Source organism: Aminobacter sp. HY435 (assembly GCF_027568395.1).
In the GTDB taxonomy this organism is placed as follows: Bacteria; Pseudomonadota; Alphaproteobacteria; order Rhizobiales; family Rhizobiaceae; genus Aminobacter.
The window spans coordinates 1-54643 of the sequence record NZ_JANKZL010000004.1; the positions used below are offsets into that span (position 1 = coordinate 1).

Genomic DNA, 54643 nt, shown 5'->3' on the forward strand with positions numbered 1-54643 from the left:
AGCGAGGTCCTCGCGTTCCCTCCGCGCCAGCTCGGCCGCTATCGCCGCCTTGACCTTGTCGGCGGTGCCGACCGGCACGGTCGACTTGGTGACGACGATCTTCGGCCCGGCCATCTCGCGGCCGATGGCCGAGGCCACCGACAGCACATATTTGAGGTCGGCCGAGCCGTCCTCGCCCTGCGGCGTGCCGACGGCGATCATCTGGATCTCGCCATGCGCCACGGCCAGCGAGGCATCCGTCGTGAAGACGATGCGGCCGGCGCCGTGGTTGTCGCGCACCAAGGCCTCCAGCCCCGGCTCGAAAATCGGGATGAAGCCCTGGTTCAGCCGCTCCACCTTGGCCGCGTCGACATCGACGCAGACAACGTCATGCCCGACCTCCGCCAGCACCGCCGCCTGCACAAGGCCGACATAGCCAATCCCAAATACCGTAAGCTTCATCCGCAAAAGTCCTGTTCAAGAATGCCGGCCAGAAGGCCGCGACCATTGGAGGGGAAGGAGGTCACTGCGTCTTGCAGGCGACGGATCCCTCGAATTGGCAGGGCTCGCCCGGAGCCGTGTAGGCGACGCGTTCGACCTCCATCGTCACCGGCGAGGCAGGTGTTGTGAACGGCCCCATCCACTCCCTGAGCGTGTCGCTGCCCCACAGGCTGAAGAATATCTTCTGCGGATGGCTGGGCAGCCTGGCCGGACTCGCCAGCTCATGCACGAGCTTGCCGTTGAGGTACCAGCGCAGCCGGTCCTTCTCCCAGACAAAGGCGTAGTCGTTGAAATCCTTGTCCGCGCCGCCAGCCACCTCGATCAGTTGCTCGTTGCCGGATTTGCCGTCGACATAGGCATTGACCTGCACCTTCGACGTATCCTTGGTCAGGATCTCGAAGTCGATCTCGTCGTGCGGCTGCTTGTGAACCGGCCCGATGTAGCTGAAGAAGGCGGCGTTCAGGCCGGAACCTTCGCCGCTCTTGACCCTCGCCTCATAGGTCCCGTAGCTGAAGCGGGCCTTGGTCTGGATCTCGCCACAGGAATTGTCGCGGTTCTTGAGCGGCTTGGCCTCGAAAGCCAATGTCAGTTTGCCGTCGGCGACCTTCACCTGGTCCTTCGACCAGGTGCAATTCTGGTGCTTGCCATTGTCCCAGCCGTCGGAAACCAGCCAGCGCGAACGGTCGAGCGTGTCGAAGGTGTCGACGAAGGACTTGCCTTGCGGATCCTGAGCAAATGCAGCGCCTGACGATACGAGCAACCCGCCGAGAACAGCCGCGAGTTGAAGGGCGCCGGACCGGCCGGTTGCAGTCGTGGCGTTGGTGTCGTTTGCGTTCATTGCCAAGTCATCCTTATGCCTGCGCGCCTCCCGCCAGAGATTCGCACCCGAAACATCCGCCCCGGGATGCCCCGGACCGGCCAAACTTTTCCTCCCTCCTCGATCTGTCGCCTTATGGCGCCGGCGCCGCCTCCCCGCGTGCCGGCGGCATCGCATCGTCCGCGTTGCGGCCATCGGCGATGAAATCGTCGACCAGGCGGCGAAGCCCGGCGACGAATTCGCCTTGCCGGCCGAGCGTATCGACCCGGCGCAGGCAGTTCTTGAGCGCTTCGGTCAGTTGATCCATTTCGGCTGCGCGCCGCGTCGAAACCGCATCGTTGTCCATCGCCTCGACCAGGAACGCCGCATTGGCCGAGACGGCTTCGTACCGGTTGCGTATCCCCGTCTTCTCGGCGTCGATTTCGCCGGAAAGCTGCCCGAGCGTCTTGAGCAGGTGCTCGAAACGCACAGCGTCGGTCTGCCGGTCGCGATCTGGGCTGCGGGTCTTGAAAGCGAAGATAGATGCCATCGCGCTACTCCACATTCGACCGGGCGTGCCAGTTCCATGCCGTTGATACGATTGAATTGAGATCGTGGCGTGGCGTCCAGCCAAGTACCTTGAGCGCCATCGCATTGTCCGCCACCAGCGCCGGCGCGTCGCCGGCGCGACGCGGCGCCTGCTCGACCCGGAAGTCGCGCCCGGAAATCCGCCTTACCGTCGACAGCAGCTCCTTGACCGTCGTGCCCTGCCCTGTGCCGAGATTGAGGGCAATGCTGTCGCCGCCGTCGATGAGATACTGCACCGCCCGCGAATGGGCGTCGGCAAGGTCCATCACATGGACGAAGTCGCGAACGCACGAACCGTCGCGGGTGTCGTAGTCGTCGCCAAAGACACTGAACCCGGCCCGCCGGCCGAGTGCTGCGTCGATGGCGAGCGGGATGGCGTGCGTTTCCGGATCGTGGCGCTCGCCGATACGGCCCTCGGGGTCGGCCCCGGCCGCATTGAAGTAGCGCAGGGACACCGACCTGAACCCCTCGTAGCGGTCCAGTTCGCGCAGCATCTCCTCAACGATGAGCTTGCTGCGGCCGTAAGGGTTGATCGGGACCTGCCGGTGGCTTTCGCGCATCGGCGTTTCCTCGGGATCGCCATAGGTCGCGCATGTCGACGAAAACACCAGCCGCCGGCAATCAGCGGCCTTGGCGGCGGCAAGCAGGGACAAGGACCCCGCGACGTTGTTTTCGAAGAACGAGATCGGATCCTTGACCGACTGGCCGACCTCGATCAGCGCGGCGAAGTGGACAACGGCGGCAGGCCGGTATTTCGCGAACACCTCGTCGAGGCGCGCCCGGTCCCTGATGTCGCCTTCCTCCAGCGGCCCCCATTTCACGAATTCGCGATGGCCGTTGCTGAAATTGTCGTAGACGATGGGCCGGAAGCCCCTGTTCGCGAGATCGAGGCAGGTGTGGGAGCCGATATAGCCACCGCCGCCGACGACCAGGATGTCCTTGCCCAGGCTCATTTGCGCGCCTCCGCGTTTTCAGTGGTCGGCAGAAGATAGCGAACCTGAGGTTGCTGCTGCGGTGCCACGCGCAGGGCGTCGTATTTGTCCTGCGCCACCCCCAGGGCCACGGCGCGCAAATTTGCCGGCGACGCCAGCGCAAAGCCCAACGCAGCCAAGGCGCCCTCTTGCGATTTGAGGTCGAGGAAATGGCGCAGGCGATATTTGTCGCGCATATGGCGCTCATGGCGCCGGAGAACACGCCTTTCGCCAGCCGTGATCGTCGCTGTTTGCAGCAATGCCAGGTCGGCGCCGGCCAGGCGGCGCAGGTCCTCGGTGCGATGCCTGCCGCTGAGCGAGCCGGCACGCACGACGGCTGCATAGCCGCAAGACCTGGTCAGCCTGAATCGCGCACCCTTCAGCAGTGCCCGGGCATAAAGCTCATAGTCTTCGCCAAGGCGCAGATTTTCATCGTAGCGCAACCCGTGCCGTTCAAGGAAAGATCGCCGCAACAGCGGCTTGAGAAAGCCAAGCTCACCTCGCGCCGCGCCGCGCCGCGAAATGTTGCCGGCAACGAACTCGTTGAATCCGAGTTGGGCCGTTTCGGCGTCACCATCAGGCATGGGCAGCCCCTGCGACGACGCGTTGCCGATGAAGACGATATTGTCCGCCGCCATATCCCAGTTGGCCCCATCGCAAAGACATCGCAGCCGCCCGGGCAGGAAGAAATCGTCGGCATCGAGAATGCCGATCAAGGGCGATCTTGAATGCCTGATGGCCAGGTTGCGGGCAAAGGACGGACCACGATTGACGTCGAGCCGAAGCACGAGCAACCGGCCCGAACCATCGTCGGCAGCGCGCGCCGCCGCTTCTGTCGCATCGCCCGAAGCGTCATCGACGACAACCACTTCGGCCACCTCGGACTCGCCAAGAGCCGAGGCTATCGCCGTTGCAATCGTATCGGCCGCATTGCGAGCGGCAATGATGACACAGACGTCGGTTCCGCTCACGTCGGTTGCCTTTCCGTCATAGCCCGCCGCAGCAAGAGCTATATTGCACCTGCGAAGAGTGGAACCCTAACTTTTGTTACGAGGGTTTATCCGGCAGCCGCGATACGCTCGCGCATCCGGCCCTGCGGCCAAGACTTTGCAAGGCCTGTCCGGCGATCCAGGCGATCACGTTTGGTGGCTGCAAATCGCCTGTACAGGATCGGTGACGATGGCGCTGACAGTCATCGTTGCTATCGCTTTGGCAGGCATTTTCAACGTCACGTCGACGCGAATCCGCTGTCTGTCGCGCTCTACTGCGGGCTGCCTTTCGGCGTCAGTTCGTCCGCTTGCGGTACTGGCGCTGCCTCGGCGGGCGACTTTGACGAGGTAGGCGTCGCGGCCGGGCGCGGTGCCCGCGTCACCATTGCGACAACCGCCAGGAAGTAACCGATTTGTAGAATCACCGCGCAAATCACCACACGCAGCAAGATCGTGCCCCAGCTGGCAGCATCGAAGTACGACCACAGGAAAACGATCGCGATCACGATCGCAAGCCCGAGGATGAATTTTGGCAAAGTCATTGGCGGTGCCTGCGGGCGTCACCCGGCAGTATCGAATTCGCCACGCTTTTACTTGCCATGCCCCTGGCCCTTGCAAGCTTTTGTCAGCATCTGTTTTTGCCGCCAACTAGGCGCTGACGTATTTGGGTTCTGTCGTTCGGCGGAACGAGGTTCCATTATATTGGCGGGGTCAGCACTCATCAAGGCAAGCGCGCCGTGCAGGCGCAAGCGCGAATTGATCTTTTGTGCTGCATGGCAACATTGCTCCCTTGCCCGGCATTGGTCGAACAATTTGCACTGCGTTGTTTCGGGAGGCGACGGCTGCAGAGAACGTCATCCCTGGAGAAATCAATATAGGCCAATGAATATTAATATTCCGGCTAGCAATAACAGAAGAAATATTTTCGCGGATTTTGACGCCATTCAGCATATAAGATACTGCTAAAATTAAAGCGAGATGACCACACAACTGTCGCATTGTGCATTTCCCGTGCAACCTCCGGCCGCCATTCAACACCGTCCTGCGGATATTGTTTCAAGGGCCAAGAAATCGTGTTTTGCAGTGCAGCATGGCGTGACTATGTTCGGCGCCGGGCGGGTCTTACAGACCAACTGGAGTTGCAGCATGAGGGATATTGCCAAGTCGAACAGCTTGGAGATTCCGCACGCGGCCATGGACTTTCCACCGCTTGGCGGGGTGGTGAAGCGCAGTTTCGACATCGTTGGAGCGAGCGCCGGCCTGATCGCGCTGAGCCCGCTTTTCCTGCTGATCGCCCTTCTGGTGAAAGCATCCGATGGCGGCCCGGCATTTTATGGCCACAGACGGATCGGACGAGCGGGCCGGATTTTCCATTGCCTGAAGTTCCGCACCATGGTGCGGAACGGCGATGCGGTGCTGGCTGCCCATCTGCGCGGCAATCCCGAGGCCCGCGCCGAGTGGGAAGCGACCCGGAAGCTGAAGGACGATCCGCGCGTGACGCGCGTCGGCGCGGTGCTGCGCAAGCTCAGCCTCGACGAACTGCCGCAGATCGTGAACATCCTATTGGGCGACATGAGCATCGTCGGCCCGCGTCCCGTGGTTCGTGACGAACTGGAATATTACGGCAAGTCGGCCGTGTTCTATTTCAAGTCCCGGCCCGGCCTCACCGGCCTGTGGCAGGTCAGCGGCCGCAACGACGTCTCCTACGACAGCCGCGTCGCCTTTGACCGTCATTATGTCGAGAACTGGTCGCTGAGTCAGGACATCCGCATCATCCTCAAGACGGTTCCCGCCGTCTGCATGTCGCGCGGCAGCTACTGACAGCTGCCGCATTGGAGGCTGCGGCGCGCCGATGCGCCCAGCCTCGTTGTTTGCCGGCGGTCTCTCGCCCGCCGCCAGAACAGGAAAAACGATTTGACACTGCTTGAGACAATTTCTCGCCGGCCCCGGGTCGCTTCGCACGTGCGCCGCCTCGCCTGCGCGGCATTCGTGCTGACGGCTACCGCAGCGGTGGCCGAGGACTACCAGCTCGGCACCCAGGACAAGCTGACCATCCGCGTCGTCGAATGGCAGACAGTCGAGGGCTCGTTCCGCGACTGGTCTTCGGTCAGCGGCGACTACACCATCGGGCCATCAGGGCGATTGTCCCTACCCTTCGTCGGCGAGACAGTGGCCGCAGGCAAGACAACCGCCGAGATCGCCGAAACCATCGGCAAGACGCTGCAGGAGAAGTTCGGCCTGTCGGATCGGCCGGAGGCGTCGGTCGAGGTGGCGCAGTTCCGGCCTTTCTACATTTCCGGCGACATCCAGACGCCTGGCCAATATCCCTTCGCGCCGGACCTTACAGTACTTAAGGCAGTCAGCATCGCCGGCGGCCTTCGCCGTGGCAGCGATGGCGCGCGCACCGAACGCGACCTGATCACAGCCGAAGGCAGCCATGCGGTGCTCTCCGACGGTCAGTTGCGTCTGATGGTGACCCGCGCGCGCATCGACGCCGAGCTGGCCGGCAAGACCGAAATCGCCGCACCCAGGGAAATCGCCGCCAATCCGCTCGTGCCCGCCATGATAGCGGACGAGACCGCCATCATGGCGGCCAGGCAAAAGAAGGTGACGCTCAGGCTGGAATCGCTCGGCAACCTCAAGAAGCTGCTCGAAAGCGAGATCGTCTCGCTCGGCAAGAAGTCGGAGACACAGCAGCGCCAGGTCGAGCTCGCACGCAAGGAACTTGGCGGCGTCGACACGCTCGCCCAGAAGGGCCTGGTGGTGAATACCCGCGTGCTCTCGGTCGAGCGTTCCGTCGCCGAGATGGAAGGCAAGATCCTCGACCTCGAGACGGCGATCCTTCGCGCCAAGCAGGACATCAGCAAGGCCGAGCAGGAGGCGATCGACCTCAAGAACGACACCGAATCGGAACTTGCCATCGAGCGCCAGAAAATCGTCGCCGAGCTCAACGAAGTGACGCTGAAGCTCAACACGCAAAAGGGCCTGATTTCCGAGGCCGGCGGCGTCGCCCCGGCGAACGGCGGGGAACCGACACTGACCTACAGGCTTGTGCGCAAGCGCGATGGCAAGAGCGCGACCGTCGAGGCGACGGAAGACACGCCCGTCATGCCCGGCGACGTACTCAAGGTCGAGCGCCCCGCAGCCCCGCTGGTGCAGTAGGCGGGCTCCACGCATGCGGATCCGGAAGTCGGCGCTGGTGACGCCCGGACGGAACGAACTCTACGGGGCCTTCGCGGTTGCCGTATCGTTCTTCGTCTTCGCCTATTCGTTCCGCCTCGGCCAGATTTCCATCCTGCTCTATTATGTGGTGTGGCTGCCACTCGTACTTGTCGACTACCGCTTCACGCTCGCGCGTCTGGCCCATTCGCCGCAGATCCTCGCCTTCGCGCTGCTCGCCTGCCTGTCCTATGCGTGGTCCGATGCACCTGACGTCACCGCCCGTGCCGGGTTGCAATACCTGTCGCATGTGGTTTGCGCCGTCATCGCAGCGCGCGTCATCGACGCGCGAACGCTGTGCATCGGGGCGATGGCCGGCATCTCCGTCGTCCTCGGCTACTCGATACTCGACGGCGCATCCGTCTACGACGCGCTCGACGGAACCTACAGCTTCGTCGGCGCCTTCGGCTCCAAGAACCAGCTCGGCTTCTATGCTTCGCTCGGCATCCTGTTTTCGGTCTTTTTCGGCTTGTTCCTGACCAGCAGCCGGCGCGCTCGGCTGGTCGCCCTGGCGGTCGCCGCGCTGTCGGCGGTGCTGCTGGTGATGTCGCAATCGGCAACCTCGATGCTGGCCACCCCGGCGGCCATCGCGATGGTGATCGCCATCGCCGGGCTCGAGGCCTTTTCGCCGAATCATCGCAAGGTGTTCTTCCTTGCCGGCACGGTCCTTGGCCTGGCCGCCATTCTCGCCGCGCTCAACGTCGGCGCGGTCGACATGGTGCTTGGCGCCTTCGGCAAGGATTCCACCCTCACCGGCAGGACGTATCTCTGGCAGCAAGGCATGGACGCCACAGCCCACGCGCCATGGCTCGGCGTCGGCTACCAGGCCTATTGGGTCCAGGGCTTTTCCGAGGCCGAGCGGCTGTGGCACGAGTTCTACATCGCCTCGCGCACCGGCTTCCACTTCCACAACACCTATATCGAAGCGCTGGTGGAACTCGGCTACATCGGCGCGGCGGCGATCATCCTGCCGGTCCTGGCGGCGCTGCGCCTGTGCGTTGGCCGCCTGCTCGACGAACGCGACTGGGCCGAACCGCTGCTGCTGCTCGGCATGCTCGCCCTGCTGGTCATCAGGTCGTTTTTCGAGGTCGATATCCTGCAGCCCTACGCCATCGGCTCGTTCCTGCTCTACTACAGCTGGGCCCGTGCGAAGGAATTGCCCTCAAGCAAAGTGATGCCGTCCCGTGAACCGGGCGGCTACGGCCATCCCTCGACCAACAAGGCTCAGATCGCCGGCCAGTGACCGGACTTGCGCTGAACAGCGCCAAGCGGCGGCAGCGCAGGCACAGCTGCAGCGGATGCCCGCTCCACTATCGAACGATGGTCAGCCGCTCGGCGGCGCGGGTGATCGCCGTGTAAAGCCAGCGCTGGCGCGTATCCTTGAAGGCCCAGCTCTCGTCGAACAGAACGACATTGTTCCACTGCGAGCCCTGCGCCTTGTGCACCGTCAGCGCGTAGCCGTAGTCGAAGTCGTCGTAGCGCTTCTTGGTCCCCCACGGGATCTCTTCGTCGGGATTTTCGAAGGTCTGCTTGAGCAGCTTGATCTTGGCGACGCCGCGATCGGGATCGTCCTCTTCCGGCGCAACCAGAAGATTGATGCCGGGCTTCACCGTCTCGCGCGACGAGGTCATCACCTTCCACAACGAGCCATTGAGCAGCCCCTTGGCCGGGTCATTGCGCAGGCACACCAGCTTGTCGCCCGCCTGCGGATAGCCTGCGCTAAAACCCTTCAGCTCGCGCAACCGTTGATTGTAGCGCCGCCGCGTGCGGTTTGTGCCGACCAGCACCTGGTCGGCGTCCAGCACCAGATCCTGGGTGACGTCTTCCTTGCCGATCACCTGGGCCGTGCCGTAGTCGCCGCGCATGAATTCGCGGCCCTCGCGCACGTCGAGGGCCAGCCTCAGGATCGGGTTGTCGCGCGCCTGGCGATGTATCTCGGTAAGGAGAAAATCCGGCTCGTGCTCGGTGAAGAAGCCGCCGCCGGAGATCGGCGGCAACTGCGCCGGATCGCCCAGCACAAGCACCGGCGTGCCGAAGGTCAGGAGATCGCGGCCAAGTTGCTCGTCGACCATCGAGCATTCGTCGATGACGACGAGCTTGGCCTTGGCAATCGGGCTCTGGCGGTTAAGCGAGAACGTCGGCGACATCGAGGTCTTGCCGGTCGCCTCGTCTGAAATCGCCTCCTCGCCCTTGGGCCGGTAGATCAGCGAATGGATCGTACGCGCATTGGTCGCGCCCTTCGAGCGCAGCACCTGGGCTGCCTTGCCGGTGAAGGCGGCGAACTGCACCTGGCCGTCGACATGCTCGGCGAAATAGCGCGCAAGCGTCGTCTTGCCGGTGCCGGCATAGCCGAACAACCGGAACAGTTGCGGCTTGCCAGATTTGAGCCAGCGCGCCACGGCCTGCAGCGCATCGTCCTGCTGAGGTGAGAAATCCATGGGATTGACTGACAGGATTCGCGCTGGAAGGGCAAGGGATTTGGCCGTCATGCAAAATCAGTCCGCGCGAAATCGTTGCCTTTGTAGAGCAACTTCGCGCCGAAGCGCGTGGCGCAAGACGGCTTCTGATCGCGGTGAAAACATGCGCGGACGCGCCTTCCGGGAGCGCGAGGGCTTTCGCGCTTCTCCGATGTCAGGATCGGCCGAAAGCCCCCATCTAGCGCACAGGATGTGGCGGCTACCCCAGGGCAAAGCTGCGCTCAGCGGATGTTTGACAAACGCGCGCTTTCCGGATCGTTCTCCAGCAGGATCGGCTTGCCATGCGGCGTTGCGTGCGCGGCGCGCTCCCAGGCAGCAGTCACCGCGTCGACCTCGTCGTGCCCGGCCAGCCCCTTTTCCGCCAGCAGCCTTTCGAGCGCCGCCAGCCAGCGCTCGTAATAGTCGCTGCCGTCGGAAGCTGCCTCGTGCTGCTTCACTTCCGCCGACAGCCGCTCGGCCCATTCGCCCCAACTGAAGACGCCGCGCTCGTGCAGCGCGACCACCATGGCGAACGCCTCGGCCTGCCACGGTTCGGCGAAAACCGGCGCGTCGAGCGCCCCTGTCCCCACGGGGATCCGTGCCTCATGCCGGCTCAAGATAGCTCTCCCAGGCGTCGATGCTGACTTCAAGCATAGGGTCCGCGCCCTCGCCCCACAATTCGGCGCCGGAAAAGACGACCGTGTAGACCCTTTGCGGGTTCTCGCCGTTGCCTTGCGCATTGCTGTCGGGAAAAACAAAGCCTTCGCGCACGGCGTCGATCACGCCCATCTTGCCGCGGGCGTAGCGCGGCAGGCGGGTATGGCCGGTCGGGTGGAAATTCCTGGTGCGCACGCGCTGGCCGACCGCAAAATGCGCAGCGCCCTCCACCGGCCGGTCGCAAGGACCGCCCTTGGCGAGCGCCGCGGACACGTTTTCCGCCTTCAGCACGCGCTTCGGCGTCGCCGCCGAATCGACCGCCTCGCCGGCCGCAAGATCGTTCGCAGTGACGAAACGGTGGCGCTGCAACAGCCGCTCCAGCGCCTTGATCCAGATCTCGTAGTAGCTGGACGCATAGTAGTCGGCCGGATGAAGGCTTTCCCGCATATGCCGGCTTTCGTCGATATTCCAGGCGCCCATGGCGCCCGCCGTCAGCGTCACGCCAAGCGCGCGCTTCTCCCACTCGGCATGGAAGCAGCGCTCGTCCTTTTCGGGTGTGACCGGGCCGAAGCCCATCTGCCCACCAAGGTCGTGCGGTCCGTTCATTGCGCCTCCCGCGCCAGCCCGGTGCCGATCATCGAATCGCGCGTCACCAGCTCGGCGAGTTGTACCTCGCCCCAGCCCTGGGTCCCCTCCGGCCGCTGCGGCACGACGAGATAGCGCAGCTCGGCCGTCGAATCCCAAACCCGGATCTTTTTGTCGCTCGCCAGCGTGACCCCGAATTCCGCAAGCACGCCGCGCGGGTCGATCACCGCCTTGCTGCGATAGGCCGGCGCCTTGTACCACACCGGCGGCAGCCCGAGCACCGACCACGGATAGCAGGAGCACAGCGTGCAGACGACGAGATTGTGCGTCTCGTCGCTGTTGAACACCGCTTGCATGTGCTCGCCCTGCCGGCCGGTGTAGCCGAGCGAGGCAATTGCTGCCGTTGCATCGCGCTTCAGCCAGCCGGCGAACTCCGGATCGCTCCACGCCTTGGCCACGACACGGGCGCCGTTGCGCGGGCCGACCTTGGTTTCGTATGTGTCGACGATGACGTCGATCGCCGCCGGATCGATCAGGCCCTTCTGGGTCAGGATCGTCTCCAGTGCCTTGACCCGGGCAGCCATCGGATCGAGTTCGTTGTCGTGGTGATGATCGTGGTCGTGTGCCATGTTCAAACGCTAAGCTCGCCAATAGTGCCGCGCAAGTTATTCCGTGCCTATTTCAGCATCGGCCACAGCGTTGCAGCCAGCAGCACGCCCATGGCGATGTTGAACCACTTCAGCCGCACCGGGTCGGTGAGGAAGCCGCGCAGCGCCATGCCGAACCCGGCCCAACTCGACACACTCGGCAGGTTGACCAGGGCAAAGGCGCTGGAAATCAGCAGCACCGAAAGGAATGGAGCCTCCGGGCTGGTGTAGATGGCCATGGCGGTCACGGCCATCACCCAGGCTTTCGGATTGATCCACTGGAACGCAGACGCCTCGAGGAAGGTCATCGGCCGCCCCTTCGCGTCGCCATCCTTGCCAAGCGAGCGCGACATGCCGATACGCCAGGCGAGATAAACCAGATACGCCCCGCCGGCGATCTTGAGCACCGTATGCAATGCCGGAAATGCTGTCAGCACGGCGCCGAGCCCGAAGCCAACGCCGAGCAGCAGCGACAGGAAGCCGAAGCCGATCCCCAGCATGTGCGGGATGGTGCGTACGAACCCGAAATTGACGCCCGAAGCCAGGAGCATGAAATTGTTCGGCCCCGGCGTGATCGAGGTCACGAAGGCGTAGACGAGCAAGGCCAGAAATGCGTCGTAGGACATAGGGTGTCTCTTTCCAGATATGTCAGCATTATTGTCTCTTTTTCGGAGACGCGAGAAATCCCAGTCGACGCCAATTCGCTGGTCCAGTAGGCCGCAAGCGGGTGGTCGTGGTTTGCCTTGCCGATGGCGTCACATGATTGCGCAGTTTCATCCCGTACAACCAAAAAGCTTGCCGGCAGGCTGTTCTTGGTTCATTTCACCGGATTGAGACAAGACGACGATTCATCGCGCAGCACTGGAGAATGATCATGTCAGCCGTTGCCAAGCTCGAGCCCAGCAACCTTTCGCGCGAACTCATCAGCCACGCGGTGGCGAGCATCGACGCGTCCGACCGCTTCTCGCTGCCCTTCCCGCACATCTTCTTCCGCAATTTCTTCCCGGCGGACTTCTACGCCGACCTGATCAGGTCGATCCCCACGGAGGGTTACGATCCGATCACCGGCACCGGCACCCGCATGGCTTTGCGCCTCTATGGCGACAACGTCGGCAAGATCGACGCCGAACTGCGCGACATGTGGGGCGCGGTTTCGGAAACACTGGCCTCGCCTGAAGTCGAAGCCGCGATCCGCCGCCAGCTGCACGAGGGCCTCGAAATCCGCGCGCGCGGCGACAAGGTCAAGAGCGTCGACGACCTCAAGCTGGTGGCAAAGCCTGTGCTCTACAGCGACAAGGACGGTTACCAGATCAAGCCGCATCCCGACGCGCGCAAGAAGGTCGTCACCATGCAGCTCTACTGCCCGGCAGACGACAGCCAGCGCGACCTTGGCACGACGCTCTACCAGGCCTCGCTCAAGGGCCTGCTGAATGTCGGCTCCTACGGCCTCGAGCCAGTCAAGACCCTGCCCTTCCTGCCCAATGTCGGCTACGCCTTCGTGGTGCTCAAGGCGTATCACTCGCTGATGAAGATGAGCTGGCACGGTCGCCCGAAGATCACGACGACCATCAGCCGTCCGCGCGTCTCGCTGCTCAACACCTTCTATGTCAACGAGAACGTCGGCTTCTGAGCACCGATCACCGGTTTCAGGAAATGAAAAAGCCGCCTACGCAATCGCATAGGCGGCATTTTCATTGCGCCATTGGCAGCAGATCACATCCCCTGCGGGCCGCGGTTCATCGCAGCCACGCCGGTGCGGCAGATCTCGACCAGGCCGAGCGGCTTCATGATGGCGATGAACTGCTCGACCTTCGACACCTTGCCGGTCAGTTCGAAGATGAAATGCTCGGTGTTTGCGTCGATCACCTTGGCGCGAAAGGCTTCGGCAAGGCGCAGCGCCTCCACACGATGTTCGCCGGTGCCGGCGACCTTCACCAGTGCCAACTCCCGCGCCAGCGCACCGCCGGTGCCGAGCTCGCGCGCCGTCACCGTCAGGTCGACGACGCGGTGCACCGGAACAATGCGTTCGAGCTGGTGCTTGATCTGTTCCAGCACACCCGGCGTGCCGCGCGTCACGATGGTGATGCGCGACAGGTGCTTCTCGTGCTCGGTTTCGGAGACGGTCAGGCTCTCGATGTTATAGCCGCGGCCGGAAAACAGGCCGATAACCCTGGCAAGCACGCCGGGCTCGTTGTCGACCAGCACCGAAAGCGTGTGCGTTTCTGGCAGCGCCGTTTCCTTGGAAATGAAATAGGCCGAACCGGTGGGTTGTAGCTGTGCGTTCATAAGCTGAATCTCGATCTCAGGCGTTTGCGCCAACTCGTTGATTGTGCGGCCTTCCCTGGAAGGCCGCGCAAGGTTCGTCACACCAGTTCGCGGCCCTTGGCGTCGATGGCATTCGCCACCGCCTCGTCGGTCGCCTCGTCCGGCAGCAGCATCTCGTTATGCGCCTTGCCCGAAGGGATCATCGGGAAGCAGTTGGCGAGCGTCGCGACGCGGCAGTCGAAGATCACCGGCTTCCTGACCGAGATCATCTCCTTGATCGCGTCGTCCAGCTCGTCGGGCTTGTCGCAGCGGATGCCATGGCCACCATAGGCTTCCGCCAGCTTGACGAAGTCCGGCATCGCCTCGGTGTAGGAATGCGACAGGCGGTTGCCATGCAGCAGCTGCTGCCACTGGCGCACCATGCCCATGTAGGAGTTGTTGAGGATGAACACCTTGATCGGCGCGTCGTACTGGATCGCCGTGCTCATCTCCTGGATGCACATCTGGACCGAGGCGTCGCCGGCAATGTCGATGACCAGCGATTGAGGATGCGCGATCTGCACGCCAAGTGCTGCCGGCAGGCCGTAGCCCATCGTGCCCAGGCCGCCAGACGTCATCCAGCGGTTCGGCTTTTCAAAGCCGAAATGCTGGGCCGCCCACATCTGGTGCTGGCCGACCTCGGTCGTGATGTAGGTGTCGAGATGCCTGGTCAGTTCATACAGCCGCTGGACGGCGTATTGCGGCATGATCACGTCGCTGTTTTGCTTGTAGGCAAAGCTGTCGCGCGCGCGCCACTTGGCAATCTGCTCCCACCACGGGTAGAGCGTCTTCTTGTCGGCCTTGGCGGTTGCCCGCCACAGGCGAACCATGTCCTCCAGCACCCGGCCGACATCGCCCAGGATCGGCACGTCGGCGCGCACGTTCTTGTTGATCGACGACGGGTCGATGTCGATGTGGATCTTCTTCGAATTCGGCGAAAACGCATTGAGGCGGCCGGTGATGCGGTCGTCGAAGCGCGCGCCGATACAGACCATGACATCGCAGTCATGCATCGCCATGTTGGCTTCGTAGCTGCCGTGCATGCCCAGCATGCCGAGCCAGCTCTTGCCCGAGGCCGGATAGGCGCCAAGCCCCATCAGCGTCGAGGTGATCGGGAAGCCGGTCAGGTCGACCAGTTCGCGCAGCAAGTGGCTGGCTTCGGCGCCGGAATTCACCACGCCGCCGCCCGAATAGATGATCGGCCGCTTGGCGGTCGCCATCAGGGCCACGGCTTCCTTGATCTTTTCCAGGTCGCCCTGGACCTTCGGCTGGTAGGATGTGCGCGGCGCGGTCTGCGGCGGCGTGTACATGCCCTTGGCGAACTGCACGTCCTTGGGGATGTCGACCACGACCGGGCCCGGACGGCCGGTCGTTGCGACATGGAAGGCCTCGTGCAGGATCGCCGCCAGGTCGTTGACGTCCTTCACCAGCCAGTTGTGCTTGGTGCACGGCCGGGTGATGCCGATGGTGTCGCATTCCTGGAAGGCGTCGGAGCCGATCAGCGAGGTTGGCACCTGGCCGGTGATGCAGATCAGCGGGATCGAATCCATCAGCGCGTCCTGCAGCGGCGTCACCGCGTTGGTTGCGCCTGGCCCCGACGTCACCAGCATCACGCCAGCCCGCCCGGTAGAACGCGCGTAACCTTCGGCCGCATGGCCGGCGCCCTGCTCGTGGCGGACCAGGATGTGCTGGACGTCGTCCTGCTGGAACAGCTCGTCATAGATCGGAAGGACAGCGCCGCCGGGGTAGCCGAAGAGGTGCTTGACGCCATTGTCCTTCAGCGCCTGCACCACCATTTCGGCGCCGGTCATTTCCCGTCGTCCGCTGTCACTTTGTCCGCTCATCGGTCCGTCCCGTCTTTCCTTCGCCGTTTTCGGCGGTTGCTGCTCGTTTAGTCCTGTTTCGGGCAATAAAAAAGGCCCCCGAGGGAGCCTTTGCATCTGCGCATGGGGGGATTTCGCCCGGCGGTTACACCGCCTTGCCCATGCGCAATCCTACTACGAGAATGAGTGTCGTATTCATGGCGCGGACGATAGTGCGGCCAAACCCGGCCTGTCAACCGGACCGGCGCATTTTTTCCGCAACGTCACCCTGCGCCCAACGGCGGCATCTTAGCTATGGCCTTAACGCTCGCTACACCATGCGACCTCACCCCACCTTAACCGCGCAAGGCTAGGCTGAAGGTCAGGGGAATTGGGAACGTGGCATCCATGTACATTGAACGCCAGGCAGTTGGTGGCGAAACCACCTCGCAGGAGCGACGCGACCCGGGTCAGGACGAGGCCCGCATTCTTGGCAATGTCGTGCAGTGCGATGGCGCACGCGCGGTCATCAGCGCTTATGCCGAGGCCGGCAGCGAAAGCGTGATCGGCCTGTGGACCGTGGGCCGCATGATCTGCATCAATCTGGGCGAAACCCGCACCATCGGGCTGGTCTATTCCATCGCCAAGTCGGATCGTTCATGGAGCAGCGAAGGCGAAAACCCGATCGAGGTCAATGTCGAGCTTATCGGCGAAGTCCGCGATGTCGGCCCGGACAAGCGCCCGATGTTCGACCGCGGCATCACCGCTTATCCCTACATCGGCGCCGTCGCCCACCGCATCCGCAGCCGCGATCTCCAGGCAGTCTACGACCTTGCCGGCCGTCACTCCGTCACCATCGGCCAGCTGTCGCAGGACGAAAACATCGATGCCTGCATTGCCATCGACGAGACGCTCGCCCGCCACTTCGCCGTGGTCGGCACGACAGGTGTCGGCAAGTCGACCGCTGTTTCGCTCCTGCTCCGCAAGACCATTGCCGCGCGGCCTGATCTGCGCGTGCTGATCATGGACCCGCACAACGAGTTCGCCGCCTCGCTGCCGGAGTATTGCGTCAAGATCGATTCCAATTCGCTCGACCTGCCCTTCTGGCTCTTCCGCCTGGAAGAATTCGCCGAAGTGCTGTTCCGTGGCCGCGAAACCGATGCCGAAGAAATAGACGTCCTGCGCGACCTGGTCCCGGTTGCCAAGAACCTCTACCGCAATCCCAATGGCGGCGCCTTCCTGCGCCGCGGTGTCGATGCGCTGACGGCGGATACGCCGGTACCCTACCGCATCGCCGATCTCATCAAGCAGATCGACGAGCGCATGGGACTGCTTGAATCCAAGAACGAGCGGCCGATCCTGAAATCGCTGCGCACCCGCATCGAGTCGGCGCTCGCCGATCCGCGCTACCGCTTCATGTTCCATTCGCGCCTGATCGAAGACACCATCCACGAAACCATCGGCAACATCTTCCGCGTGCCGACGCATGGCCGCCCGGTCACCTGCTTCGAAATGGCCGGCATGCCGTCGGAAGTCGTCAATTCGGTCTGTTCGGTTCTCGCCCGCCTCGCCTTCGACCTTGCGCTGTGGAGCGAAGGCCGGCTCAAGCTGCTCCTGCTGTGCGAGGAAGCGCACCGCTACATGCCGGCCGACCACCGGCTCGGCTTCGCGCCAACCCGGCACGCGCTGTCGCGCATCGCCAAGGAAGGCCGCAAATACGGCTGCTATCTCGGCGTCGTCACCCAGCGCCCGGGTGAGCTCGACCCGACCATCCTGTCGCAGTGCTCCACCGTCTTCGCCATGCGGCTTGCCAACGAGCAGGACCAGGCGATCATCCGCTCGGCCATTGCCGATTCCTCGGCCTCGACCCTGTCGTTCCTGTCGTCGATGGGCCAGCGCGAGGCCATCGCCTTTGGCGAGGGTGTGGCAACCACGATGCGGCTGAAATTCGAGAAGCTGCCTGTCGAGCTCATTCCCGGGACAGGCAAGCGGGCGACAGAGGCGCAGTCCGGTAACGGCGACGACGTCGATCTCATTGCCGTAGTCGAGCGCCTGCGCAACGTGCCCAAGCCACAGGCTGCGGCGCTCGGATTTACCGAAGTGGTCGACGCCCAACGCCAGGCCGGCGACAGCGACTACCGCAAGCCCGCCGGCAAGCAGCCCCTGGATGACGATTTCGACACGCGCTTCGGCCTGCGCCCATCGACCTTCGGCGGCAGGCCGCCACAGGGCTGAGACTCAGCCAGGCAGGCCTGAGGACTCCGGAACGCCCACATGCTGCGTGGGCGGACGGTCATCCTCCAGGTTTCATCGTGATCCCTTCGCGGGAAACGCCGACCAGCATGGCGGAGGCCTGGGCCGACAAGAACATATGCCACCATGGCGATCCGGCGCTAGGCGCAGACGCGGTTACGGCCCTGGCGCTTGGCCTCGTAGAGCTGCTTGTCGGCGCGGCGATAGAACTCTTCGGCGGTTTCTTCGCGATCCCACAGCGCCAGACCGACACTCGAAGTCACGTTGAGCTGGGTGCCGGCGGCCTCGATCGGCAGCGAGGCAATTGCCTTGCGCATCCGCTCGGCAACCCGCTGCAGCAGCTCCAGGTCCATGTTCGGCGCAACAATGGCGAATTCCTCGCCACCCAAACGTGCCACCACGTCATGATACCGGGTCATGCTCTTCAGGCACTTGCCGACCGACCGCAGCACCTCGTCCCCCGCATCGTGGCCATAGGTGTCGTTGACCAGCTTGAAATGGTCGAGGTCAAGGATCATCAGCCCGACCGGTTTGTCGATGCGCCGGAATTCGTCGAGGTACTCCTTCAGCGCGTCGTCGAAATAGCGCCGGTTCTGCATGCCGGTCAGGCCGTCGGTCAGCGCGGCCTGTTCGAGGTTGCGCGAGCGCGCACTGAGCGAGGCGGTCATCTCGCGCAGCTTGCCGCCTTCCTTCACCTGTGTGCGGATCTGCGGCAGGATGAAGCAAATCCCGAAAACCAGCGTACCGCCAAGCAGCACCACAGTCGCCAGCAGGATGGTCCTGAGGGTTGCCAGCACTTCGGCGCGCCCGGGCTCGGATAACGCTTCGGCGGGCTGGCCGAGCAGGTTCCAGCCATAGAAGATCGACAACGCTGCCAGCAGGATCAGCGCAATGAAAAAGAAGAAGGCGGTTTCAGCCTTGTGAAAGCGCATAGCGACCTTGGATACCCCCCGAGGATGATCCCATGCCGCGCCTTACGGACGGTTAATCGCCGGCTTGGATTTGCGACAATCCGCCGGCTATCCCGCGCTTCGGCCCGCTTCGCCGCCGATCCTCTCCCATTCGGGGCCGAACTGGTTGCGAAACCACGTCGACTGTCGCTTGGAGTATTGCCGGGTGGCAATCTTGGCCCGTTCGATGGCCTCGTCGAAGCTCATCTCGCCGGCCATCGCCGCCGCCAGTTCGCGCACGCCGATAGCCTTCATTGCCGGCAGATCAGGCGACAGGCGCATCGCCGAGATCGCCTTGACCTCTTCCAGCGCTCCGGCCTCGATCATCCTGTCGAAGCGGGCGTCGATGCGCTTGATCAGCATGCCCCGATCCGGCTCGATGACGTTGAAGCGCGCTGTCTCGGCATCGACCAGGGGATGGCCCTTGTCGGCCTGCCACTTCATGATCGACCGTCCGGAAGCTTGCAGCACCTCGAGCGCGCGCACGATGCGCTGGCCGTCGCCCGCCCTGAGGCGCATTGCCACTTCCGGATCGACCTTCAGCAGCAGCCGGTGCAGGCGCGGCGCGCCTTCTTCGTTGAGACGCCAGCGCCAGCGGTCGCGTATGTCCTTTGGAATGTCGGGCATGTTGGAGATGCCTTCGACCAGCGCCCTGAAATAGAGCCCGGTGCCGCCGACGAAAATCGGCGGATGTTCGGCCAACAGGCCGCTGTCGGCCAGCACCGCGACGTCGCGCAGCCAGGTGCCGGTCGAATAGGCGGTGGCGGGCGAGACATGACCGTAGAGGAAATGCCGGACACGCGCCAAGTCGTCGGCGCCCGGCCGCGCCGTCAGCACGTCGAGCACGCCATAGACCTGCATCGAATCGGCGTTGATGATCACGCCGCCGTGGCGCTCCGCCAGCTTCAAGGCCAGTGCCGACTTGCCGCTGGCGGTCGGCCCGGCTATCAGGATCGCGTTCTTGATGCGCCCCTCGCCCTTACCGGAATTTTCGATGCCGCTCGTCGCCACTTTGATTTCCCATCCGGACCGCGCTTTGCTCGCTCCGTCTCTTGCCGATAAGGCTTCCCACGCCCTGGGTGCAAGCGGCATTGTTTGGCTCGACGCCAACATCGCCTGCGACATCGCACTGCCGGCGGGCCTTCCCGCCGAAGCCGCATATAGCGCGCTTGCCGCGGTGTTGCACGGCGAGGCCATTGATTTCGCCATCCAGGAAAATGCGACGCGCCGAAAGAGGATCCTGATCGCCGACATGGATTCGACCATGATCGACCAGGAATGCATCGACGAGCTGGCCGACGAGATCGGCGTCAAGGATCGCGTCGCCGACATCACCGCGCGTTCGATGAACGGCGAGATCGCCTTCGAGCCTGCCCTGCGCGAGCGCGTCGCGCTGCTTGCCGGCCTCGACGCCTCCGTCATCGACCACATCATCGACAATCGTCTCACCCTGGCCTCGGGCGGATTGACGCTGGTTGCCACCATGAAGACGCACGGCGCCTATGCCGCTCTGGTGTCGGGCGGCTTTGACGTCTTCACTTCGCGCATCGCGGCGAAATTCGGTTTTGACGAAAACCGCGCCAACCACCTGATCCAGGCCGATGGCCGCCTCACCGGCCAGGTATCCGAGCCGATCCTCGGCCGCGCCGCCAAGGCCGACGCGCTGAACGAGATATCGGCCCGCCTCAGCCTGACACCGGCCGACGCGATTGCCGTCGGCGACGGCGCCAACGACCTCGACATGATCCGTCTTGCCGGGTCGGGCGTCGCGCTCCACGCCAAGCCTTCGGTCGGCACGCAGGCAAAGATCCGCATCGATCACTCCGATCTCACCGCCCTGCTCTATCTGCAGGGCTACAGCCGCGCCGAATTCGCGAGATGAAACCGATCCGCACCGAACGTCTGATCCTGCGCAACTGGCAAGAGCGCGACCGCGACCTCTTCCACCGCATCAACTCGGACGACCAGGTGATGGAATTTTTCGGCATGCGCCGCACCAGGGCCGAGAGCGACCAGCTGTTCGACAGGCTGCGCGGCAACGCCGAGCGCGACGGCTTTGGCTTTACCGCTGCCGAGATTGCCGCGACCGGCGAATGCATCGGCTTTGTCGGCATCAACCCGACCGATCTCGAGCCCTTCATGCCCAAGGACACGATCGAGATCGGCTGGCGGCTGGCGCCCGAGTTCTGGGGCAAGGGTTATGTCACCGAGGCCGCCAATGCCTGGCTCGAATTCTGCTTCGATCAGCTCGGGTTGGAGGAAGTCGTGTCCTTCGCCGTCTGGAACAACGATCGCTCGACGTCGGTGATGAAGCGGATCGGCATGCGCAACGAGCCGGCGCGCAATTTCGATCATCCGCGCGTGCCAGAGGCCAATGCGCACCTCAAGCATCACGTATTCTACAGCCTGGCGCGGAACGAATGGCTGGAACGGAAAAAGGCGGCCAACTAACCGCCTTTTTTCTTTAGTTCCAATGGTTTGGCCGGGTTTCCGGACTCAATCCATGCCGCCGGCTCAATCCATGCGGCCCCGCTCAATCCATGCGGATCGTCACGAACCGCAGTTCACCGGTCTTTGACGCCAGCATCAGAAGCGCGTTCTTGCGCCCCTGTTCCTTGAGCGCGGCGATCCGGTCGGTCACGTCCTTCGGCGTCGACACCGATTCCTGGGCAATCTCGGTGATCACCTCGCCGGCGACGATGCCGCGTTCGGCCGCGGCCGAATCCTTGGCGACGGCCGTCACCACGACACCCGAGACGTCGGCAGCGATACCGAACTTGCCACGGTTTGCATCGTTGAGTTCGCCGATGGTCATGCCCAGCACGGCGGCCGAGGCGACCTCCGCGCCCTTGTCGGCGCCCTCTTCCGGCGTTGCCGCTTCGCCTTCGGCCAGTTTCTCGCCGTCTTCGAGCCTGCCGAGCGTCACCTTGACCGTCTGCTCGACGCCCTTGCGCACGATGATCACGTCGACGGCCTTGCCGACCGGGCTTTCCGCCACCACGCGCGGCAGGTCGCGCATTTCGATGACATCCTTGCCGTCGAACTTGATGATCACGTCGCCCGGCTGGATGACGCCGTTGTCGACCGGTCCGCCCTTGATGATGCCGGCGACCAGCGCGCCCTTGGCGGTCTTCATGCCAAGGCTTTCCGCAATGTCTTCCGTCACCGGCTGGATGCGTACGCCGAGCCAGCCACGACGGGTCTCGCCGAACTCACGCAACTGATCGACCACGCCCGAGGCGATCTCGGCGGGGATGGAGAAGCCGATGCCGATCGAACCGCCTGACGGCGAGATGATCGCGGTGTTGATGCCGATGACCTCGCCGTCCATGTTGAACAGCGGTCCGCCCGAATTGCCGCGGTTGATTGCGGCGTCGGTCTGGATGAAGTCGTCATACGGGCCCGAATTGATGTCGCGGTTGCGCGCCGAGATGATGCCCACGGTCACGGTGCCGCCGAGGCCGAAGGGATTGCCAATGGCCATCACCCAGTCGCCGATGCGCATCTTGTTGGAATCGCCGAACTTCACCGCCGTCAGCGGCTTGACCTTCGGATCGATCTTCAGCACCGCGATGTCGGTCTTGGTGTCGGTGCCGACCAGCTCGGCCTTGAGCTTCGAGCCGTCGGAGAAGTTGACCTCGATCTCGTCGGCGTCGGCGATGACGTGGTTGTTGGTGACGACGATGCCCTGTTCGGCGTCGATCACGAAGCCCGAGCCCAGCGACTGCACCTTCTGCGAGCCGCTTCCGCCCTGGCCTTCGCGGTCCTTGAAGAAGTCGTCGAAGAAGTCCTGGAAGGGAGAGCCTTCCGGCAGTTGCGGCATCGGCACGGCATTCTCGCCGCCTTCGCCGTTTTCGCCGCCCTTGACGTTCTGCGTGGTGGAAATGTTGACCACCGCGCCCAGCAGGCCCTCGGCCAGGTCGGCCACCGATTCAGGGCCGTTCGCCAGCGCCGGCGTGACGAAGCTCGGCACCGCCACGGCGCCGATCAGCAGGGCTGTGGTGGCGGCCAGAGACGCCTTTCGCATGGCGCGCAAAAGGGACGTGGAATTCATCTGGTAGCCTCCCGGGGCTGTCATACGTTGAACGCGCCAAGCCGTCCGGGCGCGCCGCGTCATGATGAAAAGAAATAAGGCCTGTTTGCGGCTATTGCTATCGGAACGGAATAAATCATCCGTTATCCCCGGATCAGCCACACCACGCCGACACCGAGGGCGAGCGCCGCCAGCCCGAATATTCTCAATGCATTTTCAGGGATATCGGCCATCTGCGCGGCAAGCCGCTTCATCGGACCGGGAAAGCCGCCATAGACCAGGCCCTCGATGACGAGGACGAGGCCCATGGCGACGATAAAGTCCCGCACCAGCTTGATTAGTTGCTGGTTGCCGCGCCGGCGGCCGGCGCCGGCGTTGCGTTGGTTGTCGGCGCGGCAGCGCCATCAGGGCCGCGGAAGTAGCGGAAGAACTCCGCATCCGGCGACAGCACCATGGTGGTTCCCTCGGGGTCGAGCGAAGTCACATAGGCTTTCATCGAACGGTAGAACTCGAAGAACTCCGGATCGCGCTCGAAGGCCTCGGCGAACACGGCGTTACGCTGGGCTTCGCCCTCACCGCGCAGGATTTCCGATTCCTTCTGGGCTTCGGCGACCGTCTCGACGACCTCGCGGTCGGCGCGGGCGCGGATTCGCTGCGCAGCTTCCCGTCCGCGTGCCCTCAGCCTTTCGGCTTCGGCCAGACGCTCGGCCTTCATGCGGTCATAGGTCTGCTGCGACACCTCGGCGGTCAGGTCGGTACGGCGAATGCGCACGTCCTCGATCTGCAGGCCAAGCGCGTTGGCGTCGGGCTGCAGCTGGTCACGCACCTCGCGCATCATTGCCGCACGCTCTTCCGACAGCGCCGATTCGAAGCCACGGACACCATAGACGCGGCGCAGGGCTGCGTCGAAGCGGGTGCGCAGCCGCTGTTCGGCCAGTTCGACCGAGCCCGACACCGTCTGGCGGAACTTGCGCGGATCGTTGATGCGATAGGCGATGAACGCATCGACGTCGTAGAACTTGCCGCCCGAGACCTGGACGCGGATGTCATCGAGGTCGAGACGCAGGACGCGGTCTTCGATGACCTGCACGTTGTCGGCCTCGAACATCGAGAACGGCGCCTTGAAGTAGATGCCCGGCTCGGTCTTGACGTCGACGATCTCGCCGAAGCGCAGGACGATGGCCTGCTGGCGCTCGTTGACCACGAAGATCGACGACCAGATCAAGAACAGGATGATTGCGGCGAAAACGCCGATGATGGGAAGACGATTGGACATCAGTTGCCTCCCGTCGCGGGCGCGCGCTTCTGCAGTTCCGGCAGCGGCAGATAGGGCACGACGCCCTGCCCGCTGCCCTGGTCGACGATCACCTTGTTCGAGCCCTTGAGCAACTTTTCCATCGTTTCGAGATAGAGGCGCTTGCGCGTCACGTCCGGCGCCTTGGCATATTCCTCATAGACCGACTTGAAGCGCTGGGCCTCACCTTCGGCCTCCTGCACGACACGGTTCTTGTAGGCGGCCGCGTCTTCGCGGACCTGGGCCGCCTCGCCTCGTGCCTGGCCGAGCTTCTGGTTGGAGTACTGGTTCGACTCCTCGACGAAGCGGTCCTCGTCCTGCTCGGCGCGCTGCACCTCGTCAAAGGCGTCGGCGACTTCGCGCGGCGGCGCCGCGTCTTCGATCGAGATCGCGTTGACCGACAGGCCCGAACCATAGTCGTCAAGCGTCTGCTGGATGATGTCGCGCACGCCTGTGGCGATGCCTTGGCGGTCGTCGCGGAAGATGTCCTGCGCCGGACGGCGGCCGACCACTTCGCGCATCGCGCTTTCGGCGATCTGCCGCACCATGATGTCGGGTTCGGACACGTTGAACAGGTAGGCCCGCGGATCCGAAACCTGGTAGGCGACGGAGAACTTGACGTCGACGATGTTCTGGTCGCCCGAAAGCATCAGGCCGGACGACGTGCTGCCGCGCACTTCGCCGATATTGACCAGCTTTTCAGCCGTGTTGACCTTTTCGACGGTTTCCATCGGCCACCAATGGAAATGCAGGCCGGGCTGCGAGAGCTCTTCCTTCGGCTTGCCGAAGCGCAGTTCGACAGCGAGTTCGTCAGGCTGCACGGTGTAGACCGCCTGATATGCCCACAGGGCGACAAGACCCACGGCCACCAGGCCGAACAGGGCAGCGCTCGAGCCGCCGCCACCGGGCAGCGCGCGCTTCAGCCTGTCCTGGCCCTTGCGGATGATGTCTTCGAGATCGGGTGGCGAGCCTTGCGGGCCGCTCGGGCGCGGGCCTTGCCCCCAGGGGCCGCCGCCGCCGCCACCACCGCTGCCGCCGCCCCAAGGGCCACCGCCGCCGCCTCCACTCTGATTGTTCCAGGGCATGAATGTCCTTTCAGATTCAAACAATAAGTCCGCGCCTGAGATCGCAGCTTATTTACTGACACCTTCTATAGGGATGCAATCACGCGCTTTCAACGCGATGCCTGCGCGCAGCCTTCGTTTTCACGACATATGTATGAGATACGGTATCACCCGGTAGCGTGGCGTCTTTCATAGACCGTGTAGCGGGTCGGATGACTGTCCTTGTCGCCTGCGCCAAAGTCCTGCGAAGTCTTTACCGCCCATGTTTCGGGATCAATCGTCGGAAAGCGGGTATCCCCTTCGACGGCGGCCAGTACATGCGTGACATGCAGGCGGTCGGCCAGCGGCAACGCCTGCCGATAGATTTCGCCGCCTCCGATCACGCAGATGTCATCCGCTCCCGGCATGCAGCGCGCTTTGGCGGTGGCGAGCGTGATGGCGTCCTCGACCGATTGCACCGTCTCCGCGCCGTCGATTCGATAGGCAGGGTCCCGGCTGACGACGATGTTCAGCCGCCCGGGCAGAGGCTTGCCGATGCTCTCATAAGTCTTGCGCCCCATGACGATCGGCTTTCCCATGGTGTCGGCCTTGAAGCGCTTCAGGTCGCTCGACAGTTTCCACGGCAGGCCGTTGTCGCGCCCGATCACCCCGTTCTCGGCAATCGCCACATAGATCGCTACATCCATCAGTCGCTCTTTCCGTCCCGGCGAATCTCTGTCCGGTTGCCTTTCAGCCGGCATCGTAGGGCCGCCAAACGAGAATATCGACATCGCGCCCGCGAAAAATGTCCCCGGCATCGCCTGGCGAGGCCGCCTATCCTGCTTTTTCCATCCCGGCCTGGGAACAATTCGGCACCGGTCCAGCTGGCAGCCTAGGCCCGTGCATAGCGGTCCGTAGCCTGGCTGGATTGCGCCAGAGCCAGACCAAGGCGCGCTTGAAGCGACCCGACAAACGGCTTGGCTTGGGCCAGTAGACGTGAGGGCGCGAAATGACCGGCGTTCAAGCGCGTGCATGCCCGCCGTGTGCGGAGAGGTATGCAATCGAATTAGGCAACAGTAGTAAAAATCGCCGTCCCCATGTATTCAGGTTCGGGGATTCTTCGGCTGGGGACAACAATGTCAGAAATAAACAACGTGGGACCGCGAGCACTGGCTCGACATTCGCAACTATCTCAGACGTAAACGCTCCATCGCAGCCTAGAACTGAACTTGAGTTGTCCTTTAGGTCACTGAATTCATGAGGCATTGTCGATGCGGTCGATTTACCTGAACTTGGAGCGATCCCGTGATCGCCGCGAATGGATGGAGGGGCAGGCAAAGTCATTGGGTACCCCCCTGGAACGCCTGCCTGCCGTCGACGGGGCTCAACTCGGTTCGACACACCCTGTTTCTCCGAGTGCACTGGGCTGCTTTCTAAGCCATCGATCGGCTTGGGAGCTTGCCGCTACCGGCGATGATCCTTATGTCGCGATCTTTGAAGACGACATCCATCTCAGCCCGGAACTGCCGAAGTTTCTTCAGGACGCTTGCTGGATTCCGACTGGAACGGACCTGGTACATCTCGGCTGCGCAACACGACTCTGTGAGGTCACCGGGAAGCCCATTGCGGCGCTTGGCAGACGCCTGTTCCGGCCTGTGAGCGACAACGCGAGCGCCGAGGCATACATCATCTCGAAAGAGTGCGCCCGGCAACTGCACCGGGACATGGTCAGCATCGACCGAGAATTCGATCAGATACTGTTTAACGGCGGCCGGCCTGACCTCACCATTCTCAAGCTTTTTCCATCGCTGGCGATGCAAGATCAGTTCGTCGATCAACCTCGCTTCGAGGCCCTGATACACCGCGAGCGAATCCCGCGACCGGCAAAGCTTCGGGGCTTTGCGAAAGCGAAGCATGAAGCAGCCAGAGCCGCGCGACAGGTGGGCGCGGCATTAGGCATTGCGCGCACGAAGCGAGTGCGGGTCGGCTTTAGCTAAGCCGGCCACGCCAACTGCGGTGGGACTTCGGCACAGAACCTGGGCGGCTGACCGCCACGTCAGAGCTCCTTCGAGTTCTGTTGAGCACTGTCCAGCGGATGCGTCTGCGGCCAGCGCGCTATGTCGGTAGCGGAACTGCTTGATATCTGACGGAAATACTTGAAACTGGGCCACGTCGAATCCGCGGAGGAGGAAAGACGATGATCCGGCAACTTACGTCTTCGGAACGTCAGAACGCCGCCGTGATAGCGATTGCGGTGGCGATCGTCGGGTTGGCGATGGCTGTGGTCGGTCGCGCGGATGTGCTCGGCGTCCACGGCGTCATGGTCATGCTGTTTGCAGGCGCCGTCCTGTTTTATGTGCTGTCTGGCCTGTACCAGCCCGAACCGACGGAAGACCGGGAAACATCCTATTACGACGACCCGATCAAGGTCGGCATTGTCCTCTCGATGGCTTGGGCAGTGTTCGGGATGTTCATGGGCGTCTGGGTCGCCGCGCAACTGGCATGGCCCGACCTTGCCTTCGATGCTGGCTGGTCGAGTTTCGGCCGCCTCCGCCCGACCCACACCACGGGAGTGATCTTTGGTTTTGGCGGCAATGCCTTGATCGCCACTTCCTTTCATGTGGTGCAGCGAACTTCGCGCGCGCGCCTCGCCGGACAACTCAGCCCTTGGTTTGTGCTCCTCGGTTACAACTTATTCTGCGTGCTTGCCGTATCGGGCTATCTGATTGGGGTGACGCAATCCAAGGAATACGCCGAGGCTGAGTGGTACGCCGATTTCTGGCTGGTGGTTGTCTGGGTGACGTACTTCGTCCTCTATCTGAGAACGATCGCTCGCCGGAAGGAACCGCACATCTACGTGGCCAACTGGTACTTCATGGCGTTCATTCTCGTCGTCGCAATTCTCCACATCGTCAACAACTTGGCGCTCCCCATCTCGTGGGGACATGCCAAGAGCTACACGGTCTGGCCTGGCGTCCAGGATGCGATGGTGCAGTGGTGGTACGGGCACAACGCGGTTGCCTTCTTCCTCACGGCCGGCTTCCTTGGAATGCTGTATTACTATCTCCCCGTGAGGGCCCAGCGGCCGATCTTCTCCTACCGCCTTTCGATTCTGAGCTTCTGGGGCATCACCTTCTTTTACATGTGGGTGGGTTCGCACCACCTCCACTACACCGCGCTGCCGCATTGGGTTCAGACGCTTGGCATGACCTTCTCGGTGATGCTGCTGGTTCCGTCCTGGGCCTCCGCGGGAAATGCCTTGCTTACCCTGAACGGCGCGTGGCACCGGGTGCGGGACGATGCGACCTTACGATTCATGATGGCTGCCGCCGTGTTTTACGGCATATCGACTTTCGAAGGCTCGTTCCTTGCTATCCGGCCCGTGAATTCGCTGTCCCACTATACGGATTGGACGGTCGGGCATGTCCACGCCGGGGCGCTGGGCTGGGTGGCGCTGATCACTTTCGGATCGATCTACACTCTGGTGCCAAGCCTCTGGAAACGCGAGCGGATGTACTCAGCGGCCCTCGTGGAAGTGCATTTTTGGCTCGCGATTGCCGGGACGCTGATCTACGTCTTCGCGATGTGGAACTCGGGCATCATCCAGGGACTGATGTGGCGGACCTATACGGAAGAAGGCGCCCTCGCCTATTCATTCGTCGATTCACTGGTGGCGATGTACCCATATTACATCGCGCGCGCCTTTGGAGGGCTGCTTTTCTTGATCGGTGCGGCAGTCGGCTGCTACAACATCTGGATGACGGTTCGGTCTGCGCCGTTGGCGGCCCCGCTCCATGCGGACGTCCCGATCGCTCCTGCCGTGGCGGGAGAATGATGGATGCCTGAGATTTTTCACCGCAAACTCGAGCGTTCAGCGATTGGTTTCGTGATCGCAATCATCGCGGCCGCGAGCGTGGGCGGCATCGTCGAGATCGCCCCGCTCTTCACTATCGACGAGACTGTCGAAGAAGCCCCGGATATGCGGATGTACACTCCGCTCGAACTTGCCGGGCGCAACATCTACGTGCGCGAGGGCTGTTATGCCTGCCACAGCCAGATGATCCGCACGCTGCGCGACGAGGTGGAGCGCTACGGCCCGTATTCTCTTGCCGTCGAGTCGAAGTACGACCGCCCGATGCTCTGGGGATCCAAGCGGACCGGGCCAGACCTTGCTCGCGTCGGCGGCAAGTATTCCGACTTCTGGCATGTCGCGCACCTGACCAACCCACGCGACGTCGTTCCAGAATCCAACATGCCTGCTTATCGCTGGCTCGCGCGTACCTCCCTCAAGATGGAGGACCTGCCGCTTCACCTCGCGGCGCAGAAGGCCTTGGGCGTTCCCTATACGGACGAGATGGTGGAGAATGCGGCGCGCGATGCTTACGGCCAAGCGATGCCGGATACCGACTTCGCTGCCGGGCTTATCGCCCGTTATGGCGACGAAACCCAAGTCAGTGCTTTTGATGGCGTGACGACCGACGTCACCGAGATGGATGCGCTCGTGGCGTATCTGCAGATCCTCGGAAGGCTGACCGGAGCCGCATACAAAAACACCGCGGCTCCCGAGGGAAAACCTGACCCGGAAGGGTAAAGCGGAGGGTTTCACAATGGACCTGGATCACAACTCGGTTGTCGCCTTTTCCAAGAGCTGGGGCCTTTTCTACCTGATTGCGCTGGCCGTCGGCGTGCTGGTCTACACATTCTGGCCGTCGAACCGGAAGCGTTTCAATCAGGCCAAGAACAGCATCCTCGGCGGGGACGACAAGCCATGGAAGTGAACGAACGCGATCCCGTCAGCGGCCGCGAGACCACAGGCCACGAATGGAACGGCATCAAGGAACTGGACACCCCGGTTCCGAGGGGGGTGCTGCTGTTCCTGATCGTGACGCACCTGTGGGCGATCGCCTGGTGGTTCCTTGTGCCGGCCTGGCCGCTCGGGACGACCTATACACGAGGCCTCCTGGGGGTCGACCAGAGACAGACTGTCGAAGCGCGTGTCGTCGACAGCCAGCTCGAACGCGCCAACTGGATGGCACACCTCGAGAAGGAACCTTACGATGCCATCCTGGCGGACGAGGCCCTGATGCAGACGGTCCGACAAACCGGGCGGCAGCTGTTCGGGGACAACTGCGCCGCATGTCACGGCCGGGACGGCAAAGGCCAGGCAAACTACCCAGACCTGACCGATGACGACTGGCTATGGGGCGGTGGCCCCCAGCTTATCGAGCAGACGATGCGCGTCGGCATCAATACCCGGCATCCGGAAAGCCGCGTAGGGCAAATGCCAGCCTTTGGGCGGGACGAGGTGCTCGACCGAGATCAGGTGCGGAGCGTGGCCGCCTACGTCTATTCGCTTTCCCATCCGGACTACTCGACCGCGGACAATGTCAAACGGATACAGGCGGGGCGAGAAGTCTTCCTGACGACGTGCGCTGCCTGCCACGGGGAAGACGGGAAGGGAAACAGGGATGTCGGCGCGCCAAACCTGACGGATGCGCACTGGATCTACGGGGGCGACCTGGACACCATCATTGCGTCGGTGCACGGCGGGCGCCAAGGCCATATGCCCACCTGGGATCAGAGGCTGACCAAGGCTGAGATCCGCACGATTGCCCTCTACGTGCATGACCTGGGGACGCAACAGCCATGACCGTACAGTCGAAAAGACGGTACCGCAGCATCATGCTCTGGATGCTGGTCCCGGCGGGGCTGCTGCTTTTCGCCGGAGCCAATGCCCACCTGATCTACGTGGCAGTCGATTCTCAGCCGGACTGCGTCAAGCACTTTAAGGCCGCTGGCGAAGGCGGCTACCGCGCCGCCAAGTCGGCATGTTGAGGAGGCGAAGAGATGAGCGACACCGAAAAGTCGTACTGGCTGCTCAGCGAGACCTCTGGCATCGGCGAGACGCGCGATCCGCGGCTCAATCGCGGGCTGTCGCCATTCGTCGGCCTCAGGTGGCTTTCGGCGGGCTGGCGGGATTTCTGGACTCGCCCAGCGTCTAGCCTGGGATACGGAATTGGTGTTTTCGTCCTGTCGGTCTGCTTCGTTTGGACGCTCGTAGCTTTCGGCCGGGACTATATTCTCTTTCCGGCGCTGGCAGGCTTCATGATCGTGGCTCCTTTTCTGGCGGTCGGCCTCTACGAGAAAAGTCGCGCCATCGAGGAAGGACGCGAGATCAGCTTCGGGTCCATGCTCCTCGTGCGTCCAAGGGCAGGCGCGCAGGTCTTTTTTGCCGGGCTGCTGCTGTGTTGCCTCCTGCTGCTCTGGATGCGTGCCGCGGTTCTGCTCTATGCGCTTTTCTTTGGAGTTACGGCATTTCCCGGGCTGGACCACATCGTAGGCATGCTTTTTGGGACTGCTTACGGGTGGACAATGATCGTCGTGGGGACAGCCATCGGTGGCCTTTTTGCTGCCTTTGCCTATGCCATCAGCGTCTTTGCGGTGCCATTGCTCCTTGATCGGCGCGTCGATGCGCTGACCGCGATGGGCACAAGCATGAAACTGGTCTGGAACAATCTACCCGCGATGCTGGGCTGGGCTGCAATACTGCTCGTTCTTTTCGCCGTCTGTGTTGCCACCGGGCTCGCCGGGATGATCGTGATTTTCCCTCTGCTCGGCCACGCCACCTGGCACGCCTATAGGGCCGTGGCGCTCCCGGAGACGTGACGGTGAGCTGCTGCGCCCAGGGAACCGAGGCCGCGCTGCAGCTGGTGCGTTGCGGCAACGCGACTGCTGGCGAAATCTTGCTGGCGCGACGCGATTTGGGAGATGGCATATTTCAGACTGACCTTTCGGTACCCCAAGCCAGGTGCGGCACCTGCATCACCTCAATCGAAGGGGCCCTGCAAGGCCTTGACGGCGTTCTCGCCGCTCGCGTCAACCTTACCTCCCGCCGCGTATCCGTGAGGTGGCGTGGCGACCGTGTCCCTCCTGTGATCGAAGCCCTGGCTGCCGCCGGATACGACTGCAGCCTCGCGGACGCGGAGGACGACCTGCGCGACCCCGAGATGTCGCGACTGCTGCGCGCCACCGCAGTGGCGGGCTTTGCGGCAATGAACATCATGCTGTTGTCAGTGTCGGTATGGTCAGGTGCGGACACGCAGACTCGAAATGCATTTCATCTGGTTTCTGCCCTGCTGGCAGTGCCTGCGGTCGCCTATTCCGGACGAATATTCTTCATTTCGGCATGGAAGTCGGTACAGCGTCGCACAAGCAGCATGGATCTTCCTATCTCGGTGGGGGTCCTGCTGACGCTGGCGTTGAGCCTCTACGACACATTCGCCGGAGGGCCGCACGCATATTTCGACGCCGTGACTTCCCTTATCTTTTTCCTGCTCGCCGGACGCACGCTTGACCATGCAATGAGGAGCAAGGCACGGAAGGCAGTTTCCGGCCTCAGCCGCTTGATACCGCGAGGCGTGACTGTGATACGCGCTGACGGGAGCCGCGAGTTCTGCGGTCTCATGGAAGTCGAGCCGGGCGACCTGATTCCAGTCGGCCCCGGCGACCGGGTTCCGGTCGACGGCACGATAGTGGCCGGGCGCGGCAGCCTTGACCTTTCGGTAGTCAGCGGAGAAGCGACGCCAACACGTGTCCAGCCTGGAACCGCCGTTTTGTCTGGCGCGCTCAGCCTCGATGGCGCGCTGACGGTTCGTGCCGATAAGCGTGCCGAGGATTCCTTCCTCGCCGACATGGCGAAGTTGATGGATGCGGCGGAGGACGGGCGGGCACGGTATCGCCGCATCGCGGATCGAGCCGCGGCCTTGTATTCCCCCGTCGTCCATTTGTTGGCCCTCGCCACCTGCGCGGCCTGGATCGCAATCACGGGCGATTGGCATGCATCGGTTACGGCCGCCGTTTCGGTGCTCATAATCACCTGCCCATGTGCATTGGGTTTGGCTGTGCCCATGGTCCAGGTCGTGGCCGCCCGCAGGCTGTTTGACCTCGGCGTCACGCTCAAGGACGGCGGCGCGCTGGAACGGCTCGCCGAAGCTGACTCGGTCGTGTTCGACAAGACCGGAACTTTGACAACGGGCGTCACGCGCGTCGAACGTCACACCGCTGCCCTGCACGACGTGCCGGCCGCTGCCGCACTCGCAGCCCTGTCCAGGCACCCGGCCTCATGCGCGGTCGCCGCTCTCGCGTCGACAGGGCCCGAGGTCGCGGATTTTCGCGAGGTGCCCGGGTACGGAATTGAAGGTCGGATCGGCGGGAGTGTCTTTCGCCTCGGCAGGCGGGAATGGGTTTCGGGCCTGCCAGGCAATGCCAGCCATGAATCCATGACCTGGCTGTCGAAGAACGGCACGCTCGCAGGCTCGTTCACGATCGCCCACAATCTTCGTCCCGGTGCGGTGGAAGCTGTCAGAAAGCTGGAAAGCTGGGGATTGGCGACCGAGGTCCTATCGGGGGACTCTGCGACCGCTGTCCGGAAGGTCGCGGATGCGCTTGGAATTTCCGAGGTCCGCCACGGCGTCTTGCCTAAGGGCAAGGTCAACCGGCTCAGAGATCTGGCCGCCTCCGGCCGCCGCGTTCTGATGGTTGGCGACGGACTGAATGACGCTCCGGCACTGGCAGCAGCACATGTTTCCATGGCGCCCTCTTCGGCGGCGGACATCGGTCGTACCGCTGCCGATCTCGTCTTTCTGCGGAACAGCCTTGAAGGTGTCCCTCACGCGATGGGCATCGCCCGCAATGCCGCCAGGCTCGTGCGGCAGAACTTCGCGCTCGCTGTGGCCTACAACGTATTGGCCCTGCCCCTGGCGATGTCGGGGCAAATAACTCCGCTCATAGCGGCTGTTGCCATGTCGACGTCGTCAATCCTGGTCGTCGCCAATGCCTTGCGGCTTCCGCACGAAACGGCTTCATCCACCCGCTTTGCGGGCTTTCGCCGCCTGGTCCCAGCGGAGGCTGCATGAGCTATCTCTCTTTTTTGATTCCAATTGCCCTAGGCATGGGCTTGGTGGGCTTGGCAGCCTTCCTATGGTCGCTACGGAGTGGCCAGTACGAGGATCTGGATGGGGCCGCGGTGCGGGTCTTGCGTTCAGGTGCTGACGCTCCTCTTGGTCAGCAAGCATGCAAAAACCACGAGGGTGTTCCTGCCAGGCAAGGGAACGCCACGGCTGCCAACGGCGTTTGTTCAGCAACGGAAACGAAAGGCTTCGAAGATGTCTCGAGCAAGTGACAGGCCGTTCGGCTGGGTGGCAGCGCTGGCCGTGGCTTCAGGAGCCGCAGTGCTGGTTCCTAGCCTCGCCGTGCTGGCTATCAGCCTTCTTGCGGTTGCTGCGATGGTGTTCTGATACGAACTGATTGCGCCAGATGAGGATGACGACGGCGACGGTCCAGCTCAGGGAAGCTCCTGGCCAACTCGGCTTGCTTGTTTCCAGGCGAACTTGCGAGGCGCCATGGTCAGTTCCTCGCTGAGGACTTGACCGTCATCGGCAACGATCAGAAGCAGCTCGCGATCGCGATATCTAAAGGACAGGCGATGCCGTCCTTCATCGTCGCCAACTCCCCGTTCGACCAAGCACCTGATGTTTCCTTGCTGGATCTGCCTGAGGAAGTACTCGACAGCCAGTTTCATTCCGCGGGCAGCCACGGTCGCATCGATCTCGGGGCCGTCTGGGGCCCAGCGAACCATCGCCATAGTCGTTCTCCGTCTCGTTCAGCGACTGGCAGCCTAGTCACGCGTCGGCCGATGTCGTTGCGAAGGCGCAAGGATGCACGAATCGTCACCCGCTTTTCCGGCGCCGAACTTCCGCTTTGATTGACGGAGCGCAACGAAAGCATGGCCGGATCGGCGATGCTAAGACGAAATGCATGGAAAAATGAGATGGCTTCAAGCAAGCGCCTTGACCCCGACCTTTCGGTCGACGACGTGATGAAACTCTGGCCCGACACAATCCGGGTGTTTCTCGCAAATCGGATGCTGTGTGTCGGCTGCCCTATCGGGCCGTTTCATACCGTATCCGACGCTTGTCGAGAACACGAGTTGGATGAAACTTCTTTTCTGAATCAGCTGGCGGCTGCAATTGATCGCCAGGGAAACGCAAGCTAGCTCCGTTCGCTCCGACCATTGGCGACCAGCATCAGCTTATGCGGGTCGACCACCGTGACCTTCTGACGTCCGCTCCGTATCAGCCCTTTGTCTTCCCACGCGCTTAGCAGCCGGCTCACGGTATGCAGCGTCGTGCCCGTCATCTCCGCTATGTCCTGGCGGGAGATCGGAAAGTCGATAAGGATTCCTTCGTCTGTCTTCTTCCCTGTCTGGTCCAGGAGCCTCAGCAGGGCGTGAGCCACGCGCTGTTCGACTTGTTCCGTGGCCATTTCGACGACGCGCGTGTGCGTGTCCTGAAGTCGGGTGCCGACTGTCTTGTATGTATTTGCGCCAAAGCTCGGAAACTGAGCGGACAGCTCTGACCACATAGAGGTGGGCCACGAAAGCGCGACACAGTCCACTACGGCGAAGGCAGTGGCCGGGTAAGTCGTGCGTCCAAGGGCTGACGCTATTCCGAATATTTCGCCAGCACTGATGTACCGAACGATAACCTGCTGTCCCTCAGGCGTGCTTCGCACAACCCGGATATGACCGTCCAGCAGGAGGAAGAACGCGTGCGCTTCTTCTTCCTGTTCGAAAATAGCCGAATCCTTCGCATATCGCGTGGATCGCGCTCCCGCCAATATTCTGTCGAGTCCTTCTGGCGCAATTCCTGCGAACAGCGGGAGCCCGGCAATCAGCGAACGGTCGACTCGGCCCAAGACATTCCCTCGATTTCTGGGAAGATTTTTTCACAGTCGGCAACGTGTCGCAACTGCGCTGCAGTGAGCGATATTGCCGCGTGACTAGTCCGGGTCACGGCGCTTCGGCAGACCACGCCCCGGCACAACCGCCAACATCGTGTTTGCGCCAGCGCAAACGGAAAAGCGCTGCGCAGGTGTAGAGATCAGCCGTCCGGATACAACTTGTCGCATCCGGTTGCTGATTAACGACGCGTAGCGTTCGAAGGAGCAGAGATGACGGCCTGGGTTCGGAAGCTCACCTTGGGAAGCGGCATCTGCGCCGCTCTATTCTTGACGGGAGCCGTTGGCTTACCGACCGCCGCGACGGCGGGACAGGCCGCGAAACACCATGAAGTGCAAAATCCCCGCACCGTGGAAGAAGCAAGCGCCATGATGCGCAGGGCACTGTCCAGGGTCGAACAAGCGCTGGCTACGGACGACTACGCGAGCATCCACAAAGCAAGCTACGAGTTGGAGGCTGCGGCCAGCCGAATTGCAGATCGACCGAACGATAAGTCCGAAAAGCTGGTTCGTACGGTCGAGATCCTCCACCGTGCTTCAGAGGCCGGCGACCGCGCAGTGCTTCAGGCTATTTACCCAAGCTTGAAGGAAGCGGTGGATCAGGCTGCAGTGCTCCCTCGCCCCGCTCCGGTAGGCAAAGGCGGCAGGTAGAGTTCGGACAATTGCGGGAAGGCGGCTGACAAATGGGTTCCAACGCAGTCAGTAGCCTTGATCGCCGCGCCCATGGCTCTGGTTCCGTGGTGCGGCGGATCAAGACTGTCATCGCTGGAGTAGACTTGGACTGCGAATGTCGTGCCCGGCTCGATGACGCCTTGACGCGCTTTACGGCGCTCGAGCAAAGGCGCGTTCAGCGCGAGCATCTCGTGCAAGCAAGGCAGCACCGCGAGCGGATAGAAGCCATCGTCGATTTGCTCCGGGAGGTCGATGAACTGGCCGCGGCAGAGCCGGACCGGAGCGTCTATACCGAGCTAGCTCTGCTCTTCGACGAGGTGGCTGCTACAGCGGGGGAAGGCGCGCTGTGCATGCGAAGCCTGGCGATCCTGCCCGCTGACGGGGAGGAGTTTTCGCCCTCGTGACCCCTTGTCGCATTCGCCAACTGATATGGCTGGCGGCTGGCACTGTCGCCCTGCTCGCTGGGTTGATAGGCATCTTTCTTCCGCTGATTCCGACCACCCCATTCCTGGTTCTCGCCGCGTTCTGCTACTCACGAAGCTCAGAGCAACTCCACTCGCGGCTCTTGGCAAATCGGCGGGTTGGCCGAGCCATCCGGGATTGGCACGCTTATGGCGCGATCTCGCGCAGCGCGAAACGTCTCGCACTGTTGTCGATGGCTTTCGCGCTGTCTCTATCGATGCTGGCTGGCGTGCCTCTGGTGGCGATCACAGTGCAGGCCACTGCCATGCTGGCCGCGGCTGCCTTCATCGTGACGCGGCCGGCGCCGCCCGCACGGCAGGCTGACGAACAGGAACGCTAAAGCTGGCGCGATCAGCAGGCTCCTCGCAGGTTCAAAGGTCCAATTCGCGTGAAGGCGGCCGATCTCGTGGCAGGCCGCTCCATCGTGTCATCTCGCTGCCTGGATCGACGCCCACCCAGTTCAGAAGCCGCGCCGCGATCTCCCTGAGCATCTCGTCGATACTGTGCATGCCCACGTAGAACGGTGGCATTGGAGGCGCAATCGTCGCTCCCAGCCTTGCCAGTGACAGCATTGACCGCAAGTGGCCTTCATGCAGGGGCGCTTCACGCGGAACCACCACCAGTCTGCGCTTTTCCTTGAGCGCGACATCGGCTGCTCGGGTCAACAGGTTGTCTCCCAACCCATGCGCTATCGCAGACAACGTGCGCATGGAGCAAGGCACGACGATCATGCCGTCATTTGAAAAAGAACCACTGGCGATTGGCGCTGTCAGGTCGTCAGGCGAGTGAACTCGAGTAGCCAGTCCGGTGATGCGGGCAAGGCCATCAGAGCCGAGTTCATGTCGGATTGTTGCTCTGGCGCCCATTGAGACCACGACATGCGTTTCCGCGCCAGCGTTGGCCAACTGCCGGAGGGTCTCCAGGGCCAGACCAGAACCGGAAGCACCCGCTATTCCCACGATGATGCGTTTGGTCATGGCGTTATCCGAACTCCGGGAAGATTTCATTCCATCGCTGCGACACTTGCCGATCGATCTCGGGACACATGCGCAATTCGCTTCCCCAGTCCCGTACGGTCTCTGACCCGACCTTTCGCGTCGCGTCGATACCGAGTTTCCCTCCCAGCCCTTCAAGTGGAGACGCGAAGTCGAGGTGATCGATCGGAGTGCGGTCCACGGTCATCAGGTCACGGGACGGGTCCATGCGCGTCCCGATTGCCCACATCACGTCCGGCCACGAACGTATGTCGATGTCGTCATCGACCACGATGAGCATCTTTGTCATGGAGAACTGCGGCAGCAGCGACCAGAAGCCCATCATTACGCGACGCGCCTGCCCCGGGTACTTCTTGGCGATGGACAGCACGGCAATCCTGTAGGAGCTGGCTTCCGGCGGAAGCCAGACGTCACGGATTTCTGGGATCTGCTGCCGAAGAAGGGGCTTGAAGACGTCGGTAAGAGCTTCGCCCAGCACCGACGGCTCGTCAGGAGCCCTCCCGGTGAAGGTGGTCAGGTAGCAGGCCTGGTCACGGACCCGGATTCTGTTGAGGCGAAACACGGGGTATGGCTCGGCGGCATTGTAGTACCCGGTATGGTCGCCAAACGGGCCCTCCAGAGCGGTTTCCTTGGCTGAGACTGTGCCTTCCAGCACAATCTCGGCTGTTGCGGGAACGTGTAGCGGGATGCTGCGGCACGCGGTCAGTCGTGGTCGCTTGTTTCCGATCATGCCGGACAGCGCCAGTTCGGTCACGCCCTCGGGCACAGGCATGACGGCAGCGAGCAGCGTCGCCGGATCGGCGCCGATCACCACTGCGACAGGCATGTCGATGCCTCGAGCCGCCCACATACGGTGGTGCGCCGCACCGCCGCGCATCGGCAACCAACGGACTATCGCGCGATCCCTCTCGATTACCTGCATGCGGTAAATGCCCAGATTGTACGTTCCCGGGTCGTCAGCTCCAGGTGCGCGGGTGACGACGACGGGCCAGGTAATCAGGGGACCTGCGTCCCCTGGCCAGCATGTCTGGACAGGAAGGAGAGACAGGTCAGGGGCAATTTCGCTCCAGCTGGAAGGCGCTCTCACGATTCTTGGCCGTGCGAGGAGCGCGCTGCGCGCCGCAGGGAGCATGTCGCGCGCTTCGCCCAGTGTCCTCGGCGCCTGTGGGGACCTCATCCAGGCTAGAAGCTTCCCGAACGAACCAAGGCCAGTGAGGTCGGTGCCCAATCCAGCGGCGACCCGCGCTCGCGTCCCAAACAAGTTCGTCACGACAGGAAAGGTCGATACTCTTCCCTGCGCATCGATCGGCTTGTCCAACCTCAGCACTGGCCCGTCCTTGGCGATCGTGCGCCGATGCACCTCGGTTGCTTCGAGGTGCATCGAAACAGGTGCCTGGACATGCCGTACGTCCCCTCGCTCGTCCAGGTGCGACAGGAACGAAGAAAGGTCATTGAAAAGCGGCAGCGATCTATGGTGCATGAATACATTTCCCGTCGCGCGACGCGGCCGACGGCGGACGTTTGCCACGGTGACTGGCTCCCGTCTTTGACCTTCCACAAACATCCAGCGACGCTCTTTGCGTTGGAACAAAGCGCGCCAAGTCGAGGGACGGTATCCATGCCTTTCCGAAATGGAGCATGGTTGCAAATAATGCAGATAGGAGCGCACTGCATACGACTGTTGGGAGCGGCAATTGTCACACTGCGGTCGACCTGCTTTCGAGGACAGCGTCAGGGGAAACGACCGCCTCTCGCGAAGGCACGGCTTGATCGGGAGGGCGATAGGGATTTGGCGCGTGCCGAACTGCTCCTTGCCTTGCAACACCCGTTGGCGGCCTCCGACCTCCTTCCGGCGGCGCTTGCGGGAACTGGTTTCGATCCCCTGTCCATTCCGAGGGACGAGCGGAATGTCCGCAGCTTTGCTCCAGACTGCATCGAAAACGGCTTCCTTGCGCGCCCTCGCTTCGGTGACTTCTAAGCCCGATCGAGCGGCCCAAGGCGGAATCTGTTTGTTCTTTGAGCTTGGACAAACAGCGCCATCGCTTTCGACCTTAAGACCCCCAGCCAAGCGGATTCACTGAGGAGAACAGCATTGGCCGACGAACTAAGGGACGGCTCCTTGCCGCTCGCCCGGATTCTGTTTCCCAAAGTCGGAGCTCTGCCGCTCGGAACCCTTCTAACGAGGGCCCTCCGCGACCTTGCCAGAAGGCAGCCGAACCTCTTCGAACGCCTAGGCGAGCACAAGTCCGCGTGCTTCTTCGTCAACCCAACCGATCTCTCCTTTGCCTTCCTTGTTGTGCCGGACGGGGAACGCTCGCTTGTCCGTGTCGTCGGCAAGTCGGAAACGTCGTCCGCAGCCGTCCTTATCAGCGGCCCTATCCTGATGCTGTTGGGCCTGCTCGATGGCAGCCTTGATGGCGACGCTCTTTTCTTCAGGCGAATCGTCTCGATCGGGGGCCGTACTGAAGCTGTTCTGGCGCTTAGAAATGCCATCGACGATGCCGAGTTGCGGCCTGCGGACCTGCTGGGCCTGCACGGTGTCCTGGGGCGCCTGGCGGACAATGCCATACTCGGCAGCCTTCGCGCCGCCAGGCGGCTTGCGTGTCGGGGATTGGACCAAGGGGAGCGTTCCTGACTATGAGCAATCAGCAAATGGAGTTGATCTGTCCAGCGGGCACGCCAGCCACCTTGCGTGCCGCAGTCGTCGCGGGCGCCGATGCCGTGTACTGCGGGTTCCGCAACGAGACCAATGCAAGGAACTTTCCCGGCCTGAACTTCTCGACAGCCGAGTTGGCGGAAGGTGTGCGGTTTGCCAAGGGTCACGGCAAAAAGGTACTCGTCGCGATAAACACATTCGCTCAACCTGGCCGCGTGGACCTATGGCGCAAGGCCGTGGACGAGGCTGCCCAATGCGGAGCGGACGCAGTCATCGCGGCGGATTTGGCTGTCCTCGACCATGCCGCGAACAACCACCCAGGGCTACGGCTTCACCTGTCCGTGCAGGCGGCCGCGTCAACGCCAGAGGCCGTGAAGTTCTATGTCGACGCGTTCCGTGTCCGGCGCGTTGTCCTTCCGCGAGTGCTTTCAGTCCAGGAGATAGCCGCGCTCAATCGCATGATCGACGTGGAAACCGAGGCGTTCGTGTTCGGAGGCCTTTGCGTCATGGTCGAAGGCCGCTGCTACCTGTCTTCCTACGCCACTGGAAAGTCCCCAAATCTGAGCGGCGTCTGTTCACCGCCGGAACACGTCACCTATGAGGATGACGCAGAGGGAACCGCGGCGCGGCTCGCCGGCTTTACCATCGACCGCTATGCCCGGAGCCAGCCGACCGGATATCCAACCCTGTGCAAGGGCCGCTTCACGGCCGGCGGCAAGACATCCTACCTGTTCGAAGACCCAGTCAGCCTGAACGCCGGCGGAGTGCTTGCGGGATTGAAAGCGGCGGGGGTCACAGCCCTGAAAATCGAGGGCCGCCAGCGTGGCAAAGCATACGTCAGCGAAGTCGTCCGCGCCTTTCGAAAAGCCGTCGACGCGGTCGAGGCAGGGGGCGATGCGGCCGAGATCGACCGGATCCTGGCTGGTATGTCCGAGGGAGGACGGCAGACCGAAGGCGCCTACAAGAAGACGTGGAGATGAGCGTTATGCCAAGAATTGCATTGACCCTTGGTCCGGTCTTCTTCCACTGGCCAGCCGATCGGTTGGCGGATTTCTACAGACGGATCGCGGATCAGGCCGCCATCGACAGGGTGCATATCGGCGAAGTCGTCTGCGGAAAGAGGATGCCGTTCTCGGACTCGATATGGCCCGAAGTAATCGAACGGCTCGAGCGCGGCGGCAAGGAGGTCGTGCTCTCCACGCTTGCCGCACCTGCAACGATCCGGGAGCGCAGGGCCGTAAACGACTGGTGCAGCGAGGGGCGGCTTGTCGAGATCAACGACGTCACGGCCATCCCGGCCCGTTCCGGACAGGCGTTCGTGATTGGACCCTTCGTGAATGTCTACAACGAATCCAGTGCCCGGTTCTTTGCTGCGCGTGGCGCTCGCACCATTTGCCCCCCGGTCGAGCTTTCGTTGGACTCAATTGGCAGCATTGCCCGCAACTGTTCCGACGTCGATTTTGAGATCTTCGCATTCGGCAGACTGCCGCTGGCCCTTTCTGGTCGCTGCTATCACGCGAGGCTGAACAATCTTCACAAGGACTCCTGCCAGTTTACGTGTGAACAGGACCCTGATGGCCTTGCGGTCGATACGATCGACGGACAGGAATTTCTTGCCGTCAACGGCGTGCAGACGCTCTCCAATCAGGTGCAGGCTTTCTGTCCTGAACCAGACGACTTGCGGGCGCATGGCATCCGGCGCTTGCGGCTGTCTCCGCACACTGCCGACATGGTTGCGGTCGCCGAAGCCTATCGCGGCCTGCTCGACGGCACTCAATCGCCGACTTCGACGAGATTTGCCTTGTCGTGCCTCGAGCTTCCGGGAGGAATGGTAGACGGGTACCTCAGTGGCAAACCGGGCTTTCACCTGACGGGCAGTGCCGACCAATGACCTCGCCTTCGGAACACGCTTTTGCGCGGATCGCGATTGTCACGGTTTCCGACCGGGCAAGCGGCGGCCACACGAAGACTTGAGCGGTCCGGCAATGAACAGTGGCTGCGGCATGTCGTGGCACAACCACGTGACTTCATCCGGCGGATCGTTCCTGATGGGGTCGAAAACGTCAGAAACGCGCTTCTCCAATTGTGCGACAAGGGCGATATCGACCTTGTCCTGACAACTGGTAGCACAGGCCCTGCCCCGCGCGACCTGACAGTGGAGGCTCATGCCGCTCGGTCCTGCGCTGGCCCGTCGCCGGCCGGACGCAGCCAACGCGCTCCTGCGGTTCTCAAGAACAGTTCCGTACCTGGTTGTGGCTATTGTCGTGTCCGGTATCGTGCGGATCGAAGTGCGGATCTCGGACTTCGAGCTCGAAAAGCTCGAAGGGAACATCGAGATTACGCCTTAGGTACAGCGGTCGTTAGCCTGCAATGCCGAGCCGACTCCTTGTGTCGGCGCTCATCATCGACGGGCTCCACTCCGGATCGTAGGTCAGAGACACTTCGACCGCTCCAATGCCGGGGACGCTTTTGGCGCTGTCTCGAGCCCCGTCCTTGAGGTAGGCGGCCGCCGGACACCCGCGCGTGGTGGTCGTCATCACGATGTAAGCCGCCCCTCCTTCGTGAACCGCCACGTAGTAGACAAGACCCAGATCGACGATATTGTCACCGAGCTCCGGATCTATCACCATCCGAAGCGCCTGCTTCACCCGGCCGGCAAGCGCGTCGGTCGCTTCGACCGTCATCCAACCCGCTCCTTCGCATTGATCCAAACCAGCAGACGATAGGTCGTACCGTCGGAATCGAAGCCTCCCATCCAGCGATGTCCCCGCTTCTCCAACTCGGGAAACAGGAAGACTGGCTCACGTCCGAGCAGGGCCGACATGACCTCTCCTGGCGCCATCTGCTCAACCTCGGCCAGGATGCGCACCATCGGCTCTGGCGGCTCCAGGTCGCGATTGTCCAGGTGACGAACTGGCTCCGGCCACCCCTCCGACGACACCTCCTCGGCGGAACCGACAGGTCCGTGTTCGCCAGACGGCCTGAACAGGACCTCCCAGTCCCCGCCGCCGATCTCTCTTGCCTCGTAGTCGAACCCTCTTGAAGCAAGCACCTGCAACAGCGGAATGGGCTTGAAGGGCGCGAATAGCCTGAGGCCAACGCCGGGTCCGAGCGATGCCACCGTTTCCATTATCTTGCCGAATGGTTCGTCGCCCGCCGCAAGCAGCGGCCGTACATCGAGGTCTACGAATGTCGTGGACATGAATGTCAACCTTCTCTCATTGTGCCGCGGACCACAGCATGGGCGGCCTGCGAACACCTGATGGCAATCCGGCTTTGGGCACGTCGGCCAAATACCTGACGCGCACGAGCTCGCCTACAATGCCAAGGGTCGCGACGAGCATGGCCGCCGCAGCCGCTTGAAATGCCCCAGCGTACCCAAATACAAGCGCCGCAGCGCCCAACCATACCGCTGCAAAATACAGCAGAAACCACTTCCCGGCCCGTGGTTCAACGACGAGATCCTGCACGCGAGGCGTCGGCATCTTGCCTAAAATCGGGCCGTAGCATTCGAGCCACGTCAGAAATGCTACGATCTTGTAAAGCTTGGCCAGCCCCAGACCCGAAAGCCAGCCGAATGCGAAAAGAAAAACGATCGCAGCGGAATACCGCTGCATCTCCGCCAAGACCGTGGCGAGCACAGCGAGCAGGACCGCTACGCCCAGGGATGCGAAGGCAAGAGTGGCCATGCGAGCGTTCAACTCGATTGTTCGACGCTTGCGCGCACGATAAACGTGCAGAATATCCCGGCCGTAAAACGCCATGGCACCCAGGCCTGTGGCACCGGCTGCGAGTAGCACCAGATCGCGCCCCCCGCCAAACCAGACGGCAACGACAGCTCCAGGCATGCCAATCAGGAGGGCGCATGTCCCGAGATAAAGCGCCGCGCGGCTGCCACGCCTGTCGAGTTCGGGCGCCAGCATGAACATGGCCAGCAACTTGTAGCTCACGCCCATCGCGCAGAATCCCAGCCAGCCTCCAAGACCCGCAATGGCGTGCATGGGAATGCCTGCTGAAGCGAGTTCGACGAGATGCTGCTCCTGCGCAATGCCTCCCCGCACGAGGGCGAATGTAACCCCTAAGGCCGCTGTCAGGGCGAGGCTTGCCAGGCCGACAACCACGAAGCGCGCGGGGATGGGCAGCGGTCGGCCCTTCACGAGGGTGACGAGCAGGTTCCCTAGCACCAGCCCAAATCCCACAGCCAGAAGCAGGCTCGCAGCAGCGAAGAACGACGGCGACGCGGCTATTCTTCCCTCCAGCGCCAGAAAGCCGAGCAGGAGCGCCACCAAGCCTGACACCAGGCAAACGAGAGCCGGCAAGGGCACAGCGTCGCTGCAAAGAGGACGAGCTATCAGCACGGGCACGAACTGAAAAAGCGCGCCGCACATCAGAAGGCTCAACCACCCGAGCACGGCCAGATGCACGACCACAAGCGTTTGCGGCGATTCGACCGGAACGTGAGGGAAGCCATAACCGACAGCCATCAGCGCCAGCGCCAGGAGCAATGCCAACAAGGCGGCGGCGAAATAAGACATTGTCCATCGCGACAGGGATGCGCCGATCATTGAGACCCCTCAGGATCGGGCCGCGATCCGACGCGGCCACGCCATAAGCGTCCTCACGATCCCCGCGGGGCTTTCCGCGCGACCTCCGCAACAGCGGTTGACCTCCAGCGATGTCGCCGCAAGTTCTGATACGCATCTCGGACATTGCAAGGGCCCGTACTCGAACATCCGCCCCGTCATGTTTGCATCACCAGTTCCGGACCGCCGATCGGCGCTATGCGCACGTCGATCCTTCCAACTTTCTTGGCAGCCGCAGCGATGGAGGCTGGATCCATCAGGCTGAAAGCCGTTGACAGGGCATCTGCGTCGGCGGCTTCGGCGGCGACCACCGTCAGGCTCCTGTAGCGATGAGCCGGCAGGCCACTGCGCGGGTCCAGGAGATGGTTGAAGCGGCCATTGCCGTCGAAATGGAACCCAGAGGGACTGGTCGTCGCTACCGCTCGGTCGACGACATCCAAGACCGCGATTTGGCGGCCCGCGTCATCCGGATCGGCGATCGCAACCCGCCAGCCGTTGCCGTCCGGGCGCATGCCGACGGCACGGCACTCGCCCATGTCCACGAGGCAGGAACCTATGCCTCCAGCCCGCAGTAGCGCCACGATACGGTCTGTGATGTAGCCTTGGGCAACGCCATTGAGGGTGAGCGCCATGCCAGCGGGGAGCTCAATGCGGTCATGGCTGAAAACGACCCGGTCAAACCCGACCTTGCTCCGCGCCTCTCGGAGAACGCGGTCCGATGGGCCTGCCACATCGGCATCGGGAACTGAGAAATGCCTTTGGTAGACCGACCAGATCGGCTGGATCGTTGGGTCGAACGCGCCCCCGCTCAAAGTCCAGTAACCGCGGCATTTGGCGAGCAGGTCGACCAGTTCCTCAGGCGGAGCTACGATCGAGTGCCGCCGATTCAGCGACACCAGAATCGAATCCTCGCGATAGAGGCTGAAGATCCGTTCGAGGCGCCGGACCTCTGCCGCGACCTGTTCTACCAACGCCTGCGCATGCGCGCGGTCGTGGTGGTGAATTCTCAATGCAGCGGGCGCACCCAGCGCCTGCCCGCGCCAGTCCACGGCGCTGGCCGGGGCTGCGACAGCAGAACCGAACGGCAGCAGGCTCAAACCCGAGGCGGCGGCCAGTATGCCGATTGCGCGACGGCGGTTCATGAACGTGGCCATGTCATCCACCCGCCTGGCTTTTGCCGAGCACGTAGTCAGGCGGGATGCTGGCGAAATCGACGACCTCGCCGCCATTCTTTGTCGCGAAAGCCCGGGCCGCGGCCTCAGTCGAGAAAGGAATCGTCTCCTCGGCACCCATGCCGCCCCGTTTGGAGCTGCGGATGACAAAGTATGCCTTCCTGGCGTCGATCCAGTTCTCAGAGCCCGGCTCGTCCCAGGTCGGAGCTGCAGCCATGTCAGAGACGAAGATGGCAGCGACGTTCTTGGGCTCTTCTGGCAGCATGGTGAACGCTACCGCATCGCGCGCAGACGAGAACCAGATCGGTTCAGGTATGCGACCCAGCACGATCTGTCCCTTGGGCCCTGGGTGCTCCAGGACGTTCATGCCGCAGTAGTGGCCAATGGCGCTTTCCGTCAGGGCAAAAGGCTGCGGCGTCTCCGCCTGTTCTTCAGCACCGCAGCCTGCCAGAAACAGGACCGCAGCGAACGTGCCGGCAACAGCGGCGAGTCTCATAGTTCTCTCCTTGAAAACACGACCGTGGCCATCGCCAAGGGGATGATCGTCCATCCGGCAAGGGCCGCGACCAGGATGGCCGGTGTGAGCGCGCTGCTCTGTGCGATGCCACCCATTCCAGACAGCAATCCTGCGCTGCCGGAGCCGAGATTCAGCAGGCGGTAGACGTCGGTTGGATTGAGCAGGAGCAGCGTGTCCAACAGACCGCCATCCAGGTTGCGGCCCTGATCCACCACCAGCACCCCCAGCAGCGCCATGTCGTAGATGAGGACGAAAAGCAGCCAGGCACCGATCGCTATTCCTCCGGCTGTCCCGCGCTCCCGCACCAGCGCGCTCACCAGGTAACCGATCGCGATGAACCCGGCGCCAAGCATTACCGAGGCGCCAATCATGGAGAGAAACGCCCACCAGCTTGCTGCGTCGATGGCCGCACCGGTTGCCGCCAGCGCCGCAGCCGCCGCGCCATAGCCGAGAAGGGTAGCGAACGACAGTATCGCCACATGCCCGACAAACTTGCCGATAATCACCTGCCAGCGGCCAACCGGATAGCTCAAAAGCAGCAGCATGGTGCCCCGTTCCATCTCGCCGACGATGGCATCATGGGAGATCAGCAGAGCGATTAGCGGCACGAGGAAGATGGTCAGGCTGGAAAGGCTGACGATGACCACGTCAAGCGCCCCGACAGCGACAATGCCCGTCGGCGCGCTGCCGAGAAACGTCAATGTCAGGGCGAGTGCGGCCAGCAACAGCGTTGTCGCGAGCACCCATCGGTTGCGAAGGGCCTCCTGCACCTCTTTCCGGGCAAGGATCAGTATGTTTTTCATGGCAGTGCGTCCTGCGTGCTCAAGAAATGCGCGTAGAGCTCGTCGAGCGTCGGCGGGATCAGGTCGAGATCGGCAACGGGCGCGCCTTCTGCGGCAGCTTTGCGCAGGAGCTGGATCTTGTCTTCCGGGGCGGCGTCGATTTCCAGCATGTGGCCGTTGACGCGTTGCCACCTGCCCGTGTCGCTTATCCAACGGTCGACCGTGCCGGGTTCGCGGTCTGCGAGCTTCAGACGGATGCGCGTGGGCAGCCGCGCGATATGGCGCAGTTCGTCTATCGTGCCGTCCGCGATCTTGATGCCGCGGTTGACGATGACTACGCGGTCTGCCTTTCCCTCGAGTTCAGTGAGGGCGTGTGACGACAGCAGGACGGTGGATCCCTGGGATTTCAGCTCGTCGATGATTGCGTAGAAGCTGCGCCGCAGCGACGGGTCGAGCCCCGTCGTCGGCTCGTCGAGCAGCAGGACCTTCGGACTCCCGAGAAGCGCCTGCGCCAACCCCAGCCGCTGGCGCATACCCTTGGAGTAGGTCCCTACCCGTCGGTCCATCGCCGCGCTCAGTCCCACGCGATCCAGCAGTTCCGGGACCTGGCAGAGGGCCGCGCGCTTGAGCCGAGCGTAAAACGCCAGCGTCTCGCGCCCTGTCAGCGCCATGTTGAAGGAAACGTTCTCCGGCAGGTAACCCAAGCTCTTCCGCGCGGCAAATTCGCCTGCCGCCGGGTTTTCACCCAAGACGCGGACGTTTCCGGCGCTCGGGCGGATGAGACCCAGCATGAGCTTGATGAGGGTCGTCTTGCCGGCGCCGTTGTGCCCCACCAGCGCTATCGTCTCGCCTGCCTTCAACGCGAGCGACACGGATTTCACGGCCTCATGGCGGCCATAGGTCTTCGCCACGCCGTCAACACTCACGGTTTCACTGTTCATCGCGCTGCTCCCTGCAGTGCTGGAGGCGCCATTAGCGGTCGGCTGTCCACCACGCCGCCCGGAAGCAGCGCTGGAAACTGCGCCTGCGCCCAACGGATGACTTGAACCGCCGGGCTGTTGACGAGAACTTTGGCCTGGGGAGCCGTCCACAGGACCTTGTCGATTAGATCGTTGGGACGATAGAGAGCGTCGCCGATGCCGTCGGAGTCGAGGTCGAAGGCCGGATTGTCGCTCCAGTAGTTGCCGCGTCCGTCAACCTGCCAGTCCAGATCGCGGGTGCCCACATACTTGACCTGGTTGCGGTTCCTGACGAAGGCGTTGCCGGACATGGTGTTGCCTTCGGACCCGGCCGTGAAATGGATGCCGATCTCGCAGCCCTCGAACCAGTTCTCGCGGAAGAGGTTCTTGTTGGCGTTATAGATGAAGACGCATTTCTCCGGGCCAATCCGCAGTGCGGAAGGCGAAGACGCTTCGGCGTCAGCGGCCGGCAGGCCATGCTCGCTGGCTTGCTGTCCAGCCGTCCTCCATCGTTCCTCCGATTGCGGACGTCCGCGCACGACGTTGCCCGTTATCTGCGAGCCGTTGGCGTAGTTGAGCAGCAAGCCTCGGTCTCGGTCGCCGTCCGACACATTGTCGGTGACCTTGAGCCTGCTGGAATACATGATCGCGTAGCCGACGGCGTTATCCAGCGAGATGTTCCCGCTGATCTCGCTGTCGTTTGTGTACATGTAGTGGATAGCGAACCGCACGCCTCGGAAGCGATTGCCGCTGAAGACGTTTCGCTTGCTTGTCACCGAGAATATGCCGTCGCGGCCAAAGCTGATGTCATTGTCGATGACCTTGGCTCCGGGCGCGTTCCAGACCGACACGCCATTCCCGGCCTCGTTGGTGCGGCCTTCGCGCATCCCGATGATCCGGTTGCCCTTGGCGAGCGCGTCCGTGGAACCGTGGAGATAGATTCCGTAAAGATTCCCGACGATCGTGTTGCCCTCGACGATGGCCGCCCTCGCCGTCTTGGTGACGAACACTCCGGCATCCATCGCTTCCATGTCCGTGCCCGAACCTTTTACCTCGAGACCGCGCACAGCCGAATTCGGCGCCCACAAGGTCACGACGCTGCCGTGGCCGCTTCCCAGCAGGACAGCTCCGGGAGCGCCCTCCAGCGCCACCGCTTTCCGGATCTCGATCGGTCCCTTGTGCTCGCCACTCAAGAGCGTCACGACGTCGCCCGGCGACGCCGCGTCGACAATGGCCTGCACGTTTCCGCTCCCCGCCGGGACCACGATGCTGGCCGACCAGGCAGGGCCAGAGAGGACGGCGACAATCGCCGCCGCCCCCATCGCTGTGAATGCTCCCGAACGGGTCATGGCCATCAAGCGCCCTGCGGCTCGACGAACATGCGGCCCTTCATCTCCATGTGCATGGCATGGCAGAACCACGAACAGTAATACCAGTACACGCCTGGCTGGCTCGCGGTGAAGGTGACCGACGCGGTCGCCTGCGGCGCGACCTCCATGTTGATGCCGTAGTTGATGATGCTGAACCCGTGGGTCAGATCCTCCACTTCGTCGATGTTGGTTACGTAGACCGTGACCTCGTCGCCCTGCTTTACCGAGAAGCTCTCGAGGCTGAACGCCGGCGCCGCCGACGTCATGTAGACGCGCACCTTGTTGCCGTCCCGGATGACTTCCGCCGCCGACATCAGGTCGATGCCGTCAGCCTGCGCCTGCTTGACCGCGTCGGCAAAGAACGGATCGTCGCGGCTCCACACATGAACGGGATTGACCTTGGAGCGGTGCACCAGGGTTGCGTCATGCGGTTCCGCGAAGGTGGGGTTGTCGTGCACAAGCACCATCTGGTCGCCGGAGATGTCGATGAGCTGGTCGTTCTCCGGCTTCAGCGGCCCGACGTTGAGGTAGCGATCCTTCGAGAACTTGTTCAGCGAAATCAGCCACTTGCCATCGGCCTCCTTGGTCTGCCCCATCGAGGTGTGATTGTGACCGGGCTGGTAGTGGACATCCAGCTTCTGGCGGATAGGGTCGACCGCCTCACCCTTGTAGGCACGCTTGGCGTCCTCGATGTTCCATTTGCAGACCTGGCTGTCGATGAAGAGCGTGGTGTAGGCGTTGCCCTTGCCGTCATAGGCAGTGTGCAACGGCCCGAGGCCGAGTTCGGGCTCCGCGACAACGGTATCGCGGGGTTGGATCTTGTCGTCGAACAGGTCGTCGAACTTGCGCACGTCGAACACGGTCACCGTCGGCGACAGCTTCCCGTTGGCGACGACGTGGATTCCATCGGGCGCGGTGTTCATGCCATGCGGGCTGTTCGGGACAGGAACATAGCGGGTGTAGGGCGAACCCTTGCGGCCGTCGATCACCGGAACGCCGTTGATCTCCTTGTAGTCGCCCTTGGCGACGGCATCCTCGATGCGCTTGAGATTGAAGATGACGACCCAGTCCTGCTCCTTCTCCATCATCTCGGCGAGGTTCACGCCCTCTTCCGAGTTGTAGCAGGTGGCGAAGCAGTACTTGCCCTGGTAGTCCGCGTCGACGTTGTCGAGGTTGCCGTCGACCATCACCTGCCAGGCGACCTTCATCGTCTCGCCGTCAACGGCGGTGAAGATCGCGTGATACTGCTTGTGGTCGTCGAGCACCTTGCCGTCGTTGGGGATCGGCACCCTGTCCTCGCCGTTGCAGAAGACGTAGCCGGTCTTCGGATACTTCTGCACGCGCAAGCCATGGACGGTGTGCTGGTTCGGCAACTGGATGATCTTGTCGCATTTCATCACGTCGAGACGAATGCGGCAGACGCGGGTGTTGGCCTTGTCGTTGGCGAAAAGATAACGGCCGTCGTAGGTCCCGTCCGTGAACGAGGGGTGAGGATGGTGCAGGTCGCCATTGAGGTAGATCCCGCCCTTGTCCTTCAGGAACTCCTTGGTGTTGGGAAGCAGTCCTTCGGTCAGCACCTTGAGGCTCTCGTTCGTCTGGCCCCATCCGGTGGCGCTGCAGCGGTTGAAGACCGGAATGCGCATCATTTCGCGCATCGAGGGCGCGCCAACGATACGGACCTCGCCCGACTGGCCGCTGGAAAAGAAGACGTAGTATTCGTCGAGTTCGCCGGGCTTCACCTCATAGCTTGCGCCTTCGCCGCTCGGCGCGGCAGAAGAGGATTGGGCGGCGGCGGGCGATACGGCTCCGCCGGCCAGCGTCAGGGCTCCGCTCACCGCGGTCGCCCCCGCGGCCACGCTAGTGCCCAGCAGCTGTCGCCTGTTCAGTCTGTTGATTTGCTCGTCTGACATTTGAGCCTCCTTTTTTTGCTCATGGCTGTTTCGTCGGCTCGGCTTTCCCCGGCGCTGGGGGAATGGGAGCGCCCCGATGGGTGATTACAGGCTTTGCAGGTCCGCGATCGTTGTCGCTGCGCAAGGAAGGCGACGAAAGCGCCTGGAACTTTTCGCGCTTCAGCCGCACCTGGATCATGTGCGGGCAGCGATGGTCGTCGTGGTAGAGTTCCTGGCAATGCATGCAGTAGATGCATTCGTTGACGTTGATCTGGCCTTCCGGGTGGATTGCCTGCACCGGGCATTCCTTGGCACAGCGCTGGCATGGCGAGCCGCAATCCGGGTAGCGCTTGAGCCATTCGAACATCCTGATCCGGCCAGGGATGGCGAGCGCCGCGCCCAGTGGGCAGAGGTAGCGGCAGTAGAACCGCTCGACAAAAAGCCCGAGCGACAGGATCGTCAGCGCAAAGATGACGAATGGCCATTCGCGCGCGAATTTGAGGATGATGGCCGTCTTGAACGGCTCGACCTCCGCGAACATTTCTGCCAGCGCGACGGAGTAGAAGGAGAGCCCGAACAGCCCCAGGAAGATGATGTACTTGATAGGCCACAGCCGCTCATGCAGCCCGAAAGGCACCTTCAGCTGAGGCACTTTCAGCCATTGGGCCAGATTGTTGGTTAGCTCCTGCAAGGCGCCGAAGGGGCAAAGCCAGCCGCAGAACGGCCCGCGCCCCCAGAACAGCAGGCCTGCCGCGACCGACGCCCACAGGACGAAAACGAGGGGCGCGGAAAGGAAGAACTCCCAATTGAAGTCGGTGATCAGCGAGTTTGTGAAGGTCAGCACATTGACCACGGACAGCTGCGCATTGGCGTACCAGCCGAGCCAGACGAGCGTGAACAGGAGAAAGCCGCGACGCACCCAGCCAAAAAGCTTCGGCCGCCGGACAAGCCAGTCCTGGAAAAAGAAAATGGCGGTAAGGACAAGAAGCCCAAACACCGTGATGCCGATAGACATCGTGTTCATCTTCCACATCCTGACCCACAGCGGCTCTTCGTCCGGAAGAGTTCCGGCGCTGGCGTCGGGCTGGGCTGCCGCCGCTGCGGCTGTCGAGGGCTGTGGCTGAGCCAACGGCGGTGCCGGCGGCTCGTTCACTGTCAGGTATTGGTCCGGCAGCGTGTAGCCGAGGTTGAAGGGGAGCGTCGCCTTCTCGCGTGCGCCAAAGCTGCGCTGCACCAGCAACTGCAGTTCCCAAGGCTCGGTCAGGTCCAGCGAAAACTCCGGCGGCACGATGAACAATGCGATCTCCCGCAGCCGCGGCGCGCCGACCGCTGCCAGGTCGCCGAGGCGGGCGTGATTGCGGTCGCGGAAGCGCACTCCTTGTCCATCCTGGAGGAGCTCGATGCGGTCGAAAATGCCTCCCCGGACGTAACCGGATCCCTTGAAGGAATAGAGCCCATCCCCCGCAACGACGATCGCCTGCTGGCCAGGCTTCAGCATGGATTGCATCCGCTCGAAGCCGCTCTTGCCAAGCAGGCTGAGGCCTATCGACGGCACGCTGACCGGGGCGACGTAAAGTTCAATGAAACGGTCGCCTGGATTGTTCGATTCAGGCCTTGCGGCGGCCTGCGCCAAACCAGCCTGCTTGAACGCGTCGGTAACTTCGCCCACCGAAAGCTGGAGTTTTCGGACCGAGCCATCCCCGACGAGAGCCTCCCAATCGTGGACTTCGCTCTTGGACAGGTCGAGCTTCGTCGTCGCAGCGTGAGCGGGAGCGGATGCCAGCCCAGCCTCCCCCAAGCGGTTGCTACGGATCAGCTTGACCGCCGACCGCACGATGCTGTCGCCCATGACGAGCACGGTAACCGTTGCGCCGCTGACGATGTCCACCTGGGGCGGTCGCTCAGCGCCCGCCGCTACGCGCCCCATGTCCTTGCCTATGAGCGCGTTCAGCGAGGCGACCACCTTCTCCTCGGGGATGCCGATCAAGACGATGGGCTCCTTGTGGTCAACGAGCTTGAACCCACGGACAACGCCATGCTTGTCGATGCCGACCAGGATGTGGATCGGTTTGCCGGAATAGCCGACCGCGCTGGTGAAATCCGAATTGAGGTAGACGTACCCCAGGATGTCGTCGCCTCGATAAACAGGGGCGAGCGGCGGCTCTCCTGCAAGTTCGCCGAACCGTTCGGCACCCTGGAAGAACTCGGCGGGCTGTGCCTTGGGCAAGAATTCGGCGACCCGGCTCGCCGCTGAAGCGTCAGCCAGTTGCCCAAAAATTACGCTGGCGATTGCAATGAATGCCAGGGCGGCCATCAAGGTTCTGGCCGCTGTCTTGTTGGCTTTGAGGAGAAATGCGCTTGTCACGATAGAATTCCGGTTCGGCTTGGCGATTTCGCCAAGGCGCGTCTTTTGCCCGCGGGGTGGTTGCCCACGCGACGAGTCTGCAACCGCATGCAGGTCGCTGGCCCGAGTGCGATAAAGACGGCTTAAGCCCGCGCGTCTTTGATCTAGCGCAAACCGAAGGTCAGCATCCCGCTTTAGGGTGCTCCGATATTTGCACTGGGAGGAAGTCCATGTCGGTTCTGAAGTGGGAGCCCTATGTGTCCGTCAATACGATGGACGAGCTGGTCGCCCTCGCCTATGCGATGGAGCAGGAGGCCGCCACGGGCTATTCGGAACTGTCTTCCAGAATGCGCAAGGAAGGCCGGCCCGATCTCGCCG

58 protein-coding genes and 3 pseudogenes (1 of these 61 cut by a window edge) are annotated in these 54643 nt (G+C 62.7%); 26 read left to right on the plus strand and 35 right to left on the minus strand.

Annotated features, from left to right (window positions below):
• The 7 genes and pseudogenes from PCJ21_RS04980 to PCJ21_RS05010 all read right to left on the minus strand — a co-directional run.
• Positions 1-441, minus strand: a pseudogene (locus PCJ21_RS04980) (UDP-glucose 6-dehydrogenase); the annotation flags it as partial.
• A gap of 61 nt (positions 442-502) precedes the next feature.
• Complete coding sequence (locus PCJ21_RS04985) at positions 503-1318, minus strand: family 16 glycosylhydrolase (protein ID WP_269930282.1); 816 nt, start codon at positions 1316-1318, stop codon at positions 503-505.
• 112 nt (positions 1319-1430) lie between these two features.
• On the minus strand, positions 1431-1826 hold the full coding sequence (locus PCJ21_RS04990; RefSeq protein WP_269930283.1) for a hypothetical protein: 396 nt from the start codon (positions 1824-1826) through the stop codon (positions 1431-1433).
• Between the two features lie 4 nt (positions 1827-1830).
• Positions 1831-2817, minus strand: coding sequence for a UDP-glucose 4-epimerase GalE (gene galE / locus PCJ21_RS04995; protein ID WP_269930284.1), 987 nt, complete (start codon positions 2815-2817; stop codon positions 1831-1833).
• On the minus strand, positions 2814-3806 hold the full coding sequence (locus PCJ21_RS05000; protein ID WP_269930285.1) for a glycosyltransferase family 2 protein: 993 nt from the start codon (positions 3804-3806) through the stop codon (positions 2814-2816). Before PCJ21_RS05000 ends, galE begins: the two co-directional genes overlap by 4 nt.
• 290 nt (positions 3807-4096) lie before the next feature.
• Positions 4097-4366, minus strand: a complete 270-nt coding sequence (locus tag PCJ21_RS05005; RefSeq protein WP_269930286.1) for an exopolysaccharide production repressor protein — start codon at positions 4364-4366, stop codon at positions 4097-4099.
• A 169-nt stretch (positions 4367-4535) separates the two neighbouring features.
• Complete coding sequence (locus PCJ21_RS05010) at positions 4536-4823, minus strand: hypothetical protein (RefSeq protein ID WP_269930287.1); 288 nt, start codon at positions 4821-4823, stop codon at positions 4536-4538.
• A gap of 147 nt (positions 4824-4970) precedes the next feature.
• Here PCJ21_RS05010 and PCJ21_RS05015 point away from each other — a divergent pair, with 147 nt between their 5' ends.
• From PCJ21_RS05015 to PCJ21_RS05025, 3 genes are all read left to right on the plus strand, one after another.
• On the plus strand, positions 4971-5645 hold the full coding sequence (locus PCJ21_RS05015; protein WP_269930684.1) for a sugar transferase: 675 nt from the start codon (positions 4971-4973) through the stop codon (positions 5643-5645).
• A 93-nt stretch (positions 5646-5738) separates the two neighbouring features.
• Entirely contained in the window at positions 5739-6986 is a 1248-nt protein-coding gene (locus PCJ21_RS05020) for a polysaccharide biosynthesis/export family protein (protein WP_269930288.1), read from the plus strand.
• 13 nt (positions 6987-6999) lie between these two features.
• Complete coding sequence (locus tag PCJ21_RS05025; RefSeq protein WP_269930289.1) at positions 7000-8286, plus strand: O-antigen ligase family protein; 1287 nt, start codon at positions 7000-7002, stop codon at positions 8284-8286.
• 67 nt (positions 8287-8353) lie between these two features.
• Here PCJ21_RS05025 and PCJ21_RS05030 read toward each other — a convergent pair whose 3' ends face one another.
• From PCJ21_RS05030 to PCJ21_RS05050, 5 genes are all read right to left on the minus strand, one after another.
• Positions 8354-9481 carry an ATP-dependent DNA helicase gene (locus PCJ21_RS05030; protein WP_269930290.1) on the minus strand — a complete coding sequence of 376 codons (1128 nt, stop codon included), beginning with the start codon at positions 9479-9481 and terminating at the stop codon, positions 8354-8356.
• A gap of 260 nt (positions 9482-9741) precedes the next feature.
• Positions 9742-10116: a nitrile hydratase accessory protein gene (locus PCJ21_RS05035; RefSeq protein ID WP_269930291.1), complete on the minus strand. Its 375-nt coding sequence runs from the start codon at positions 10114-10116 to the stop codon at positions 9742-9744.
• Complete coding sequence (gene nthB, locus PCJ21_RS05040) at positions 10103-10762, minus strand: nitrile hydratase subunit beta (protein ID WP_269930292.1); 660 nt, start codon at positions 10760-10762, stop codon at positions 10103-10105. Before nthB ends, PCJ21_RS05035 begins: the two co-directional genes overlap by 14 nt.
• Positions 10759-11370: a nitrile hydratase subunit alpha gene (gene nthA / locus PCJ21_RS05045; protein WP_269930293.1), complete on the minus strand. Its 612-nt coding sequence runs from the start codon at positions 11368-11370 to the stop codon at positions 10759-10761. The genes nthB and nthA overlap by 4 nt, the downstream gene beginning before the upstream one ends.
• Before the next feature lie 47 nt (positions 11371-11417).
• Positions 11418-12014, minus strand: a complete 597-nt coding sequence (locus tag PCJ21_RS05050; protein ID WP_269930294.1) for a LysE family translocator — start codon at positions 12012-12014, stop codon at positions 11418-11420.
• Positions 12015-12262: 248 nt separating this feature from the next.
• Between PCJ21_RS05050 and PCJ21_RS05055 the strand changes: the two genes are divergently transcribed.
• Positions 12263-13018: a hypothetical protein gene (locus tag PCJ21_RS05055; RefSeq protein WP_269930295.1), complete on the plus strand. Its 756-nt coding sequence runs from the start codon at positions 12263-12265 to the stop codon at positions 13016-13018.
• A gap of 83 nt (positions 13019-13101) precedes the next feature.
• Here the strand turns inward: PCJ21_RS05055 and ilvN are convergent, their stop codons facing one another.
• Positions 13102-13674, minus strand: coding sequence for an acetolactate synthase small subunit (gene ilvN, locus PCJ21_RS05060; protein ID WP_269930296.1), 573 nt, complete (start codon positions 13672-13674; stop codon positions 13102-13104).
• A gap of 77 nt (positions 13675-13751) precedes the next feature.
• Entirely contained in the window at positions 13752-15536 is a 1785-nt protein-coding gene (locus PCJ21_RS05065; RefSeq protein WP_269930297.1) for an acetolactate synthase 3 large subunit, read from the minus strand.
• A 366-nt stretch (positions 15537-15902) separates the two neighbouring features.
• On the opposite strand from PCJ21_RS05065, the gene PCJ21_RS05070 reads away from it, so the two are divergent.
• Complete coding sequence (locus PCJ21_RS05070; RefSeq protein ID WP_269930298.1) at positions 15903-17729, plus strand: ATP-binding protein; 1827 nt, start codon at positions 15903-15905, stop codon at positions 17727-17729.
• Positions 17730-17887: 158 nt separating this feature from the next.
• On the opposite strand, the gene PCJ21_RS05075 is transcribed toward PCJ21_RS05070, so the two are convergent.
• Both PCJ21_RS05075 and miaA read right to left on the minus strand, forming a co-directional pair.
• A complete protein-coding gene (locus PCJ21_RS05075; RefSeq protein ID WP_269930299.1) occupies positions 17888-18679 on the minus strand; it encodes a GGDEF domain-containing protein in 792 nt (263 codons plus the stop codon).
• An 87-nt stretch (positions 18680-18766) separates the two neighbouring features.
• The gene (miaA, locus tag PCJ21_RS05080) at positions 18767-19708 is read right to left on the minus strand and encodes a tRNA (adenosine(37)-N6)-dimethylallyltransferase MiaA (RefSeq protein ID WP_269930300.1); all 942 of its coding nucleotides are present in this window, start codon (positions 19706-19708) and stop codon (positions 18767-18769) included.
• Between miaA and serB the strand changes: the two genes are divergently transcribed.
• Both serB and PCJ21_RS05090 read left to right on the plus strand, forming a co-directional pair.
• Complete coding sequence (gene serB / locus PCJ21_RS05085) at positions 19692-20579, plus strand: phosphoserine phosphatase SerB (RefSeq protein WP_269930301.1); 888 nt, start codon at positions 19692-19694, stop codon at positions 20577-20579. The genes miaA and serB overlap by 17 nt on opposite strands.
• Positions 20576-21148 carry a GNAT family N-acetyltransferase gene (locus PCJ21_RS05090; protein WP_269930302.1) on the plus strand — a complete coding sequence of 191 codons (573 nt, stop codon included), beginning with the start codon at positions 20576-20578 and terminating at the stop codon, positions 21146-21148. The genes serB and PCJ21_RS05090 overlap by 4 nt, the downstream gene beginning before the upstream one ends.
• An 82-nt stretch (positions 21149-21230) precedes the next feature.
• Here PCJ21_RS05090 and PCJ21_RS05095 read toward each other — a convergent pair whose 3' ends face one another.
• The 5 genes from PCJ21_RS05095 to PCJ21_RS05115 all read right to left on the minus strand — a co-directional run bounded on the left by PCJ21_RS05095 (position 21231) and on the right by PCJ21_RS05115 (position 25774).
• Entirely contained in the window at positions 21231-22751 is a 1521-nt protein-coding gene (locus tag PCJ21_RS05095; RefSeq protein WP_269930303.1) for a DegQ family serine endoprotease, read from the minus strand.
• 122 nt (positions 22752-22873) lie between these two features.
• On the minus strand, positions 22874-23059 hold the full coding sequence (locus tag PCJ21_RS05100; RefSeq protein ID WP_269930304.1) for a DUF2065 domain-containing protein: 186 nt from the start codon (positions 23057-23059) through the stop codon (positions 22874-22876).
• 8 nt (positions 23060-23067) lie between these two features.
• Positions 23068-24006: a protease modulator HflC gene (gene hflC / locus PCJ21_RS05105; protein WP_269930305.1), complete on the minus strand. Its 939-nt coding sequence runs from the start codon at positions 24004-24006 to the stop codon at positions 23068-23070.
• Entirely contained in the window at positions 24006-25109 is a 1104-nt protein-coding gene (hflK, locus tag PCJ21_RS05110; RefSeq protein WP_269930306.1) for an FtsH protease activity modulator HflK, read from the minus strand. Before hflK ends, hflC begins: the two co-directional genes overlap by 1 nt.
• Before the next feature lie 146 nt (positions 25110-25255).
• A complete protein-coding gene (locus PCJ21_RS05115) occupies positions 25256-25774 on the minus strand; it encodes a dihydrofolate reductase (RefSeq protein ID WP_269930685.1) in 519 nt (172 codons plus the stop codon).
• A 564-nt stretch (positions 25775-26338) separates the two neighbouring features.
• Here PCJ21_RS05115 and PCJ21_RS05120 point away from each other — a divergent pair.
• The 9 genes and pseudogenes from PCJ21_RS05120 to ccoS all read left to right on the plus strand — a co-directional run.
• Positions 26339-27064 (plus strand): glycosyltransferase family 25 protein, encoded by a 726-nt coding sequence (locus PCJ21_RS05120; RefSeq protein WP_269930307.1) that lies wholly within the window; start codon positions 26339-26341, stop codon positions 27062-27064.
• A 203-nt stretch (positions 27065-27267) separates the two neighbouring features.
• The gene (gene ccoN, locus PCJ21_RS05125) at positions 27268-28902 is read left to right on the plus strand and encodes a cytochrome-c oxidase, cbb3-type subunit I (protein WP_269930686.1); all 1635 of its coding nucleotides are present in this window, start codon (positions 27268-27270) and stop codon (positions 28900-28902) included.
• Positions 28903-28905: 3 nt separating this feature from the next.
• Positions 28906-29658, plus strand: a complete 753-nt coding sequence (gene ccoO, locus PCJ21_RS05130; protein ID WP_269930308.1) for a cytochrome-c oxidase, cbb3-type subunit II — start codon at positions 28906-28908, stop codon at positions 29656-29658.
• A gap of 16 nt (positions 29659-29674) precedes the next feature.
• Positions 29675-29845, plus strand: coding sequence for a cbb3-type cytochrome c oxidase subunit 3 (locus PCJ21_RS05135; protein WP_269930309.1), 171 nt, complete (start codon positions 29675-29677; stop codon positions 29843-29845).
• On the plus strand, positions 29836-30717 hold the full coding sequence (gene ccoP, locus PCJ21_RS05140) for a cytochrome-c oxidase, cbb3-type subunit III (protein ID WP_269930310.1): 882 nt from the start codon (positions 29836-29838) through the stop codon (positions 30715-30717). The genes PCJ21_RS05135 and ccoP overlap by 10 nt, the downstream gene beginning before the upstream one ends.
• Positions 30714-30902 (plus strand): hypothetical protein, encoded by a 189-nt coding sequence (locus PCJ21_RS05145; RefSeq protein ID WP_067964861.1) that lies wholly within the window; start codon positions 30714-30716, stop codon positions 30900-30902. Before ccoP ends, PCJ21_RS05145 begins: the two co-directional genes overlap by 4 nt.
• A 12-nt stretch (positions 30903-30914) precedes the next feature.
• Positions 30915-31733: a DUF2189 domain-containing protein gene (locus PCJ21_RS05150; protein ID WP_269930311.1), complete on the plus strand. Its 819-nt coding sequence runs from the start codon at positions 30915-30917 to the stop codon at positions 31731-31733.
• A gap of 44 nt (positions 31734-31777) precedes the next feature.
• Positions 31778-33982 carry a heavy metal translocating P-type ATPase gene (locus PCJ21_RS05155; protein WP_269930687.1) on the plus strand — a complete coding sequence of 735 codons (2205 nt, stop codon included), beginning with the start codon at positions 31778-31780 and terminating at the stop codon, positions 33980-33982.
• Positions 33979-34131, plus strand: a pseudogene (ccoS, locus tag PCJ21_RS22080) (cbb3-type cytochrome oxidase assembly protein CcoS); the annotation flags it as partial. The gene PCJ21_RS05155 and the pseudogene ccoS, both read left to right, overlap by 4 nt.
• A gap of 279 nt (positions 34132-34410) precedes the next feature.
• On the opposite strand, the gene PCJ21_RS05165 reads toward ccoS, so the two are convergent.
• Positions 34411-34710 carry a DUF6522 family protein gene (locus PCJ21_RS05165; protein ID WP_269930313.1) on the minus strand — a complete coding sequence of 100 codons (300 nt, stop codon included), beginning with the start codon at positions 34708-34710 and terminating at the stop codon, positions 34411-34413.
• A gap of 186 nt (positions 34711-34896) precedes the next feature.
• Between PCJ21_RS05165 and PCJ21_RS05170 the strand changes: the two genes are divergently transcribed.
• Positions 34897-35121 (plus strand): DUF1858 domain-containing protein, encoded by a 225-nt coding sequence (locus tag PCJ21_RS05170; RefSeq protein ID WP_269930314.1) that lies wholly within the window; start codon positions 34897-34899, stop codon positions 35119-35121.
• Here PCJ21_RS05170 and PCJ21_RS05175 read toward each other — a convergent pair.
• Positions 35118-35822: a Crp/Fnr family transcriptional regulator gene (locus PCJ21_RS05175; protein WP_269930315.1), complete on the minus strand. Its 705-nt coding sequence runs from the start codon at positions 35820-35822 to the stop codon at positions 35118-35120. The genes PCJ21_RS05170 and PCJ21_RS05175 overlap by 4 nt on opposite strands.
• A gap of 255 nt (positions 35823-36077) precedes the next feature.
• Here PCJ21_RS05175 and PCJ21_RS05180 point away from each other — a divergent pair, with 255 nt between their 5' ends.
• Genes PCJ21_RS05180 through PCJ21_RS05190 form a run of 3 tightly spaced genes read left to right on the plus strand, consistent with a single transcriptional unit; the run spans position 36078 to position 37338 of the window.
• Complete coding sequence (locus tag PCJ21_RS05180; RefSeq protein ID WP_269930316.1) at positions 36078-36515, plus strand: DUF6746 family protein; 438 nt, start codon at positions 36078-36080, stop codon at positions 36513-36515.
• A gap of 32 nt (positions 36516-36547) precedes the next feature.
• Positions 36548-36940, plus strand: a complete 393-nt coding sequence (locus PCJ21_RS05185; RefSeq protein ID WP_269930317.1) for a hypothetical protein — start codon at positions 36548-36550, stop codon at positions 36938-36940.
• Positions 36937-37338, plus strand: coding sequence for a YbaN family protein (locus tag PCJ21_RS05190; protein WP_269930318.1), 402 nt, complete (start codon positions 36937-36939; stop codon positions 37336-37338). The genes PCJ21_RS05185 and PCJ21_RS05190 overlap by 4 nt, the downstream gene beginning before the upstream one ends.
• 31 nt (positions 37339-37369) lie before the next feature.
• On the opposite strand, the gene PCJ21_RS05195 is transcribed toward PCJ21_RS05190, so the two are convergent.
• Together PCJ21_RS05195 and PCJ21_RS05200 are read right to left on the minus strand one after the other, a co-directional pair.
• Positions 37370-37975: a UbiX family flavin prenyltransferase gene (locus tag PCJ21_RS05195; protein ID WP_269930319.1), complete on the minus strand. Its 606-nt coding sequence runs from the start codon at positions 37973-37975 to the stop codon at positions 37370-37372.
• Positions 37976-37979: 4 nt separating this feature from the next.
• Positions 37980-39473 (minus strand): UbiD family decarboxylase, encoded by a 1494-nt coding sequence (locus tag PCJ21_RS05200; protein WP_269930320.1) that lies wholly within the window; start codon positions 39471-39473, stop codon positions 37980-37982.
• Between the two features lie 612 nt (positions 39474-40085).
• On the opposite strand from PCJ21_RS05200, the gene ubiT reads away from it, so the two are divergent.
• The 5 genes and pseudogenes from ubiT (at position 40086) to PCJ21_RS05225 (ending at position 42997) form a co-directional block, all read left to right on the plus strand.
• Positions 40086-40628, plus strand: a complete 543-nt coding sequence (ubiT, locus tag PCJ21_RS05205; protein WP_269930321.1) for a ubiquinone anaerobic biosynthesis accessory factor UbiT — start codon at positions 40086-40088, stop codon at positions 40626-40628.
• A 2-nt stretch (positions 40629-40630) separates the two neighbouring features.
• On the plus strand, positions 40631-41629 hold the full coding sequence (gene ubiU, locus PCJ21_RS05210) for a ubiquinone anaerobic biosynthesis protein UbiU (protein ID WP_269930322.1): 999 nt from the start codon (positions 40631-40633) through the stop codon (positions 41627-41629).
• A gap of 5 nt (positions 41630-41634) precedes the next feature.
• Positions 41635-42540, plus strand: a complete 906-nt coding sequence (gene ubiV, locus PCJ21_RS05215; protein ID WP_269930323.1) for a ubiquinone anaerobic biosynthesis protein UbiV — start codon at positions 41635-41637, stop codon at positions 42538-42540.
• Between the two features lie 117 nt (positions 42541-42657).
• Positions 42658-42759: pseudogene (locus tag PCJ21_RS05220) on the plus strand (molybdopterin adenylyltransferase); the annotation flags it as partial.
• 55 nt (positions 42760-42814) lie between these two features.
• Positions 42815-42997, plus strand: a complete 183-nt coding sequence (locus PCJ21_RS05225) for a hypothetical protein (RefSeq protein ID WP_269930707.1) — start codon at positions 42815-42817, stop codon at positions 42995-42997.
• 12 nt (positions 42998-43009) lie between these two features.
• Here PCJ21_RS05225 and PCJ21_RS05230 read toward each other — a convergent pair whose 3' ends face one another.
• The 10 genes from PCJ21_RS05230 to PCJ21_RS05275 form a co-directional block, all read right to left on the minus strand.
• The gene (locus tag PCJ21_RS05230) at positions 43010-43333 is read right to left on the minus strand and encodes a metal-sulfur cluster assembly factor (protein ID WP_269930324.1); all 324 of its coding nucleotides are present in this window, start codon (positions 43331-43333) and stop codon (positions 43010-43012) included.
• Complete coding sequence (locus PCJ21_RS05235) at positions 43330-43851, minus strand: DUF2249 domain-containing protein (RefSeq protein ID WP_269930325.1); 522 nt, start codon at positions 43849-43851, stop codon at positions 43330-43332. The genes PCJ21_RS05230 and PCJ21_RS05235 overlap by 4 nt, the downstream gene beginning before the upstream one ends.
• A gap of 16 nt (positions 43852-43867) precedes the next feature.
• Positions 43868-45214, minus strand: a complete 1347-nt coding sequence (locus PCJ21_RS05240) for a hypothetical protein (protein WP_269930326.1) — start codon at positions 45212-45214, stop codon at positions 43868-43870.
• A 176-nt stretch (positions 45215-45390) separates the two neighbouring features.
• A complete protein-coding gene (locus PCJ21_RS05245; RefSeq protein ID WP_269930327.1) occupies positions 45391-46386 on the minus strand; it encodes an FAD:protein FMN transferase in 996 nt (331 codons plus the stop codon).
• 1 nt (position 46387) lies between these two features.
• Positions 46388-46900, minus strand: coding sequence for a nitrous oxide reductase accessory protein NosL (locus tag PCJ21_RS05250; protein WP_269930328.1), 513 nt, complete (start codon positions 46898-46900; stop codon positions 46388-46390).
• Positions 46897-47724: an ABC transporter permease gene (locus PCJ21_RS05255; RefSeq protein ID WP_269930329.1), complete on the minus strand. Its 828-nt coding sequence runs from the start codon at positions 47722-47724 to the stop codon at positions 46897-46899. The genes PCJ21_RS05250 and PCJ21_RS05255 overlap by 4 nt, the downstream gene beginning before the upstream one ends.
• Positions 47721-48644, minus strand: coding sequence for an ABC transporter ATP-binding protein (locus tag PCJ21_RS05260; protein WP_269930330.1), 924 nt, complete (start codon positions 48642-48644; stop codon positions 47721-47723). The genes PCJ21_RS05255 and PCJ21_RS05260 overlap by 4 nt, the downstream gene beginning before the upstream one ends.
• On the minus strand, positions 48641-50011 hold the full coding sequence (locus PCJ21_RS05265) for a nitrous oxide reductase family maturation protein NosD (RefSeq protein ID WP_269930688.1): 1371 nt from the start codon (positions 50009-50011) through the stop codon (positions 48641-48643). Before PCJ21_RS05265 ends, PCJ21_RS05260 begins: the two co-directional genes overlap by 4 nt.
• A gap of 5 nt (positions 50012-50016) precedes the next feature.
• Complete coding sequence (gene nosZ, locus PCJ21_RS05270; protein WP_269930331.1) at positions 50017-51942, minus strand: TAT-dependent nitrous-oxide reductase; 1926 nt, start codon at positions 51940-51942, stop codon at positions 50017-50019.
• Between the two features lie 19 nt (positions 51943-51961).
• Positions 51962-54235: a NosR/NirI family protein gene (locus tag PCJ21_RS05275; protein ID WP_269930332.1), complete on the minus strand. Its 2274-nt coding sequence runs from the start codon at positions 54233-54235 to the stop codon at positions 51962-51964.
• 260 nt (positions 54236-54495) lie between these two features.
• Here PCJ21_RS05275 and PCJ21_RS05280 point away from each other — a divergent pair, with 260 nt between their 5' ends.
• A protein-coding gene (locus PCJ21_RS05280; RefSeq protein WP_269930333.1) for a ferritin family protein crosses the window boundary here: on the plus strand, positions 54496-54643 show its beginning. It continues 695 nt past the right edge of the window; the window shows 148 of its 843 coding nt (coding positions 1-148); it begins with the start codon at positions 54496-54498; its stop codon lies beyond the right edge, outside the window.

What these genes read in the sequence shown, in the direction of transcription:
- PCJ21_RS05055 (WP_269930295.1), top strand. Translation starts at nt 12,263, where the DNA reads ATGTCAGCCGTTGCCAAGCTCGAGCCCAGCAACCTTTCGCGCGAACTC.
- PCJ21_RS05115 (WP_269930685.1), bottom strand. Translation starts at nt 25,774, where the DNA reads ATGGATGTAGCGATCTATGTGGCGATTGCCGAGAACGGGGTGATCGGG.
- PCJ21_RS05265 (WP_269930688.1), bottom strand. Translation starts at nt 50,011, where the DNA reads ATGACCCGTTCGGGAGCATTCACAGCGATGGGGGCGGCGGCGATTGTC.
- PCJ21_RS05070 (WP_269930298.1), top strand. Translation starts at nt 15,903, where the DNA reads ATGTACATTGAACGCCAGGCAGTTGGTGGCGAAACCACCTCGCAGGAG.
- serB (WP_269930301.1), top strand. Translation starts at nt 19,692, where the DNA reads ATGCCGCTCGTCGCCACTTTGATTTCCCATCCGGACCGCGCTTTGCTC.
- hflK (WP_269930306.1), bottom strand. Translation starts at nt 25,109, where the DNA reads ATGCCCTGGAACAATCAGAGTGGAGGCGGCGGCGGTGGCCCTTGGGGC.
- PCJ21_RS05010 (WP_269930287.1), bottom strand. Translation starts at nt 4,823, where the DNA reads ATGCGACAGTTGTGTGGTCATCTCGCTTTAATTTTAGCAGTATCTTAT.
- PCJ21_RS05245 (WP_269930327.1), bottom strand. Translation starts at nt 46,386, where the DNA reads ATGGCCACGTTCATGAACCGCCGTCGCGCAATCGGCATACTGGCCGCC.
- PCJ21_RS05065 (WP_269930297.1), bottom strand. Translation starts at nt 15,536, where the DNA reads ATGAGCGGACAAAGTGACAGCGGACGACGGGAAATGACCGGCGCCGAA.
- galE (WP_269930284.1), bottom strand. Translation starts at nt 2,817, where the DNA reads ATGAGCCTGGGCAAGGACATCCTGGTCGTCGGCGGCGGTGGCTATATC.
- PCJ21_RS05275 (WP_269930332.1), bottom strand. Translation starts at nt 54,235, where the DNA reads ATGGCCGCCCTGGCATTCATTGCAATCGCCAGCGTAATTTTTGGGCAA.
- PCJ21_RS05230 (WP_269930324.1), bottom strand. Translation starts at nt 43,333, where the DNA reads ATGACGGTCGAAGCGACCGACGCGCTTGCCGGCCGGGTGAAGCAGGCG.
- PCJ21_RS05090 (WP_269930302.1), top strand. Translation starts at nt 20,576, where the DNA reads ATGAAACCGATCCGCACCGAACGTCTGATCCTGCGCAACTGGCAAGAG.
- PCJ21_RS05050 (WP_269930294.1), bottom strand. Translation starts at nt 12,014, where the DNA reads ATGTCCTACGACGCATTTCTGGCCTTGCTCGTCTACGCCTTCGTGACC.
- PCJ21_RS05165 (WP_269930313.1), bottom strand. Translation starts at nt 34,710, where the DNA reads ATGGCGATGGTTCGCTGGGCCCCAGACGGCCCCGAGATCGATGCGACC.
- nthA (WP_269930293.1), bottom strand. Translation starts at nt 11,370, where the DNA reads ATGGCACACGACCACGATCATCACCACGACAACGAACTCGATCCGATG.
- PCJ21_RS05240 (WP_269930326.1), bottom strand. Translation starts at nt 45,214, where the DNA reads ATGATCGGCGCATCCCTGTCGCGATGGACAATGTCTTATTTCGCCGCC.
- PCJ21_RS05225 (WP_269930707.1), top strand. Translation starts at nt 42,815, where the DNA reads ATGCCGCTCGGTCCTGCGCTGGCCCGTCGCCGGCCGGACGCAGCCAAC.
- nthB (WP_269930292.1), bottom strand. Translation starts at nt 10,762, where the DNA reads ATGAACGGACCGCACGACCTTGGTGGGCAGATGGGCTTCGGCCCGGTC.
- PCJ21_RS05120 (WP_269930307.1), top strand. Translation starts at nt 26,339, where the DNA reads ATGCGGTCGATTTACCTGAACTTGGAGCGATCCCGTGATCGCCGCGAA.
- ubiV (WP_269930323.1), top strand. Translation starts at nt 41,635, where the DNA reads ATGCCAAGAATTGCATTGACCCTTGGTCCGGTCTTCTTCCACTGGCCA.
- hflC (WP_269930305.1), bottom strand. Translation starts at nt 24,006, where the DNA reads ATGTCCAATCGTCTTCCCATCATCGGCGTTTTCGCCGCAATCATCCTG.
- PCJ21_RS05195 (WP_269930319.1), bottom strand. Translation starts at nt 37,975, where the DNA reads ATGACCAAACGCATCATCGTGGGAATAGCGGGTGCTTCCGGTTCTGGT.
- PCJ21_RS04985 (WP_269930282.1), bottom strand. Translation starts at nt 1,318, where the DNA reads ATGAACGCAAACGACACCAACGCCACGACTGCAACCGGCCGGTCCGGC.
- PCJ21_RS05255 (WP_269930329.1), bottom strand. Translation starts at nt 47,724, where the DNA reads ATGAAAAACATACTGATCCTTGCCCGGAAAGAGGTGCAGGAGGCCCTT.
- ubiU (WP_269930322.1), top strand. Translation starts at nt 40,631, where the DNA reads ATGAGCAATCAGCAAATGGAGTTGATCTGTCCAGCGGGCACGCCAGCC.
- ilvN (WP_269930296.1), bottom strand. Translation starts at nt 13,674, where the DNA reads ATGAACGCACAGCTACAACCCACCGGTTCGGCCTATTTCATTTCCAAG.
- PCJ21_RS05145 (WP_067964861.1), top strand. Translation starts at nt 30,714, where the DNA reads ATGACCGTACAGTCGAAAAGACGGTACCGCAGCATCATGCTCTGGATG.
- PCJ21_RS05075 (WP_269930299.1), bottom strand. Translation starts at nt 18,679, where the DNA reads ATGCGCTTTCACAAGGCTGAAACCGCCTTCTTCTTTTTCATTGCGCTG.
- PCJ21_RS05250 (WP_269930328.1), bottom strand. Translation starts at nt 46,900, where the DNA reads ATGAGACTCGCCGCTGTTGCCGGCACGTTCGCTGCGGTCCTGTTTCTG.
- PCJ21_RS05135 (WP_269930309.1), top strand. Translation starts at nt 29,675, where the DNA reads ATGGACCTGGATCACAACTCGGTTGTCGCCTTTTCCAAGAGCTGGGGC.
- PCJ21_RS05025 (WP_269930289.1), top strand. Translation starts at nt 7,000, where the DNA reads ATGCGGATCCGGAAGTCGGCGCTGGTGACGCCCGGACGGAACGAACTC.
- PCJ21_RS05150 (WP_269930311.1), top strand. Translation starts at nt 30,915, where the DNA reads ATGAGCGACACCGAAAAGTCGTACTGGCTGCTCAGCGAGACCTCTGGC.
- nosZ (WP_269930331.1), bottom strand. Translation starts at nt 51,942, where the DNA reads ATGTCAGACGAGCAAATCAACAGACTGAACAGGCGACAGCTGCTGGGC.
- PCJ21_RS04990 (WP_269930283.1), bottom strand. Translation starts at nt 1,826, where the DNA reads ATGGCATCTATCTTCGCTTTCAAGACCCGCAGCCCAGATCGCGACCGG.
- PCJ21_RS05260 (WP_269930330.1), bottom strand. Translation starts at nt 48,644, where the DNA reads ATGAACAGTGAAACCGTGAGTGTTGACGGCGTGGCGAAGACCTATGGC.
- PCJ21_RS05030 (WP_269930290.1), bottom strand. Translation starts at nt 9,481, where the DNA reads ATGGATTTCTCACCTCAGCAGGACGATGCGCTGCAGGCCGTGGCGCGC.
- PCJ21_RS05235 (WP_269930325.1), bottom strand. Translation starts at nt 43,851, where the DNA reads ATGTCCACGACATTCGTAGACCTCGATGTACGGCCGCTGCTTGCGGCG.
- PCJ21_RS05005 (WP_269930286.1), bottom strand. Translation starts at nt 4,366, where the DNA reads ATGACTTTGCCAAAATTCATCCTCGGGCTTGCGATCGTGATCGCGATC.
- ccoO (WP_269930308.1), top strand. Translation starts at nt 28,906, where the DNA reads ATGCCTGAGATTTTTCACCGCAAACTCGAGCGTTCAGCGATTGGTTTC.
- PCJ21_RS05015 (WP_269930684.1), top strand. Translation starts at nt 4,971, where the DNA reads ATGAGGGATATTGCCAAGTCGAACAGCTTGGAGATTCCGCACGCGGCC.
- PCJ21_RS05185 (WP_269930317.1), top strand. Translation starts at nt 36,548, where the DNA reads ATGGGTTCCAACGCAGTCAGTAGCCTTGATCGCCGCGCCCATGGCTCT.
- PCJ21_RS05170 (WP_269930314.1), top strand. Translation starts at nt 34,897, where the DNA reads ATGGCTTCAAGCAAGCGCCTTGACCCCGACCTTTCGGTCGACGACGTG.
- PCJ21_RS05095 (WP_269930303.1), bottom strand. Translation starts at nt 22,751, where the DNA reads ATGAATTCCACGTCCCTTTTGCGCGCCATGCGAAAGGCGTCTCTGGCC.
- PCJ21_RS05180 (WP_269930316.1), top strand. Translation starts at nt 36,078, where the DNA reads ATGACGGCCTGGGTTCGGAAGCTCACCTTGGGAAGCGGCATCTGCGCC.
- PCJ21_RS05200 (WP_269930320.1), bottom strand. Translation starts at nt 39,473, where the DNA reads ATGCACCATAGATCGCTGCCGCTTTTCAATGACCTTTCTTCGTTCCTG.
- ccoP (WP_269930310.1), top strand. Translation starts at nt 29,836, where the DNA reads ATGGAAGTGAACGAACGCGATCCCGTCAGCGGCCGCGAGACCACAGGC.